Below are 57671 nucleotides of genomic sequence, written 5' to 3'. Positions count from 1 at the left end.
GATTTTACTCAGCGCCTGCTGCTTGACTTTCGGTGTTCTCGTAAATCAGTAGAGGCTCTGATTCGCCCTTAATTACTGATTCGTCGATAACAACCTTGCTCACGCCTTCAGCTGAAGGTAGCTCATACATGGTATCAAGCAGAACCGCTTCAACAATCGAGCGAAGGCCACGTGCACCTGTCTTGCGTTCCATTGCCTTGCGGGCAATAGCAACAAGCGCATCGTCACGGAACTCAAGCTCAACATTTTCAAGCTCCAGAAGTGCCGCATACTGCTTGGTAAGGGCATTCTTCGGTTCACGCAGGATTTGTACCAGTGCGTCTTCATCCAGCTCGCTCAAGATAGCCGTGACAGGAAGACGACCGATGAACTCAGGGATCAGGCCGTACTTAACCAAATCTTCAGGTTCTACCTTCTCGAACAGATCACTCAGGGTATTAGATTGATCTTTCGAACGGACATCTGCACCGAAGCCAATACCAGTACCGGTTGCTACACGCTGGTCAACCACCTTGTCCAAGCCGGCGAACGCACCGCCACAGATGAACAGGATTTTTGACGTGTCCACTTGCAGGAATTCCTGCTGTGGATGCTTACGGCCACCTTGCGGCGGAACCGATGCTACCGTGCCTTCAATCAGCTTCAGCAACGCCTGCTGAACACCTTCACCCGAAACATCACGGGTAATTGATGGGTTGTCTGACTTACGTGAGATCTTGTCGATCTCATCGATGTACACAATACCGCGCTCGGCCTTGGCTACATCGTAATCACACTTCTGCAGCAACTTCTGGATGATGTTTTCAACATCCTCACCCACGTAACCGGCTTCGGTCAGGGTGGTGGCATCCGCCATAGTAAACGGTACATCCAGCATACGTGCCAGTGTTTCTGCCAGTAGCGTCTTACCGCTACCCGTTGGGCCGATCAACAAGATGTTACTCTTGCCCAACTCAACACCATCACTATTGGTATCGCCATTGCGAAGACGCTTGTAGTGGTTGTACACCGCTACCGCGAGAACTTTCTTCGCATGAGACTGACCAATAACGTATTCATCCAGGTTTGTACGAATTTCCTGTGGTGTCGGAAGTTCATTGCCATCACGCTTTGGCATTACTTCTTTGATTTCTTCACGAATGATGTCGTTGCACAGGTCAACACATTCATCGCAAATATACACAGAAGGGCCTGCAATCAGCTTGCGAACTTCATGCTGACTTTTGCCGCAGAAAGAGCAGTACAGCAGTTTTCCACTACCACTCTCTTTTCGCTTATCTGTCATTCGCTAACCTCTATTCGGGTCTTACCCCATCATTGCCTTTGTTTTGAGTGTATAACAACTCAAGTCTTTTTGCTCCGCGCAAACGGCTAAGTCGCTGCACGGAGGCTAAAAACTTAGTCACGTTGACTCAAAACTGCGTCGACCAAACCGTATTCTACAGCTTGCTCTGCCGACATAAAGTTATCACGATCGGTATCACGCTCAACCACTTCTAGTGGTTGGCCAGTGTGCTCTGCAAGCAAACCGTTTAAACGTCCTTTGATCGTTAGGATTTCCTGAGCATGGATCTGGATATCAGAAGCCTGGCCCTGGAAGCCACCTAGTGGCTGGTGAATCATCACGCGGGAGTTAGGTAGGCAGTAACGCTTACCTTTGGCGCCGCCAGCCAGCAGGAATGCACCCATAGAGCATGCCTGACCCATACAAACGGTGCTGACGTTTGGCTTGATGAACTGCATGGTGTCGTAGATAGACATCCCTGCAGTAACCGAGCCGCCCGGTGAATTGATATACAGGAAAATGTCCTTGTCAGGGTTTTCAGACTCAAGGAACAGAAGCTGCGCAACGACTAGATTGGCCATATGATCTTCTACCTGACCGGTCAGGAAGATCACACGCTCTTTCAATAGTCGGGAATAGATGTCGTAGGAACGTTCACCACGAGAAGTCTGCTCGACCACCATAGGAACCAGCGCATCTAAGATCGGCGACATGGCGTTTTTTTCTTGGTAGCTCATAACGTTATTTCCCTAAAATAAATGGCCCGAATGAAATTACTCTCACACGGACCATTGTTAGCAGAAGATTTGAAGTAAAGTCAAATCCCTACAGTAATTTCAGCAAATTATGCAGCTGGCTGTTGGTTCATCAGATCGTTGAAGCTAACTTCTTTATCTGAAACCTGAGCTTTAGCCAGTAGCGCATCGATAGCTTGCTCTTCTAGAGCAACGTTGCGCATGTTGTTCATCATCTGCTCGTTCTTCTCGTAGTAAGAAACAACTTCTGTTGGATCTTCGTAAGCAGAAGCCATTTCAGCGATGATCGCTTTAACGCGCTCTTCGTCCGCTTTTAGCTCTTCAGACTTGATCACTTCACCAAGAAGTAGGCCAACAACTACGCGACGCTTCGCTTGCTCTTCGAACAGCTCACGAGGAAGCTCTGGTGCGTTAGCAGCATCACCGCCGAAGCGCTGAGTTGCCTGCTGGCGTAGAACGTTGATTTCCTGATCGATAAGAGCAGCAGGAACAGTGATGTCGTTCTGCTCAACTAGGCCATTTAGAACCTGATCTTTGATGCGGTTCTTAACAGCTTGCTTCAGCTCGCGCTGCATGTTCTTACGAACTTCAGCTTTCAGGCCTTCAACAGAACCGTCTTCAACGCCGAACTTAGCAACAAACTCTTCAGTCAGCTCTGGAAGTTCCTGAGCTTCAACTTTGTGTAGTTTGATAGCGAAAGTCGCTGCTTTACCTTTTAGGTTTTCAGCGTGGTAATCTTCAGGGAAAGTCACTTCTAGAGAGAACTCTTCGCCCGCTTTCTTACCAACGATACCGTCTTCGAAACCTGGGATCATTCGGCCCTGGCCCATAGCAAGAGCGAAACCTTCAGCTTTACCGCCGTCGAATTCTTCACCGTCGATAGAACCTGTGAAGTCGATAGTTACGCGGCTGTCAGCAGCTGCTGCGTCTGCAACTTCGTTCCACGTTGCCTGCTGCTTGCGAAGCGTGTCTAGCATTGTGTCAACGTCTTCGTCTTTCACTTCTACTGCTGGTTTTTCAACAGTGATGTTTTCTAGACCCGCTAGCTCGATTTCTGGGAAGATTTCGAAAGACGCTTTGAATACTAGGTCTTTACCTTCAGCGATCTCAACTGGGGTGAAAGTTGGTGCGCCTGCTGGGTTGATTTTTTCTTTAACGATCGCTTCGATGTAGTGACGCTGCATCACTTCACCTAGGATGTCCTGGCGAACAGAAGCGCCGAACATACGAGCAACCATTTTAATCGGTGCTTTACCAGGACGGAAACCATCGAAACGACGATTCTTAGCAATTTTCTTCAGCTCAGCAGCAACAGCATCTTCGATGTTTGCAGCTGGAACTGTGATAGTTAGATGGCGTTCTAGACCTTCAGTGGTTTCAACGGTAACTTGCATTTTATTTAACCTCAAAACTTACTCAGTATTCTCTGAGTGATGTTGCCGATCAGTCATGCTGACGGTGGCATCCTTTCGTGTTATGGCCAGCAACCACGGCCAAACCATAACGCCTTAATTCTGTGAAGCGCGGTATTATAACGGTCCTCAGCCCTGCCGTCGAGACAGAGTGGCCGCACCGCAATCAAACCTTTCACACAAGATAGGGGCAAAAAAACCATTTTCAAGGGAAAACCCCAAAAAAAACGTTTCCTTTTACGTTTTTTTGACCGTACGCTGTTTTAACTGTCTTTTTTCCCGCCTAAACGCCGAATTTTTACCGTATAAATATCGTCCAACTGGGTAGCCAGAATGAATAGTGATCCGAAATGCATGGTGATGCGTACTGTTTCATAACTAGCCAGTGGATATAGCGATGTTTATAGGAAAAAAGAAGGTTTGGATTGTGGGTGCAAACGGGGGGTTAGGGCTTGCTCTTACTCGACATATTCTCGCTCAAGGCTATCAGGTCACCGCTTCAACGCGCCGCTCTTCAATGGCCCTGCAGCAATTACAGACCAGCTATAGCGGCCAAATGACCACCGTTGTCGGTGATCTGCGCCAGCAAAACTCTGAGACCTCGCCGCAACTCACCGCCGTTTTCGAGCAGTATGGCTTACCGGCATGGACAATCAATGCATCCGGGCTACTGCATAGCGCTCCCTCTGGCAGAATGCCGGAAAAACGCCTATCACAGATCAGTGAACCTTTCCTTGCCGACAACATCCATGCCAATACCTACAGCAGCATTGCCATTGCACAATTTCTCGACAGGCTCTACAAGCGTGAGGACCCCTTTCGCTTCTTATGCTTATCCGCCATGGTTGGCTCCATTGCCGATAACCATGCTGGCGGGTGGTACAGCTACCGAATGAGCAAGGCTGCACTCAACATGTTCGTCAAAACGCTTAGTATCGAGTGGCAAAGGCGCTTTCCCCAAGCCTGCATCGCCGCACTTCATCCAGGAACAACGGATACATCACTATCCGCCCCATTTCAGCACAGTATCCGCAGTGACAAGCTTTACTCACCGCAACGTTCTGCCGAGAGAATTTTCCGGGTACTGCGGTCCCTTACCCCAGCGGATACCGGTAAGTTCTTACATTGGGATAGTACAACGCTTCCATGGTGAGAAATAACAGGGGGCAGCAAGCAACATCAAGGAGGTACAGGAAAAACAGGTTTTGATACAGGGAGATTGATTCGCTAGAAGTAGCAGAAAAGGATGTAACAGGTAAATGAAAGGGGGAGGATGGCACGCCCTGTAGGATTCGAACCTACGACCACATCCTTAGAAGGGACGTGCTCTATCCAGCTGAGCTAAGGGCGCTTTATCCGGTGTAACGCGAGGTTACGGGACGGAATTATACGTCTCCATCAATGAACGTCAATGCCTTTTCCCCTATTTTCTCTGCATTTGCGTTTAAGTGACTAAACATAGAACAAATTGAATGGGCTATGGGCGCATCCATACAAGTTACAAATACCCACACTAAAGCAGCAACTATTACCAAAACGTAAACAAACCAACAAGCAAACGTTTGCGCTATGGATTTCGGTAACATTCTCTGCGACAATACAACATCTAGGTAGCACTGATGATACCCCCTCAAGGGGGCAACCAATCAAGCTGCCCGCTTCGCGCTCAGTCACTTTCAGTCCAAAGGATAAACATGGCCGCTCAAATCATTGATGGAAAACTTATTTCGCAAACAGTTCGTCAAGAAGTTGCTGCCCGAGTCAAAGCACGCCTCGATGCAGGCCTTCGTGCCCCGGGATTAGCCGTTGTTCTGGTAGGTCAGGATCCCGCTTCGCAAATTTACGTAGGCAGTAAGCGTAAAGCCTGTGATGAGGTCGGTTTTGTATCCAAGTCCTTTGACTTTCCTGCTACGACAACTGAAACGGAATTGCTTGCCCTGATCGACGAGTTAAACAATGACAACGAAGTGGATGGTATCTTGGTCCAGCTTCCCCTCCCAGCAGGTATCGATACCACCAAAGTGCTTGAGCGGATCGACCCAGAAAAAGACGTCGATGGCTTCCATCCTTACAATGTAGGTCGACTGTGCCAGCGAATTCCCAAGCTGCGTTCATGTACCCCGAAAGGGATCATCACCTTGCTTGAACGCTACAATATCGCCCTTCGCGGTAAGCATGCGGTAATTGTCGGCGCATCCAATATTGTCGGCCGCCCTATGACACTTGAACTATTGCTTGCAGGTGCCACCACCACCACCTGCCACCGCTTTACCCAAGATCTGGAAAGCTACGTACGCCAAGCCGATATCCTGGTCGTCGCGGTGGGTAAGCCTAACTTTATTCCGGGCGATTGGATCAAAGAAGGGGCCACCGTGGTTGATGTTGGCATCAACCGCTTAGATAGCGGTAAGCTAGCCGGTGATGTCGAATATGACATTGCCCGCGAGCGCGCTCGCCATATTACCCCTGTTCCAGGGGGAGTCGGCCCGATGACAGTCGCAACCTTGATTGAAAATACACTGCTAGCCTGTGAGCAGTATCATGAGAAGTGATTAATTGGCTAGTGGCTAGTGGCTAGTGGCTAGTGGCTAGAATATTAAAAAGGGCCGGGTGTTGTAATCAACACCCGGCCCTTTTAACTAAAACAAACGCTTTGCCTATGGCCTCTAGCCTTTCGCCTGAAGCCTTTCTTTCAAGAACGCTGTAAATTCTTTGCCCAGGGTCTCGTGGCGCATACCGTATTCAACAAATGCCTGCATGTACCCTAGCTTGCTGCCGCAGTCGTGGCTCTTGCCTGACATATGAAAAGCATTCACTTGCTGATCTTCCATCAACATATCAATCGCGTCAGTCAGCTGGATTTCATCACCCGCACCTACTGGCGTACGGGCCAATAAAGACCAGATTTCAGCCGGGAGCACGTAGCGGCCAACAATGGCCAAATTCGACGGTGCTTCTTCACGAGCAGGCTTCTCTACCACTTTTGTCATCGCCGCCGTTTCACCTGGTTTCAACTCAGCACCGTTGATGTCGGCCACGCCGTAGCTAGAAACCTCAGACATCGGAACTGGCTCAACCATCACCTGGCTGATCTTAGTCGAATTAAACGCATTGACCATTGCCGCCATATTTTCACGACGTAGATCGCTGGCAGCCTCATCCAAAATCACATCTGGCAGCACGACAGCAAACGGCTCATCACCGATCAACGGGTGGGCACAAAGCACGGCATGACCTAGGCCCTTCGCCTGCCCCTGGCGTACATGCATAATAGTGACACCTTTTGGACAAATCTTTTGTACCTCATCCAGTAACTGACGCTTAACACGCTTTTCAAGCGTCGCTTCAAGCTCAAAAGAGGTATCGAAATGGTTTTCGATAGAATTTTTCGATGAGTGGGTAACCAATACGATTTCTTTAATACCAGCAGCCACACACTCATTAACAACGTACTGAATAAGAGGCTTATCAACAATTGGCAGCATTTCCTTTGGAATAGCCTTGGTTGCCGGAAGCATTCGGGTACCCAAACCAGCGACAGGAATCACCGCTTTACGGACAAGGGAAGACGTAGACATATTATTTTCCATTTAAAATTATTCAAGCCACTATAACAAACTCATTGCAATCGAATCCAACTTTGCAATAATCACGGTTCACTTTTTCACCAAATCTTCATTCTGAACACTGACCTTCACCGGCTTACCCAGCAATTGAATCATCATAAATGAGCGTTTTTCACCGTCAGGTTCTTGATAAATTGCCTCAATGCCTTTGAACTGACCCTGTGTCAGCTTAAGTGACTCACCCGGCTTAGGAAGGTCTGATAATTTTTTTTGGTGTTCTTCCGAGTCTTCATTAATCATCAAGCTATAGATAAGATCAGGGTTTACCGTCTGCGGCCTCGCGCCTTGGCGAATAAAGTCTGCAACGCCGCGCGTAGATCGTACAGTGGTATAACTGATATTTTCGGGATCAAAATAGGCAAACATATAGCCCGGGAACAACGGCTCAAAAGCGGTAACGCGTTTTCCACGGACTATTTTATCCACGGTTACCTGAGGGTAATAACACTCAACTCCTTGACGATCAAGATTAATCACCGCACGTTCTTGTTCACTGCGCTTACAATATAGTAGGTACCAATCTTTCATAGCAATCTCAGTCAGTTAATCCTCTCGCCTGAGGCAATTATACCTAAGCCACCCTAGCCGACAATGTTTTGCCTACCCTCAAGACCAATATCTCAGCCCTTTAGATGCTAGTGCACAACCCGCCAATTGTGTAACAACCATTAACAGGAAATCATTGCGATACATAACCCCAACAAATAATAAAAATAAAGATGAAAAAACCACAAAATTAAAAAAAGAAAGGATAACCTTTACATCACTTATGGTAAATCTGAAATTTCAATTTTGGACGAATAGCAAACAACCGCTTACTAATCAACATGTTGCATTGTTTTTGATTTGTTTTTGATTTGTAACGATTTGCAGTTTAATAATTTGTCATTTATAAAAGGAGCGACATTAGCAAACACAAAAACAACTAAATTTAGAGAATAATTATGAGCAATCTGAATAGTGGCACGTTACTAGGCCACCCTAAGGGTTTGTTCTTACTGTTTGGAACCGAACTGTGGGAACGTTTTTCTTACTATGCGATGCGTGCCATTCTGGTGCTTTACCTCACCGACAAAACCATCAATGGTGGTCTAGGTTGGTCGACACAAGACGCCCTTAACCTATACGGTATCTATACCGGCCTTGTGTACATTACGCCGCTCATCGGTGGTTGGATCGCTGACAACTTTCTTGGACAACGCCGCTCAATCATCATTGGCGGTATCTTGATGGCCCTAGGCCAGTTTACCCTTGCCCTTCCAAACAGCATGGTCGACCCACATTCTGTGACAGCCTTTTACCTCGGCCTTGGCTTGCTAATCATCGGTAACGGTATGTTCAAGCCGAACATTTCAACCATGGTGGGCGATCTTTACCAAGACGGCGATAACCGCCGCGACGGTGCATTCACTATCTTCTACATGGGGATCAACCTTGGCTCATTGCTGGCCGGTATTATTGCAGGCACCGCCTCTGCCGCCTACGGCTGGAAAGCCGGCTTTCTAACGGCGGGTATCGGTATGTTGATCAGCTTGGTCACCCAGCTGATTTTTGCTGAACGCCTACTGGGCAACATTGGTAAAGAACCTGCGGCAAAACGTGCGGCAGCGATGAATAAGTCAGGCAAACAAGAACCACTGACCAAACAAGAAAAAGATCGCCTCAAGGTCATTATGATCATGGGTATGTTCGTCGTCATTTTCTGGGCAGGCTTCGAGCAAGCCGGTGGCCTGATGAATATCTTCTCGCAGCAGTACACTGACCGAATGATCGGTAGCTTTGAAGTACCTGCTGCATGGTTCCAGTCACTTAACCCGTTCTTCGTGATCACCCTTGCACCACTGATTGCGTCAATTTGGGTAAAAATGGGGCCTAAAGAACCAAGCTCCCCAGCTAAATTTGCCATGGGCCTGTTCTTCCTGGCTGCCGGATTCATTTGCATGATGGGTGCAGTGATGCAGCAAGGTGGCGATATCACCGTGAAGACATCCATGTTCTGGCTAGTCGCGGCCTACTTCTTCCATACTCTGGGTGAGCTATGCCTATCGCCAATCGGCTTATCGATGGTGACCAAACTCGCGCCGCTACGTCTTGCCTCTTTGATGATGGGTGCGTGGTTTGGCTTCAATGCCATCGCTAACTATGTCGCTGGTATTATCGGTGCCCACGTGGGTGAAGCTGGCCCTATGGCGATCTTCAGCGGCATCGCCATTGCCGCAACCGTTGCCGGTGTCCTTCTACTACTATGCTCTAACCAACTTATCCGCTGGATGCACGGTGCCGAAGGTAAGGCCGTTGAAGAAGACGCAGAGCCTCAGCCGGTACAGGCTTAATTTTTTCGCAACAAACCATGCTTCACAACGAGCGTGATACACAAAAACGGAGAGCCTGGGTTCTCCGTTTTTTATCATCCAAGTAACCTCAATTATTGGCTTTTCGCTTGAAGGTTAAGCTAAAACTGGCCGAGCCGGTTTCACTCAACGACAGCCGCCCGCCAGAGTCTGAAAGCTTAAGGCTCACACTATCATTCTTGCTCGCATTATTGCCCAGCCATGGCTGGGCTGCGACAACTTGTTCCCCGTCACTGGTTTGCAACCGCGCAGAAAGACCGGCAGAGGCAATGTTCATGGTCCTGTCCGTCACATCAATAATACCAAAAATGGCTTTGATCGGAGAAGCATAGCCTGAGTGACGCATCCCCTTCTCAATGAGCTTAATGAGCCCTGAAATCGTATTTTGATCACCCATACGGGTACGTAAATAATCGTTGAAAAAAGCCCTGATCAACAAGGTAGTCGCCGTACCGTTATCACCGCCCGTCGCCGAGTCGACCAAATAAAATGCCAGCCGACCATCCATCAGCCAGGTGTAATCAAGCAAAACAGGCTGAACATCCGTTGCCTGCAATATGCAATAATTTAACTGCCAGTCACCGAGCGAGGACTGCGTTTCAGGCATCAACCCCAACAATAACTCCCGAGCGGCCCTCGGGTTCGCTTTAAGCTCCTCAATATGCCACGCAAGCTCTTCATCTACGATCGTTTCATCTTCGATATTTACCCATTGGCTTGAAAAGCCAAGGTTTTCCGTGACTGAATCTTCCGATTTGAGTACCGACATAATCGCCGATTTAAGCACCATGATGTTATCGAGCGGTTTGATGAGAAAATCCTTCACACCATGGCGCAAGGCTGCCGCCACATCAGACATATTACCGGTACCAGAGATAACGATGATCGGCACCATCGGATACTGCAAAGAGACTTCCTCAACAAACTCCATCCCCGTCAATACCGGCATTGCTAAATCACACAGCAGAATGTCAGGCATGTCATCACGCAATGCCTTGAGTCCCTCCAAGCCATTTTCCGCCTCACGCACCCGGCAACCCTGACTGATAAGGAAACCAGAAAGCATGGTTCTAAATACTGGATCATCTTCGACGATCAGAACGTCTTTATCTTCAAGCAAAGCCTGCTCCCTGACTGAAGAATGGTAATGGTGCTTGACACCTCGGGTGCCGCCTTGCTGGGAATGTGTACTCATGACAACGCTAACCACAGGCTTGACTAACCTAACAAAAGCATAGGTCGAAATCCGCAGATCGTCAGGGGATTCATACTTTCCATGCTGAAAATATTGAAAATTGTTAACAGCATCAAAGTTTAAATTTTTCAATTACTAAGAATCAGACTCCAGTAACTTGGGTATACCTTGAAAAGAAAAATGCACGATATCTTGATTTACAGCAAAAGTTGTCCTGAAAACGTCATCTTTTTGCATATTTTGTTATACAATTCACCATTATAAGTTTTCAGTGTTGTACAGTTATGAAGCTTGACGATTTAAATTTATTCCGCATGGTTGTGGAAAATGGCAGTTACACAGCGACGTCTCGTAAGACCCAGGTGCCCGTTGCCACCCTGACCCGGCGTATCCAGGCACTTGAAGAGTGCTTAAATATCCGCCTACTAAACCGTCATGCAAGGAAGCTATCACTGACAGAAGCCGGACAGAAATTTTACGATGAGTGCAGCCCGTTGCTACAGAGTTTGGTCGATACGGCCGAGCATGTTAGCGAAGAGTGTAAAGGGGCAGCCGGTAAACTTAAGATTGCCGCGCCGTCGAATCTGACCAAGGTGATGTTGCAGCCTTTGCTCAATACCTTTATGCAAGAACATCCAGCGATCCATATTCAGCTGATGATGAGCAATGATCCTGAAATTCTCGACCCAACCGATTGGGATGTGATTTTCCGGGTCGGCCCACAGCGCGACTCCACGTTGATTGCACGGAAAATCAATGCGGTGAAAGATATTCTAGTCGCCAGTCCAGATTACTTAAGTAACAATTCTGAGCCGAAGCACGCTCAAGATCTCCACCAGCACCCATTGCTAAAGGGTAAGCCGCTACTGCGTTGGCGCCTGACCAACAGTGACGGTGAAACAGTGACGGTGTCAGATCGTGGCCGCTACGAAGCTAACGAGCTCAATGTCGTGCGCAAGGCGTGTATGGCAGGACTCGGGATCACCCTGATGCCGGATGTGATGCTGGAGAAATACATCTCCTCCGGTGAGTTGGTCCAAATCCTCAAAAACTGGTCATCAAACCAACGTGATGTATACCTGATGTATAACCACCGTGATTACCAACCAGAGAAACTGCGGATTTTCATTGAGTTTGCCAGCGAATACTTCAAACTCTAAGTTCTAGCAGTAGAAAACGACCTTCCCGCATCACCCAATCTGCGGGGAGGTAACATCCCGCCCAAACGCCCCTCTTACCTTAGATAACTCCGAATATTGCTTAGTTTGCGATTAGATAACGGTACTTCCTTGCGAACTGTTTCAACCCCGACTAAACGTTAATAGTACTGGCATGAAAATAAGCACGACTCAATGAGGAAGCGTTATGATTCTGGGACATTTATTTGGTTTGTACACCCACCCCAAGCAAGAGTGGCGGGCGATTGACAAGGAACATGAAGGGATACAAAGCAGTTTAAGCCATATCTTACTGATTGCTTTACTCCCACCCGCGTTTGCTTTCATTTCCAGCGTCTTTATTGGTTGGCGTATTGGTGTTGGTTCACCTATCTATCTGACCCAAGGTAGTGCGTTGGCCATGTCCGTCGCCATGTATTTTGCCTTAATTGCCGGGGTCTTCGCCCTCGCCTACCTCACCTACTGGATGAGCCATACCTTCGGTTCGACACCCACTTACACCCAAGCACTTGAACTGGCCGCCTATACCGCCACACCGCTTTTCATGATCAGTATCGCGGCTATCTATCCGCAAGTCTGGTTCCTGATGATTGCCGGTCTGATCGGGATAGCCTACTCGGTCTACCTACTGTATACCGGCGTTCCTATCCTGATGCATATCCCTGAAGAGCGAGGATTCATTTATGCCAGCTCTATCGTGACCTGTGGGTTGGTGCTGCTGGTATCAATTATCGCAGGCTCGGTGATTCTGTGGAACTTGGGCATAGGGCCGCAGTTTAGTCACTAGGCTAGAGGCTAGAGGCTAGAGGCTAGAGGCTAGAGGCTAGAGGCTAGAAATAACATACAAAAAAGCGAGAGCCAATGGCTCTCGCTTTTGCTTTTTATCTATTCCTAGAGCCCCGTGCCGATAGCCGCTCTCGCCTGCCTCTTACACCCCTTCGTTATGCAACTCAAGGTTCGCGAGATCTTGCTGGATTTCACGCTGAGTTTTCGCATCTTCGCTGCGCAGCGATTCCAAGAAATCTAAATAGCTCTGGTCGATATCACCAGTGACATACGAACCACTGAAGACCGACGTTTCAAATGTCTCGATATCAGGGTTACCTTCAGCAACGGCATCAACCAGATCTTGCAGATCTTGGAAAATTAGGCCGTCAGAACCGATCATCTTACTGATTTCATCGACTTCACGACCATGGGCAATCAGCTCATTCGCCGTTGGCATATCGATACCGTAAACGTTCGGGAAGCGTACCTCAGGGGCTGCAGAAGCCAAGTAAACCTTGCGAGCACCGGCTTCACGGGCCATTTCGATGATCTGCTCTGATGTTGTTCCGCGGACAATCGAATCGTCCACCAGCAATACACTCTTGCCCTTGAACTCGGAACGGATAGCATTTAGCTTACGGCGAACCGACTTACGGCGCATTTGCTGGCCTGGCATAATGAAAGTACGGCCCACATAGCGGTTTTTCACAAAACCCTGACGGTATGGCTTGTCTAGCGTACGGGCAATTTCCAATGCACTATCACAAGATGTTTCAGGGATCGGGATAACCACATCGATATCTACATCAGCCCACTCGCGCTTGATCTTCTCACCAAGCTTCTGGCCCATACAAACGCGTGCGCTGTAGACCGACACTTTATCGATGAACGAGTCAGGGCGAGCAAAGTAGACAAACTCAAACACACAAGGGTTTAGCGTTGGGTTATCTGCACACTGCTGGGTAAACAGTTGACCGTCAAATGATACGTAAACCGCTTCACCCGGCGCAACATCACGCATGAAGTCAAAACCAACCGCATCCAGTGCTACAGATTCTGAAGCAACCATGTATTCAACCTGGCCTTCAACTTCACGTTTACCCAAACACAGCGGACGGATGCCGTGCGGGTCACGAAAAGCAATCATACCGTGGCCGATAACCATAGAAACCACGGCATAAGCACCTTTAACCATGCGGTGTACTTCGCGAACCGCATCAAAAATTTCTTCAGGCGTAATTGGATAGGTTTGGGCACTTTCCAGCTGGTTTGCCAATACGTTCAGCAAAATTTCAGAGTCAGACGTTGTATTAACGTGACGACGTGCTTTTTCGAACATCTGCTCTTTGATTTCAGCCGCGTTGGTCAGGTTACCATTGTGAGCCAGTGAAATACCGTAAGGTGAGTTAACATAGAATGGCTGGGCTTCTGAGGCGCTAGAGCTACCTGCAGTCGGATAGCGCACATGGCCGATCCCTACGTTACCCTGCAAACGTTGCATGTGCTTAGCTTCAAACACATCACGGACCAAACCGTTCGCTTTACGTAGACGAAAACGATTGCTTTCTAAGGTAACAATACCAGCCGCATCTTGGCCGCGGTGTTGCAACACGGTCAAAGCATCATAAATAGACTGGTTAACCGGGGTTGAACCCACGATTCCGACAATACCACACATGTCCTAAATCCTCGTCACGCTTTAATTGAATTTCAGCGGGCATTCGACTGTGCCAAATACCCGCTGAAAGCTTTTCCATTGGGTATCAGCTTAATAAACTGAACCCGTTACATTCCACACCGTTCGCTATAGTGCGCCCGGTAAAAAGCTTGATGTGTCCTTTAAGTACGTGAAGAACCATTCAATCACAACGCCAAACTGGGGGATCAACTGAGACTGCAACCACCAGTCTGAATCAGCAAACCCCGTGAAGGCGTCGATGAAGAACAGTACCGCGGCAACAATCAATACGCCGCGTATCCCTCCGAACACTATGCCCAGTACCCGGTCTGTCCCTGACAGACCCGTTTTCTGTACCAGTTGTCCAATCACATAGTTCACAACTGCCCCGACTATCAGCGTGGCAATGAACAAGGCAGCGATTGCGCTGCCGTTACGAAGCATCTCGTCGTCAATATTAGTGAAGTAGGCCGCCAGTTGAGTATAAAAATTACTTGCGACAAAAAAGGCTGCAAACCATATCACTAACGAGAGCGCTTCCTTGACAAAACCTCGGATCACACTTACCAAAGCCGAGAAGCCTATTACGCCTAAAATGACGTAATCAATCCAAATCATCATTTATTGAATTCTTATTGTTGATGCGTATTCTAACAGAAAAAATGAGAACGCAAACGTTTACCTAAGGGTTAAGTGGATTAAATCTGACCAATCGGCCTTTTAATCCGGTCAATTTTTCCAATTCATTGATGTCAGCCGATAGCTTTTGCTTCGACACATCAGGACCAACGACAACCCTGGCAAGATCGCCCTGTTGTGGTTTCTTTGGAAAAACATGCGCTTGATACCCCGCCTTGCGAAGACGCTCAACCAACTGGTTCGCGTTATCAAAATTGCGGAAAACCCCCAATTGAACCACCCAAGCACTGTCTTGGTTACCCACTTTAGGCTTAGTGATAGGTTGAGGCTCAACCTTTAATGGCTGGTTAGCCGCCTCGATGGCCTCTGCAGTCACCTCAACTGCCTCTTTCCGCTGCGGCTCATCAATCACGACCGTGACCGGTTCCGGGGGGAGATCCACCTCGGCAAACTCCGGAGCAGGGATCGTTTCATACTCTACTTCAGCGATGGTTTCAGGCTGCAGCGGAATACTGGCAAATTGCTCTTGGTAATGCTGTTTTTTGCCGTCGAACAAATCGGGAAGAAAGATCACCCCGACTGCCACCAAAATGATTGTCCCGACCAACCGGCTCTGAAATTTACTTGCCACAGTTACTCCTGGTTCTTTACTTCAATGTGACTGGTTATCTGACCTACAGTGTAAAAGGAGCCAAATACAATTACCATATCGTCAGCCTGAGCCTGTGTCAGCGCTTTGTCATAAGCCGCTTCAGGGGTTTGATATGTATCGGTTCCCGAGGGTAGATGAGTGCGGATCTCTTCGGCGGTCGCCGCTCTTGGGCCTGTCAGCGAGGCGGGATACCAACAATCAACCACGTCCGTCATCTCAGCAATGGTAGCAGCTATATCTTTGTCGTGGAGCATCGCCACCACGGCATGCAATTGCTTCTTACCGAGCTTGTTTTTAATGCCCTGTAGCTGAGTGGCAAAATACTGTGCCGAATGCGGATTGTGGGCCACATCCATGATCACCAACGGCTGCTCTGATACTGTTTGCATCCGCCCCGGTAACGTCGCCTCTGCCAATCCCTCAATCACGTTTTCATCGGTAATGTTGAGCTCTGCAACTGCCAGTGCCATCAATGCGGTTGCCGCATTAGGCAATGGTAGCGATGGAAGCGGCAGCTTCTCTAGGGTAAAGGCACCACTTTGCCAGTTCCAATGATCCGCTTCGACACTGTACTCAAATTGGTAACCGACCTGAAAAAGCTTGGCATCGATATCATCGGCGTGGGCAGGTACGGTGGCCGGTGGATTTGGTTGGCCACATACCGCCGGCTTGCCGCTGCGGAAAATACCGGCCTTTTCGTAACCGATCACATTAATGTCATCCCCCAACCAGTCGACATGGTCAACTGCCAGGCTGGTGATCACCGACACATCATGGTCAACAATGTTCGTTGCATCCAAACGACCGCCAAGTCCTACTTCCAATAAAACGACATCAACCTGGCGAGACTTGAATAACTGCAACGCAGCCAAGGTGCCAAACTCAAACAGACTCAAGCTGGTTTCACCACGCTGTTGTTCAATCGCAGCAAAAGCTTCGCTGTGGGCACTGTCTGGCAACTCAACACCGTTGATTCGAACCCGCTCGTTATAACGAACAAGATGAGGGGAGCTATATACCCCAACACGGTAGCCGGCTTTGAGCAGGATCGCTTCCATCATGGCACAGGTCGACCCCTTACCATTGGTCCCAGCGACGGTGATCACACAAGGAGCAGGCTTGATTAGCTCGGCTCTCTGAGCGACCGCCTGTGCTCGGTCAAGGCCAAGGTCAATGGCGCTAGTATGAAGTTGTTCAAGGTAAGTCAGCCATGAGGCCAAAGGAGAGTTTGCTTGAGGTACTGTCAATCCGGACATCATATTTCATTTCGCTGTAACAATATGAGCCCTAATTTACCACTGAACGCGGCCAGACCAAACTGCAATGTATTGATTATTGATAGTAAGGGGCCTACACAAAAACAAAACGGGGCCTAAGCCCCGTTTTTTGTCAATAACGTCAAGCGAAACCGCTTAGTCTTCGGTTTGCTCGTTCTGCTCTTCGGCCTTCTCGTCAGCCACTTTGGTCGGCTGCTCGACAGGCACCACCATTGGCGATTCAGCCTGAGTCAGCTTAGCCACAATGCCGCCGATACGCTGGCGCATTTCACGGCGGTCAACAATCATATCGATAGCACCGTGTTCAAGCAGGAACTCACTACGCTGGAAGCCTTCAGGTAGCTTCTCACGCACAGTTTGTTCGATCACTCGCTGGCCCGCAAAACCAATCAGCGCTTTTGGCTCACCGATGTTGATATCACCTAGCATCGCCAAACTTGCCGATACCCCACCCATGGTCGGGTCAGTCAGTACCGAGATAAAAGGCAAGCCCTTATCAGACAGGCGCTCAAGCGCAGCACTGGTCTTCGCCATCTGCATCAGCGACATCAGTGCTTCTTGCATACGGGCACCACCACTGGCAGAGAAACAGACCAAGGCACAGTTATTGGCAATCGCCTCGTCAACCGCGTGAACGAACTTGGCACCCACGACAGAGCCCATAGAGCCGCCCATGAAAGAGAATTCAAATGCACAGGCAACCAATGGCTGACCTAGCAAGGTTCCTTTCTTCACGATCAACGCATCTTTCTCGCCGCTCGCTTTCTGAGCAGAAGACAGGCGGTCTTTATATTTCTTGGAGTCACGGAACTTAAGCTTGTCTTTTGGCTCAAGATCAGCGGCAATTTCAACCTGCCCTTCTTCATCGAGGAAGGTGTCCAAGCGACGACGCGCTTTCATGCGCATGTGATGGTCACATTTAGGGCAAACTTCCAAGTTACGTTCTAGATCGGCGTGATAAAGCACTTGTTCGCAAGAAGTACATTTGGTCCACACCCCTTCAGGAATAGACGCTTTGCGAGAAGAAACAATATTGCTTTTAGTAAGGATCTTTTCCAGCCAGCTCATGAATGACCTTTTATCTATTATTTCCCTGCCAATAGGGTCTTAGCACAAGTCTTTGCAGCAGAGAATTACATATTCGTTAATTTACCGAGGTCGAATTAAAGCACAAACTCGTCTAACTGTAGATAAAAAACTGGTACTACAAGTTAGCCCGAGACAAATCTGACCATTACCTGACCAGATTAATCTGGCAAAAACAGCGGCCCAACAGGTACTTTCGGCAAGTCATGCTCTTGAGGATAGTCAACGTCCACCAAGTACAAACCTTCCGCTTTTGCCGTTGCTCCTGCCAAGGTACGATTTTTCTGGGCCAGCAACCACTGGATCCATTCCGGCTTTTCTTCGCCACGGCCGACTTTAATCAGGCTTCCCGTAATATTGCGAACCATATGATGAACAAAGGCATTAGCCTTGATATCAATGATCACAAAGTTACCCTGACGCGACACGTTCAAATGCATTAGGTTACGCCATGGGCTACGAGATTGACAATACACAGCACGGAAGGATGTGAAGTCATTCTCACCCAACAAGTACTGACCCGCTTCGTGCATCGCCTTTTCATCCAGTTCGCCATGATAATGGCTCACACCCTTGGCTAAAATAGCAGGACGGAAAGCATGGTTATAAATAATATAGCGGTAACGACGTGCCGTCGCCGTAAAACGGGCATGGAACTCGTCATCCACCACCTTGGCCCAGCGAACCGCAATATCTTTAGGTAAGTGGGCATTCACCCCCATGCTCCACGCTGCCATTTTTCGGTCAACGTCAACATCGAAGTGAACCACCTGACCGGTACCGTGAACCCCAGCATCAGTCCGTCCCGCACACTGCACCTCAATTGGCTTATTGGCAATCTTGCTCAGGGCCTTTTCCAAGCGCTCTTGGACACTGTCTACGTCACGCTGGCGTTGCCAACCGTAGTATTTCGCACCGTCGTACTCAATACCTAAAGCTATTCGCATAATATTCTTCGTCTTGCTGGCGGCCAAAGGCCGATTTTCAAATTAAGGGGAGGATTATAACAAAACGATGGGCGATGGGCGATGGGCGATGGGCGATGGGCGATGGGCGATGGGCGATGGGCGATGGGCGATGCAAATTTTTTGCAAGAGCCTGACCATGTCAAGCTCTTGTTTCTTCTCTTCGCTCTTCCACTAGCCTATGGCCGCTTTAGCCTATCGCCACGTTTTACCTCAACTTCGCCAACAGCGTTTTTGCCTCTTGCTGTAGCTCAACATCATCGCCTCGGGCGACTTCTTCGAGTAACCCGCGAGCACCTTCGCTATCGTTCATCTCAAGGTACGCTTTAGCCAAATCGAGCTTACTGGCAAACTCACCTTGGCTGTCGATATCCAAGCTGCCAATATCGGCCAGCACATCGGGGAACTCATCCAAACCAACATCAAGGTTCAGCGGTGCTTCATCCAAATCACTATCGAACTCCTCACCGTCAAGATCCTTCATCAGCTCATCAATACTGATATAAGACGCTTCCGATGGTTGGTGATGAGCAGGCTCTGTGACCTGAGGCTCAACCACCAATTCACTGGCTGCTTCTTCCATCGCAGACTGAAGCTCGTTTATCTTATCCTCAATTAACATTTCTGAGTCAGCACCGTCATCAACCATGAGATCATCTTCGTCGAAGGCCGGTACGTCTTCGATATTCATCTCTGGTTGATCACCCCAGTCCTCACCTTCCAGTTCGGGTTCAGGGCTACTCGCCGACCAAATTTCATTCTCTTCTGCCGACAAGTCTTCGTCTGCAGCGCCGCTACCGGCCAGATCTTCCGAGCGACCCACCAGCTGCGCACGTTCCCAGTCTGCCTGCAGCTCGGGATCGTTTAGCAGCGCATCCATGTCCAGCCCTGCCGAGTCGACAAACTCATCGCTCAGTTGCGCAGCGGGAACATGGGGGGGAGTAACCTGGGTTACCGCGTCTGGTGCTACAGCGTCTTTTAACTCAGCGGCTTGTGACGCTGGCGGTTGCGGTCTAAACCCCTGCTCTACCTCGTATTGTTCGAGCTCATGCTGCTCATCGAATGAAGCCTGCAAGGCTTCGTCCTCATTGAATTCAGGTAAGCTTGCCGGGTCGAGTGTTTCGAACTCAATATCCGGGTGACCATGGAGCGAGTATGGGCTAGCTGGCACATGTTCTGGCTGAACGTGTTGCTCTGCCGCCGCAGCCACCAGTGGCTCTTCATTGGCTTGAGGTTTCTCTACGGCTTCAGCGGCCTGCTGTAACTGGCGAACGATATTATCAAGCATGGCCTGCTCATCGTCTTCGCTCAGCACCTGCTCTTGTTCAAGAACCGGTTCTAGGTCCGGATCGTTAAATGCCGCCTCTTCGTCGAACTCAGGCAGGTCATCAAGGGTCAGCGGTGCCTTATCGAACTCTTGGACCGCTGGCTCTTCAATGATTTCCTGGGCAAGCTCCTCATCCAGTTCGGCCAGCAGCGTTTCCTCATCAAAGATCGGGAACTCATCGTTGCCGTCTTCTGCTTGCTCAGCCTGCTGAGGGCTCAGTTCCTGATGCGCTGACGCCTGATTATGTTGCTCGCCTGTGTCATTCTCCAGGCTCTCAAGCAATTGTTCAACCGTTTGGCCGATGGCTTCAATTTCAACCCTGTCATCCAGCTCTTCAGCATCCAACATACCGGTATCGGCCGATGCAAGAAGCTGCTCAATCTCATCAATTTCTGGTAACGGCTCTGGTTTTGGTTCTGGAACGAGTTCTGCTTCAGGCTCGAAAGCAGGCTGTGGCTGTCTCTCTACCGCCTTCGCTTCAACCGGTTCGTCAGCCGCGGTATGTTGCTCTAAAATATCATCAAGCAGCTCAGTACTGTCCGCTTCGATGCTGATATCATCGAGCACCAATGGCGCTTCTACTGCGTCACTCAGCCCTGCGTCATCGAGCCCGGTCTCGTCAAGTTCATCGGTATCATCCGTATCGCCTAACAGCTCGTCCAACAACTCGGTGCTGTTTTCATCTATCTCAATATCATGGTTGACCAACAAGCTGTCCGTTTCCGGCTCATCGAGCAACTCATCAAGCAATGCTGTACTGTCCTCTTCCAATTCAATGTCGGAAGTGAGGTCATCTTCATCATCAAGCAGTTCATCGAGAAGCGCTGTCGGATCGCTAGCCGGGACATCCGCGACACTGTCGACAGCGTCATCCAGCATTGATGAGAAATCATTATCCATTGCTGGCGAGGCCATCATTTCGATATCGGCTAGAGCCTGATCAACCGCGGCCTGATCAGAGGTGGTCTGATCGGCCAACGCGGTATTGATGTCATCGCTATCACCATCAAAGTCATCACCAACGCTATCGAATAAGGCGTCCAGCTCATCTTGGTTGGTCATCTGCTCAGGCTGCGCGTCTGGCTCTTGCGCCTCATCAACGACCGTAGAAGAGAACAACTCGTCCAGCATGGCCTGATCGACAATCTGCTCTTCGTCGGCCGACGGTTCTGCCGGTGCGCCCAAATCAAGCTCATCACCGTCATAAGATAGGTCAAAGCTATCTTCGTCGTCCTCATCGGCCTGCAATGACTGCTCCCACATCGCGGCCAATTCTTCATCCGCGCTTAGCTCAGGCTTCTTGTCCATTTCATCAAGCGCCCGCTCCATATCTTCCAGACCAATAGCCTCATCGTCACTATTGACCGAAATGCTACTCGCCCCCAGATTACCGCCAAGATCACCGGCGATATCAAAGCTACTGCTGTCTTCGTTTGACGACAAAGAGGAGTCAGGGCCAAACAAGCTGCTTTCAGGATCATCGAACGGGGAATCATCATCACCGAACAAGTCATCGAGCTCTTCATCGTCACCCAGTGTCAGGCTCGGTACATCTTCGTCATCAGCCGGCATGGGTGGCGGCGGAGGCATCATTGCGGCTTCATCTTGGCTTTGCGGCGCATCCAGTGATTTCACCTCACCTTCAGCTTCACGCTTGCGACCAAGCAGGAAGTAAGCCAACAAACCGGCAATCAAGCTGCCAGGGATCAACGCCATTGCAATCAGCATCAATGGGTTGGAAATCATACGGTCGAACAAGCTCGGCTGCGGCTCGGCAACTTGTGTTTGTAGCGCACGCTGTTGGTCGATAAAGCCTTTGATCTGCTCGCGCAACACGTCATCGTCACTCACCTGCTGTTTCAATGCCGACACTTCATGCTGCATCTCGGCAAGGCGCACACGCAGCAAATGATTACTCTCAAGCAATTTGGTCATCTGCTCGTCAGAGGCATCGAGCTGGACTTGCAGCGCTGATGGCTTGGGCGGGATCAGTGTCGCTTTAGGCACTGACTCTCGAGCCTTAACCGACGTTTCAACGACGGGCTCCGGTTTTTGCTGTACCTGCGCGACCACTGTCGGCACGGTTTTAGGTGCAGCGCTCGCAGCCGCTTTCACCTGAGGTTTCGGTGCTTGAGCAACGGGTGCAGGCTGCGGTACCGCAGCCGATTGTGGCTTCGGCGTGACCGGAGATGGCGCGGCAGCAGTGCGAGGCTGGCTCTGCGACGGGGAACGCTTATCGGCTTCCAAACGCTGCTTAACCACATCGATACTTTCCCGGCGCATTTGCGCTTCAGTCGGGATAGCCAACATGCTGCCAGGGACCAAGCCGTGAATATTACTGTTTTCAAATGCCTGTGGATTCTGGCGGAAGATAGCGCCGATAACCTGATAGATAGAAACTTGATTGTTCGGCCGGTAGCGAGTCGCAATAGACCACAGCGTCTCGGCATTGGTCGTAGGGCCGTAGCGCAAAGCATTGGCAGACGACGGTCCCGACGCTCCTGTGTTAGCCGGCAATGAAGAAGCGGTAGGCTGTATACCTTGAGTGGGCCCAGTAATACGAACAGTGTTCGCATGAACGGGAGAATAAATCACAGCGGTGGAAAATATTACCGGCAGGAAATAACGTTTTATCATCGTCGAAAGATCAGACACTGCCTGTCATCCTCTTTGGAAGGAAAATAGCTACGAATGCATAGCACACGGCATGAATATAAAATGCATATTCACGACAGCATAATACAAGATTATTTAATTTCGGCCTATTCACAATAATCTTTAGCGTGACTTCGCCACCTAATCATCACGACGGGAGCAAAATCGCATTATTATGAAGCGACTTAAATGATTGTATACCCAACTAACGTCAAGGTGCTTGTTTCTGAAGAAATATACTTGATGATAGGTAAGGCTCCTCGTTGAAAATACAACAGCGCCCTGTTTATAAAAACAGGGCGCTGTATAGTCCTCTTCGAGTTGGCTAGTCTCTAGCCTTAGGCTCTGTTACAGGTACTCTTCAATCAGCTTTTCTGCAATCTGGACGCTGTTGGTCGCCGCGCCTTTACGGACATTATCGGCAACGACCCACATGTTCAGGCCACAAGGATGACTGATGTCTTCACGGACACGGGCAACCATTACATGATCTTTACCGGTCGCATCACTCACCTGGGTCGGGTAGTCATTACCGTGGAAGACTTCAATACCTTCGGCATTTTCCAGCAAGCTAATCGCTTCTTCGACATTCACCGGCTGGCAAGTTTCAACGTGGACGGCTTCGGCATGACCATAGAACACTGGGACGCGAACACAGGTCGGGTTAACGCGAATATTGTCATCACCCAAGATCTTCTGGGTTTCCCACACCATTTTCATTTCTTCTTTGGTGTAGCCGTTATCCATGAACTCGTCGATATGCGGCAAGCAGTTAAAGGCAATCTGCTTGTCGTAAACGTTAGTTTCCGCTGGCAGGCCGTTTAGCAGCTTGGCCGTTTGGCCAGCAAGCTCATCAACACCTTTTTTACCGGTGCCCGATACCGACTGGTATGTCGCCACATTAATACGCTCGATACCGTAGGCTTCGTGGATCGGCTTCAACGCCACCAGCATCTGAATGGTCGAGCAATTCGGGTTGGCGATAATGTTGCGGTTACGGTACTCCGCAATCGCATGCGGGTTTACCTCAGGGATCACCAACGGTACATCGTAGTCGTAGCGGAAGCGGGACGTGTTGTCGATAACAACCACACCGTAGTCGGCAGCGGCTGGTGCCCAGCGCTCAGATGCCTCGGCACCGGCAGAGAAGATAGCGAGCTGGACTTGGCTCCAGTCGAACTCTTCCACATTGGTGACACGTACAGATTTACCTTTAAAGCGCAAGGTTTTGCCTGCACTACGCTCAGAAGCAAGTAAATAGAGATTGCGAACAGGAAAATTGCGTTCCTCAAGAACTTCTACAATGGCTTCGCCGACAGCGCCGGTCGCACCGAGTACTGCAATATCAAATTCCTGGCTCATGGCCTTTCCTCTACTGTAAAACCTAATTTAGCCAGCGACTCTACCCCAAAATGGGCCTCGCCCGCTACTGTAATCGCGCTATATTCGCGGCGATCCCAGTAATTTTTACGCATCCGGTCAAAAGCGCTCGCCATTTCCGGGCTACCTTCTGCAGTTTGGCTCATTTCGCGACGGAACACCCCATCATCACGGCGCACATCGTAGACAAGCTGGGTCAGACTGAATAGGGTTGGCTCATCCCACTCTCGGCTCAAACTCAACTGTGGTACCGGGGCGATCGGTAACAAACTGGCTGCAGTGACCTGCTGATCCAAGCCAAGGAACTGGCAGTAACTGTTGAAGACCATGGTCGTGCCACGCGCCTTACCTTCCAAGCCATAGCCGGCGACATGCGGGGTCGCAAAAGCCAATAGTGGCAGTAGCTCGAGATCAACCTGCGGTTCGTGTTCGAAGACATCCAGCACAGCGGTGAGTTTTTTGCCCTCACCGGATTGGCTTTGCTGCAAGGCACATTTAAGTGCTTGGTTATCAGCAACCGGACCACGGGCGGCATTGATCAGTATTGCACCTGGCTGTAAATCCGCGAGGAAACTGCCGTCTACAAGGTGATGCGTCGGGTACTCGCCATCGCGGGTGATCGGGGTATGCAAGGTGATCACATCACATTGCGAGCGGATCTCTTCCAGCGAATGAAAAGTGCGGCTATCGCCCTGCTGCTGTTTGAGCGGATCATTAAGCAGGTACGGGATACCCAGCGCATCCAAACATTGGGCAAGGTAGCTACCGACATTGCCAGCCCCGATAATCCCTACCTTCTTATCGAAAATCGAAAAGCCCTGCTGCTGGCCGAGTACCATCAAGCTGCTCAATACATATTCAGCCACCCCCACCTTGTTACATCCCGGAGCAGCGGTAAAAGCAATGCCCTTGGCCGCCAATGTTGCGTCATCAACATGATCCTGACCGGCCGTTGCCGTACCGACAAACTTCAGTTTATTGGCCTTGGTCAGCAAGGCTTTATTAACCTTGGTTACCGAGCGGATCATCAGCGCATCAATATCCACCAAATCCTCAGCGGTCATCGTTCTGCCCGGCTTGCTGATCACTTCACCCAACTGGCTAAATAGCGCCTCGGCATAAGGCATGTTCTCGTCAATGAGGATTTTCATGGGTCGGTTTCCTTATAAAGCGGTTCTGTTTAGAGAAATGTATTAGATTGGGAGGTGATGGGCAATGGGCAATGGGCAATAGGCAATAGGCAACAGGCAACAGGCAACAGGCAACAGGCAACAGGCAACAGGCAATAGGCAATAGGCAATAGGCAACAGGCAACAGGCAATTCAATAATTAGCCCCTGCCATCTTCTACATCAAGTTTCGCTCCAACTATGCTCTAGCATCTGACCTTTGGCCAATAGCCAAGCTCTTTGCCTCTAGCCCCATGCATAAAAAAGCCCAGCAGAAATTCTGCTGGGCGAACGTCCAGGAAATAAAACACCGACTGGGATCATAGACAGCTCCCGCAAAAGAAAATACTATTCACACAGCCAATGTCGCGTCTGTTTTTTAGGCACTGACTCAAGATCGTAACAGCTAAAGGAGTCTCCGCAAAAAGGTCTTCTAGCTGAATATCTTAGTCAGTGCCACCCCTGGAAAATGACAAAAGTCGGTTACGCTTCGTATTTCTTGATAACCAATGTGGCGTTAGTACCACCGAAACCAAAGCTGTTGGACATGACAGTCTTCAGTTCTTGCTCGCGTGTTTCGGTCACGATATCAAGCCCATCTGCTGCTTCGTCCAAGTTATCAATATTGATGCTTGGGGCGATAAAGCCGTTATTTAGCATCAACGTTGAGTAAATCGCCTCGTGCACACCCGCCGCACCCAGTGCGTGACCGGTCATCGCCTTGGTGGCAGAAATCGCCGGGCTGTTATCACCGAACAATTCTTGGATAGCACCTAGCTCTTTCACATCACCGACCGGCGTTGATGTACCGTGGGTATTGATGTAGTCAATGCTGTCTACATCTTGCATCGCCATCTTCATACAGCGCACTGCGCCTTCGCCTGACGGAGCTACCATGTCATAACCATCAGACGTCGCGCCGTAACCAACGATCTCGCCGTAGATTTTCGCGCCACGAGCCAATGCATGCTCCAGCTCTTCGACAACCAGCATACCGCCACCACCAGAGATAACGAAGCCGTCACGGTCTGCATCATAAGTACGTGATGCCTTTGATGGGTCGTCGTTGTACTTGGTCGATAGTGCGCCCATGGCATCGAACATCATGGTCAATGACCAATCTAGCTCTTCACCGCCGCCGGCAAAGACGACATCTTGCTTGCCAAGCTGGATCAGTTCAAGCGCATGGCCAATACAGTGAGCCGACGTTGCACACGCAGAGCTCATAGTGTAGTTCACACCACGGATTTTAAACGGCGTTGCCAAACACGCAGACACTGTTGAAGACATCGTACGCGGTACCATGTACGGACCCACACGCTTCACGCCCTTCTCGCGCAAAATATCGACGGCCGCTACCTGGTTGTAAGAAGACGCACCACCCGAACCCGCCACAAGGCCAGTACGGTCATTTGATACCTGATCGTCTGTCAGGCCTGAGTCTTCAATTGCTTGTTCCATTGAAAGATAAGCAAAAGCGGCAGCATCGCCCATGAAACGCATCTTCTTACGATCGATATGCTCTGAAGGGGTCATTTTCAAATCGCCCCAAACATTGCTACGCAGCTTCATTTCTGCAAATTGTTCAGAGAAGTTGATACCGGATTTACCCGTTTTCAATGACTCCAGCACTTCTTTAACGTTGTTACCAATGCTGGACACAATACCCATGCCTGTAATTACGGCTCGTTTCATGATGAATTCCTACTGTCATTTATACCCAAATAACCTCCGTCGAAACAATCAACAACCAGAGGTAACTTGGGTATAACGGTGACGATAATAGCGGGTTTATCTGTCAAAAGTGGTCAGCTTTCCTGTTGATCAGGTACAATCCACGGCAATATCACCCGTTACACCAACAATATCACCCGTTACACCAACTATGAGGCTTCCCCCCTTGTCTGATAAAGCTCAAATGTCGCCTGATACCAATAAACCGTCCCTGAACGAAAAAACCTCGGCAAAAATCGAAAATGCCGTCTTGGACTGGAATGAATCAGGCACGCCTGTTTCTAATGACTTTGACGATGTGTACTTCTCCAATGCCAACGGGTTAGAAGAAACACGCTATGTGTTCCTGCACCAAAACGGCTTGCCTTCGCGTTGGGAATCTTTCGACCGCCGCCGCTTTGTGGTTGCTGAAACAGGATTCGGAACCGGCCTCAACTTCCTTGCCGTCTGGCAGTGGTTCAAAGCATTTCGTCAAGCAAATCCGGATGCCTCCACCAAAGAGCTGCATTTCATCAGCTTTGAAAAATTCCCGGTGACCAAGGACGATCTGATCAAGGCCCACCAATCGTGGCCCGAGCTGGCTGACTTAGCAAGCCAACTCCATGCCCATTACCCTCCAGCCGTGGCCGATTGCCACCGTATCGTGTTGGAAGATGGCATGATCACCCTTGACCTGTGGTTCGGCGATATCAAAGACTGTATGCCACAAGTATGGACAAACAATGACGGTATCGTCGATGCCTGGTTCCTCGACGGCTTTGCCCCGAGCAAAAACCCAGAAATGTGGAACCAAGATCTGTTCAACGGGATGGCCAAACTGGCCCGTGTCGGCTGTTCTACTGCAACGTTTACGGCGGCAGGTTTTGTTCGCCGCGGCCTCATTGAGGCCGGTTTTGACATGAAGAAAGTCAAAGGTTTTGGCACCAAGCGAGATATGTTGGCCGGCAGCGTGACTGAGCGCAAATACGGCAGTAATGTCAAACCTTGGTACTGTCGAAAATCTGCTCACAACAAAACCGAACAGGCAACTGAGGTCGCCATTATCGGTGGCGGTGTTGGCTCGGCGACAACGGCAATAGCACTGGCACGGCGTGGAATTAAAACCACCCTGTATTGTGCCGATGCACTACCAGCCGAAGGCGCATCGGGTAACCGCCAAGGTGCGGTGTACCCATTGCTCAACGGTTCAAACGATGCCCTATCGCGCTTTTTTGCCCCCGCTTTTCTCTATGCTCGCCAGTTTGTCGAGCAAGCTGCCAAGCACAAAGAGTTCGCCCATGACTGGTGTGGTGTGACCCAACTGGCCTGGGATGACAATGCCACCAGCAAGCTGGGTAAAATGCTGACCGGCGGCTTTCCTGAAGCGCTTATCCGCCAGCTTGATGTCGAACAAACCGAGCAAATAACCGGCCTTGTATCCGGCCATAGTAGCGTCAACTATCCGCTTGGTGGCTGGCTATGCCCGCAGCAACTCACCCGCGCCTTAATTGAACAGGCACAAGAGATGGGTTTGCTTGAACTCAAAACTCAAACCGACATCCAGCAGCTCACCCAACAGGACGATGACCAAAACAGTCAGCAAGGTGAGCAACGCTGGCTGCTGACCGACCAACACGGCCAACGTTACCTGCATAACACGGTGATTGTGGCAAACGGCCATCGCTTTGCCGAGTTCCCACAGACTCAGGACATTCCGGCCTACTCCGTGCGCGGTCAGGTGAGCCACATTCCAACCAATCCGACACTGAACCCGCTGAAAACCGTGCTTTGCTACGATGGTTACCTCACTCCGGTCAATGCTACCGGTGAGAGCCACTGTATCGGCGCCAGTTACCGCCGGGGCAGTACCGACTTAACCTTCAGCCCTGAAGAGCATACGGAGAACAAGCAGCGCTTGGTTGACTGCCTGCCAGAAGCCAACTGGCCGCAAGACATTGATATGTCGGGTGAACAAGCTCGCGTTGGCGTACGGTGTGCCAGCCGTGATCATCTACCGTTCGTGGGTGATGTTTGCCAATATGACAGCCTGCTAAGCCAATATGCTGACTTGAAAGACCAACAGAATAGTGCAGAAGACGTACCGGTTTACCACAACCTGTATGCGATGATTGGCTTGGGATCACGCGGCCTCAGCTCTGCCCCGCTGCTGGGTGAACTGCTGGCTTCGCAAATTGCTGGCGACCCGCTACCGCTGCCGAACTCGGTATTGGAAGCACTGCATCCGGGGCGGATGTGGGTGAGAAAATTGGTGAAAGGGAAGAAGGTTTAATTCTGGCTATTGGCTATTGGCTATTGGCTATTGGCTATTGGAGAAAACCGCCCATGGCCTTTCGCCTCTAGCCAGACCCTCTATTGAGCTTGTGTGACTGGTGGTGCTGGGTCATCCCCACCGCCTGAATCGGACAATGCAACACCAATCACAACCGCTGCAGCACCCACCGCCAAAACCGTTGCGGTAATGCCACCCGCCGAGGCGGCAAAAGCGGTGTCGATACCCGCAGCCTTACCAGTTTCTTGGCTAGCAGCTTCTACCGAAGCCTTTGCCTGCTGCTGGCTTGCACTGGCCTGAGTGCTGGTTGAAACATTGTCTGCTGCAAACGCAGACCAGCTTATAAAGCCCGATATAAAAATTGCCGCCAGTGAAAACTTCATCATGACTATCCCCAAAGCGCAACATATAGTTATTGATATGCTTATAAGTATAGATGGAGATAGAAAAGACGAAGTATGTCTTGAGAAGAGTCTTGAGAATGAGAAATAGGCGATGGGCGATGGGCGATGGGCGATGGGCGATGGGCGATGGGCGATTATGAATAGGTTTTTTGCCTATGTCTAATCAAAGCACCTAGCTGAGCTGAAATATGACCAGCCCTTTGAATTAATGAATTAGCCGTGGATGGCCTCAAGTATGACAAGTCTCTTGCCAACATTAACTGTGTTACCAACTCACCATTTGAACCTTTAGCGATAAAGAAGAAACGTACCGCCTCTTTATCACTAAACCGCTCATCCCCTTCAGCAATATTAGACGGGACAGATATGCAGCTGCGGCGGATTTGATCTTTCAAGCTGTAGTCCTTACAGCTATCAATTGCCTTATACACATCCAGCGCCTGCTGATAACTGTCCTTCCATACTTTCAGCTTTTTATAATTCATCCTTGAATCAAAGGTTCCTTCTTGCCAATAGCCAATATAGCCTGCTTTTATCAATCCGCCCCAAACAGATCGCGGGTATAGACCTTATCCGCGACATCGGCCAACTCTTCGGCCATGCGGTTAGAGACAATGACATCAGAGAGTTGCTTGAACGCTTCAAGATCTGTCATCACTTTAGACTGGAAGAATTCATCGTCTTGCAAGACCGGCTCATAGACAACAACCTGGATCCCTTTGGCCTTGATGCGTTTCATGATGCCCTGGATAGAAGACGCCCGGAAGTTATCAGAGCCCGCTTTCATGATCAGGCGGTAAACGCCAACAACCTGTGGTCTCTTGGCAATGATTGAATCGGCAATAAAGTCTTTACGAGTGCGGTTCGCATCGACAATCGCGCCAATAATATTGTTAGGCACTTTTTGGTAATTAGCCAATAGCTGCTTGGTATCTTTTGGCAAGCAGTAGCCACCGTAACCAAACGACGGGTTGTTATAGTGATTACCGATACGTGGGTCTAAGCCAACACCTTCGATTATCTGACGGCTATCTAAACCATGGGCTTCAGCGTAAGAATCCAACTCATTGAAGTAGGCCACACGCATGGCGAGATAAGTATTCGAGAACAGTTTTACCGCTTCGGCTTCGGTAGAATCAGTATAAAGCACAGAAATGTCTTCTTTCACTGCACCTTGTACCAGCAAGTTGGCAAACACTTCTGCCCGCCCAGACTTTTCGCCAACAATAATGCGTGATGGATGAAGGTTATCAAACAGCGCTCGGCCTTCGCGCAAAAATTCCGGCGAGAACAGCACATTGTCACAGCCGAGCGTTTCTTTAATACTCTGGGTATATCCCACAGGTACCGTCGATTTAATAACCATTACCGTATCAGGGTTAATAGCCATCACATCTTTGATCACAGCTTCAACCGAAGAAGTATTAAAGTAGTTGGTCTGCGGGTCGTAATCTGTTGGTGTCGCAATAATAACAAAATCTGAATTTTGATAAGCCAATAATTTATCAGTCGTCGCTTTCAGGTTAAGCGTTTTCTCAGCCAAATACTGGGAAATTTCTTTATCTTCAATCGGAGAGACGGACTTATTTATCAAATCCACTTTCTCTTGGATGATATCTAGCGCCACGACTTCATTATGCTGTGCCAAAAGCACCGCGTTTGACAGGCCTACATACCCTGTGCCCGCAACCGTAATCTTCATTACTCAACCTCAATAATATAAGCATAAATCGCAATACAAGCTCTTAAGCTGATATCGCTATCTACTTACTGATTTGTATACTTAATGAGTAACGATAGTACATCAGTAACATAATAGAGCATAGTGATGGCTTTATTTAAGGGACGCGATGATGTGCAGCATCAAGTCGTGGATGTTTTTTGGTCAGCAGCAATCACAATGTCGCAATCTGGATGTCGAGACTGTAGAACTTGAGCCAATTCATGTTGAGCTCGATAATCACCATGGACAAGATGGATCTTTTTAGGGCCTTGCTCGATATTCGCAACAAATTTCACCAGGTCTGATTGATCGGCATGGGCAGAATACCCAGAAAGATTGTGTATTTTGGCCTTAACATCGATAGTCTTGCCGTTTATTTCAACCCTTTTCTGTCCACGAGAAAGCGCATAGCCCAAAGTCCCCTTGGCCTGATACCCGACCATAACCACATCCGTGCAGGGCTCAGGCAACAGCGCTTCAAGGTAATTCACAATACGCCCGCCGCTGCACATACCACTGGCAGCGACAACAACAGCAGGCTCTTTCGTCGACGACAGGCGATTTACGATAGACTGGTGCTGCTGGTGAGAATCCACTGTAATGCATTGATCGAATGACAACGGATGACGTCCGATATTTTTCCGCGCAATGGCCTCTTTCTCCCACAAACGGTAAAACATCTCGTACTGTTTGGTGACATCGTCAGCCAAGGGCGAGTCAAGAATAATCGGCAGCTCCCGCCACCGGCTACGATCCGAGTCAGCCTGCAAGCTGGGTGAAAATGTCTCGGCAATCAAACTTTCGATATCAAACAGCAACTCTTGGGTGCGGCCAACACTAAAAGCAGGGATCAGTATTGCCCCGCCATCGAGCAATGATTGATCGATGATTTGTTTAAGGTTTTCACTTCTTTCTGTATGCCTCTGGTGCTGACGGTTGCCATAAGTACTCTCCAATACCAGAACATCGGCACGCACGGGAGAGACAGGATCCACCAGCAATGGGGTATTGGAAGGGCCCAGATCACCGGAAAACACCACCACTTGGCTATCAGGCAGCACCACTTCGACATAAGCCGATCCCAAGATATGCCCCGCTTGACGAAAATAGATCACGAGCCGATCACCATTAGGCAATATCACTGGCGCTTGGCAATCAAACGGAACAGGCCTCAGTAAGCTTTTACATAGCTGAAGAAACTGACTGCGCTGTGCTTTATTAAGGTTGAGCTGTATTTTCAAGCCATCATCAAGCATTAACGGAAGTAACGCTGCAGTTGCCTCTGTCGCATAGATCGGCCCACGGAACCCCGCAGCCAATAACCAAGGAATACGGCCTATATGGTCGATATGGCAATGGGTCAGCACCAAAGCCTGAATATGACCCACGGGAAAATCAATATTCAATGAACGAGGGGCTTCACTGCCCTGAAACAGGCCACAGTCAATCAATATGCCATTTCCCCCCCACTGCAATTCATGACAAGAGCCAGTAACCCCCTCATAGGCGCCGTGATGGATAATTTGCATAAGCTTGCCCTCAAAAATTCAGTGGCGCGATCTTCTCCTAATACGCTTCCAACAACATAGAGAAAAAAAACATGCTCGGCACATCTCACAAAAAAAACAATTAATAGTTAGCACAACTACATTTTTGCTTACGTCACATCAAAGAGTTTCACGGCTAGAACATCCAGAACAGCACTATCATGGATAAATTCCCCCATGGAAAGTGTCAAAAAAGTGACTAAAATAAAATGTAAGCATTGCGTTTCCCCCCCCTGAAATCTGTGAGCAGGGTTCAAATTCTCCAAACATTACAAGGTTTAACTTTAATGACATATGCCACAGGTATACTATTCGTGAGTTGTCAATTTTTGATAGGGGTTATTTATGGACAGCAGACTGGCCGCTATTCTATTAGTGTCATTCTTTTGTCTGATTGCACTAAGAAAGTTCGCCATTGCCATTGCGCTGGTTGACTTGCCATCAGAAAGAAAGCACCACAGAGGCAGTGTTCCGCTCGTCGGCGGATTAGCTATCTTTTTTACCGTTGCCCTATTTTCACTCTTAACACCCAGTATCGGGGGCAACACCGCGCTTTATTTACTGTTTGCTGCCATCCTCATTGCCACTGGTACACTTGATGACAAATTCGATATCAGTGTCAAAGCGCGGCTAATCATTCAGCTCATCATCACCCTTATGATGTTTCGCTTGGGCGACATCCAGCTGTCCACCTTGGGCAACATCTTGAGTTGGGGAGACATTACTTTCACCAACACGTTGGCCATCATTGTGACCTTCCTCGCCGTTGCCGGCGCGATAAATGCGTTTAATATGGTTGATGGAATAGATGGCTTATTAGGTGGCTTATCGGTAATCACCTTTTCCTCAATGGCCTACTTGTTTAGCTTAAGCGGTCAGAGTGACCTCTACCAACTCAGCCTATTGATAGTCATCGCCACGCTGCCATACATCCTTCTCAACCTTGGTTTTCCCTTTGGGACAAAACTGAAAATTTTCATGGGTGATGCGGGTAGCATGTTTATCGGCTTCACAGTGGTTTGGCTATTACTGTCAGGTAGCCAATCGGAAGTAAGCAGTTTCCGCCCAGTGACTGCGCTATGGCTAATCGCCCTACCCTTAATGGATATGGCCGCCATCATGATCCGTCGAGTCAGGAAAGGCCAATCCCCCTTCAAGCCAGACCGTGAACACCTGCACCATATCTGCCAGCGGATCGGGCTGAGCTCAAAAATGACCTTGCTGACCATTTGTACTGTCGCGGTTTTCTTTGCTGCTATCGGTATTGTTGGCGAACTAAGTCATATCAGCGAGAGCGTCATGTTCTTCAGTTTTGTACTGATGTTTGCCGGTTATTATGCGGCAATCTGCCACATCTGGCGTGTTACCACGTTTATCAGAAAGGTCAGTACGTTGCTGCCTTTAAACAAAGAAACCCCCACGGTTTCCGATGGCGAACAACGGTAAACAAAATTCAATCGCAAACTGTGATAGGCTTCGCGTCCACATATCACAACTTTGCAACAAAAAGACACCAGGTGGCTGGCTAACTGGCTGAATACTTCTATACTTTTAATAACACCTTAAAAAGCAATATGTTATAAGAGTATATAAGGAGGCACCATGATTCATCAGCCAGCGAAGACTCCTCACCGTCCATCGGTGCTTTCTAGCAATGTAACAGATTTGCTTTTTTCGGTATTACTGAAAGCCAGTTTGTTTATGGATGAACTGGAAACCTTTGACCGAGAAGCGAAGGCCATTCGTCGGGAAGATAGGAAGAACGGTGTTTGAAATATAAAGCTTGTGCAAATAGCCTTTGCTATCAGATACCTCGCAACACACCTCTGACATCCATTTAAAATCAAAAACTTAAATAAAAGCCAAATCTCATTGAGACATTTTTAGCGCTCAATGAGACAAACGCTTTTTGTCTGCTGGTGTATAGAAATCTGAGTTTTGGTGTTGAAGAATATCAACAAAAATCAGCAAAAAATTGGCTTAATTTTCGTGTTAGCACGCCGATAGCATAACAAAACCAGCTATGAAAACGCATCTGTGACAGAGCATAGCCTCTTCAGCCATAAACCTGCAACTTGCTCTAAAAGCGATATTCGTTCATTTTTCATGCACATTATTGCGATACTCTAATCCTCTCAATATGAACAAAGACGCCTAACAAAATAGGGACTCATTATCGAGAGGAGATCAGCAATGGAAGCCATTACTCAGGAAAGGAAGTCGACGGGTTTGGCCAGCAAAATGGCCACCTATTGTTGGTGGAAAGCTATTGGTAAGATTGATACAAGCAAAGATAACCTCATTGATACCCTGGATAGCTCAAAAGTCTGCGGGTTCTTAAAAACAGTTTCCAAAGGCCTTAAAGAAATACACACCCTACCCAAAGCCTTAGGCGACAACCCTATTGAGCCTTTTTACGGTGAAGACAGTGAGTTAAACCGTAAGAACTACCCTAACACCGCAAGTTATCTCATCACCCTATTGAAAGCCGCTTTTGACCTGTCACCGTTCATGATTCAAAAAGAGATTGAACGCTTAACTATCCTACCATCGCCAATGAGCCCAACCCCCAACGAAAAGTGGTTTTTCATCAATGGGATTTGTACCAGCAAAGATATGGCAAAAGAAAATGCCCGCATGCTTTACAAAGTCTTCGGCCGTCCTATTACTCCGCTGCACAACCCAACCAATGGCATGATCCCTGATGTATTTGAAGCCATTATCGGACGTGATTTTGACAAATATACCAATATTGCAAGAACCGCTAAGAACCTTATTTGGGATGAATTACAGCAGCTGAAAGTCCATACCAACGATAAAAATACCGACACCAATCATCACCATAAAATTGTCGTTATTGGTCACTCCCAAGGTGGGATCATTCTCTCTAATGTCATAGGCCAACTCATTCTGGAGCATAACAAGGACTCATTACTCAATCACCTTGAGGTCTATACATTTGCCTCTGCCCATGACGAGTACCCTTCATTTGGTAACCAGAAAGGCCCACCAGGTTACCAACTCCCTTTTACCGAGCATTTTGCCAACGATGGGGACTTTGTCGCAAGACTAGGTGTACTGCATGAGAACTATAAAACTAAAGGGAACGTTTTTGAAAAGAAAGGAACAGGGCACCTGCTGAATTACCACTACCTTCGAGATTTCCTTGAAGGCAAATATGATGACACTCAACCTAGTCGCCTATCTACTTTACGAGGTGGAAAACGCTAGTAACGTGAAGGAGACAAACCATACAACTGCTATTTAATGTCGGAGCGGCCTTTCAAGGAAGTAAGCCCAAGGCCAATGACGCTCTTCAAAATCAAACAAGGCAATAACGCTCAATATCTTACCGAAAAAATACCTACAAACTTTCTGGCAAAGACTAAGGTAGGTATTTTGGATCTTGCTTGAAACCGCTGTGTGGTAGTTCACAAGCTCCAATTATTGATTCATTTACCGCACAGCCATAGAGGAACAGCCGGATATTTTGCCGGTACAGACTTTCTAGGTACGCAATCGTCTCTTGTTGCGAACTATCTTCGATTTTGAGCGGATAAAAGAAAAACGGCGTCATCACCAAAGCATTGAAACTGTCTTTGAGCAAAATGACATCTAGGTTGGGATCAATAAAACCCTTTCTTTGAAGGGTGGAAAATATCTTGATATGAAAAGCATCGGTATAAGCCAGTATCGATTTATCAATATAACTACGCCTTGGACCGTCATTTAGCACCAGCGTCTTATAGATAATGCCCAGAAGTTCAGGGTGTTCAATATCCAGGTAGAAGATGGTCATAAACAGTTCTTCGATGGTATTGCGGTTCGAAGATGCTTTTTCCAACTGGTTCAGTTTGGCAAAAAATGGTGAGTAGATATCGTCAAATACCGCTTTATACAGCCCGGCCTTGTTTTCAAAGTAATAGCCAATCAACGCGACATCTACCCCAGCTTCCCGAGATATCATACGGGTAGTGACCTTGTTGTAAGGGCATTTCAAAAACAACCTTCGGGCCGTATCCAATATGGCTTGTTGGCTGCAAGGCTGATCGGCTTCCTGCCTTGGGCGTCCTCGCGCTTTGACCTGGGTCGTCATACTACTCCCTTCCCTTATCCAAAATATATAGGCCACAGGCATTATTAAACCTTAACCGGCATGCAAATAATCTCTGCACATTCATATTTCAAATAATTGCACGTCCTTGCCCATATGACATGTGACCTAGCTCAACCATGTTATTTACGTATTCATCAAAACACGATGTTTGCGGAATAATAAACCCAGTGAAATGAGATCGCTGTCGCCCCGAACGCTCTTCCAATCTCCTTACAATAGTCCTGTACAAAAAATATGCATTTATTCTCTGGTAGCAAATAAAAATTCGTCAGCACCTGAAAACCAGCCACATATTCCAGGGCACCCCAAACAACAAGTCCCTACAGCAAGAAATTTTGGCAATAGAACATGGTAACAGGCGCTTATCTGTTAGATGGAATACAGAAAGGAATCAAATATGGAAATGCCTAGCAATGAGAGCAGTGCCCCCAGCAACGAGATCCCGGAAAGCTCTACCCCCAATCAGCAAATTCATCCACAGTCCGGCTTCTTCGAGCGTCGCTTTAAGTTAACCGAGCATAAAACCACGTTTTCTACAGAAGTGATTGCGGGTATCACCACATTTATGACGATGGTATATATCGTTTTTGTTAACCCGCAAATCCTATCTGCCGCCGGTATGGATCCCAGCGGAGTCTTTGTTGTCACCTGCATGATCAGTGCCCTTGGCTGTATCGCCATGGGATTGATTGCCAACTTACCCATCGCCCTAGCGCCTGCTATGGGGCTTAACGCCTTCTTCGCTTTTTCCGTTGTCGCCGGAATGGGGATCAGCTGGCAGACCGGGATGGGGACCATTTTCTGGGGCGCGGTTTGCTTTACCCTGATGTCCGCCCTCGGTATCCGTTCGTGGATCCTCAGCAACATTCCAAGCTGCCTGCGTATTGGTATTCCCAGTGGTATCGGTCTTCTTATTGCCTTGGTCGGCCTGAGCAATGCCGGTATTGTCGTCGCCAGCCCGGCCACCATGATCACCGTCGGTGATTTAAGCTCTCTTCAGTGTGTACTGGGCGCGTTAGGTTTCTTTATTATCGTAATCCTGGCTTCACGTGGTATCCATGCCGCCGTGTTAATTTCGATTGTCGTGGTGACGTCCATTGCCGCCCTGATGGGAGATGTCGAATACACGGGGATTGTCTCCATGCCACCCAGTATCGAGAGTACATTCGGCCAGCTGGATATTGCCGGTTCACTGGATATCGCCCTTGCCGGTGTAATTTTCTCGTTCGCCCTAGTGAGCCTGTTTGATAGCTCCGGCACCATGATAGGAGTTACCGAAAAATGCGGCATCACCGATGAACGTGGCCGGTTCCCGCGAATGAAGCAAGCCCTGATGACAGACTCAGTCACCTCTGTGGCAGGTGCTTATATGGGAACCTCGACCGTGACAGCCTATATCGAAAGCTCTGCCGGTGTTGCCGTTGGCGGCCGGACCGGGTTGACCGCCATTGTCGCCGGGCTGCTGTTCATTGTGGTGATTTTCTTCTCGCCGCTGGCTGCCATGGTTCCGGGCTATGCCGTTGCTGGCGCACTAATTTATGTCGGTATTTTAATGTCTTCTGGATTGGCAAAAGTCAAATGGGACGATATGACCGAAGCGGCTCCGGCTTTTATCACCACGGTAATGATGCCCTTTAGCTTTTCAATCACCGAAGGGATCGCCACCGGTTTTATTACTTATTGCGTCATGAAAGCAGGGACTAACCGCTGGCGCGAAATCCACCCAGGAGTGGCCATTGTGGCACTGTTGTTCATTATCAAGTTTGTCTTTGTCGATGGTCATTAACCGGGAGCAAGATAATGTCGAACCTAAAACACAAGCATACCCAACAGCTTTGTCAGGAACAGTTGCAGCAACTGCTGGCAGTGCTCCGCGGAGAAAAACCCGCGGAACTGAAGTTGACCAACCTATCAGTGCTCGATCTGGTCAATGGGGAGATAATTCCCGGGCCAATCGTCATCGACCAAGGGTACATTGCTGCTATCGGCCCAGAGGCCGAGGGATTACAAGCAAAACGCAGTGTCGACTGTAACGGCCAGATTGCGGTACCGGGGTTTATTGACGGCCACATGCATGTGGAAACCTCCACCATGACCCCGTTCGAATTTGAACGCACGACTTTACCGCTCGGTACCACCAGCATCGTTTGCGATCCGCATGAGCTGGTCAATGTGATGGGCAAGCAGGGGATCGAATGGTTCCTGCGCTGCAGCGAAAAAATGGTGCAGAACATGTTTGTCCAGATCAGCTCCTGTGTACCGGCCGTGGCCGATCTGGATATCAACGGTAGCGATTTCACCCTCGGGGAGATGGAAATCTACCTTGAGCACCCTCATGTTCTGGGCTTAGCTGAGGTCATGGACTACCCGGCGGTGATCGGCGGTAACCCAGCAATGCTCAATAAACTGGCCGCCTTTGGTGAACTGAACATTGACGGGCATTGTCCGCTACTCAGCGGACTGGATCTATCTGCCTACAGAGCTAGCGGGATCCAGAACTGCCATGAGACCACCAACTATCAGGAAGGGAAAGAAAAGCTGGCCAAAGGCATGGCCGTGATTATCCGCGAAGGCTCAGTGGCCAAAAACCTCGATGCCTTGGCACCGTTGATCACCGATTACAGCTCGCCGCTATGCCTGCTGTGTACCGATGATCGCAACCCGCACGAAATAGCCAAAGAGGGCCATATCAACTACATGGTCAAACGGCTGATCCAACAACATAAGATCAAGCCGCACCTGGCCTACCGGGTCGCTTCCTGGTCCGCAGCCCGGCACTTCGGTCTGGATCGTCTGGGCCTGATTGCACCGGGTTACAAGGCCGATATCAACTTGCTCACCGATCTGGAACAAGTCGATATCCAGCGAGTCGTGATCGGCGGCCAATTTGTTGACGAGCTGAAACTGGACGAGCTGGTCTCGGGTAAGTTGAACTCCTCCGCCCCGCCGCTGCAAAGCACGATGCGCCATAACGTTGTTGCAAGCGATGAACTAGAAATCCCCCTCACACCCGGCCATTACCATGTCATTGAGATAGTCAAAGACGAGCTACTCACCAACCACCTTGTTAGTCATTACGACGGCCGGAAATTTGATACGCCCGGCATCAACAGGCTGGCGGTCGTTGAGCGCTATGGCCACCAACTGCCGCCTGCCATGGGATTGGTGAAAGGGTTTGAACTTAATCGGGGGGCGATTGCCACCAGTGTGGGCCATGACTCCCACAATATCGTGGCTATCGGGGCCGACGAACAGAGCATGGCTCTGGCCATCAATCATCTGCTTAAAATCGGTGGCGGCTACTGTGTCGTCGAAAACGGTGCGGTGACCGCTGAACTCAAGTTATCACTTGGCGGGATCATGAGCCTCGACAGCTCGGAAGCGATTACCAATCACATCATAGCCTTGAAAGCAGCAGCGAAGAACATCGGCGTTACCGTTGCCGAACCCTTCGTGCAGATGAGCTTCCTCGCCCTACCCGTAATTCCGTCGCTGAAAATGACGGTGAAAGGCCTGGTCGATGTCGAGAAGTTTAAACTGATTGACCTACAAGTCGAAGCCCCGCTCTAACTAGAAACGCCCCCAAATGCCACCAGATATTCTGGTGGCATTTGCCTTCGTACGTCTAAATATGGCTATCTGTAGAAAAAATGAATCACTTAATAGGGAGTATTTAATCGTTTTATAAGAATTGAACGGTGTAAATTAGAGCTGAATCTTCAGTGAGCCTGATTGTATCAATAACGCCCACCATCATAACAAGCCTATCCAATGACCAAAACCAATACCCAGAAGTGCGTAAAATAATGTCGATATGGTAGATATCCTCAGCAACTTTCTTTCAGGTTTCGAATTGCTGGACATAAACACTAAAGCTTAGAGAAATATCACCAAATAGTTATCAACTATATCGCAATTAATTTCGACGTCATCGTAACCAAACGCCTTACCTTGTCTCAAAACCTAAACAATACAAATTGTTATTCGCTGGATAGGTGAGGCTGGAAGTATTATCGATTTAAAGAGCTTATCACCGTGTTAGTTTTCAACAATTCATTCGCAGGATGAATGAGACCTTAATGTATTATATTAAATAGTAAACCGTTGTACTTTGTATGTTAGCAATCAAATGAATCACAAACTATTAATGATGCGGTGAATGAAACCGATTTTTCAATAACTTTAAAGTCAGAATAATTTCAATTAAATAATTCGTGAATATTGTTAAGGGGGTTAATATGATGTAACCCTGATGAGTGAGCAACATCCAATTATGTACATGTTGTGTTTATTTAACCCCCCGTATGCGTCATGTATCACATACCAGCGCTTGCTGTGATGTAATCTATATTCCCCTTCAGTATAATGCATGCATCGTCAGTATTGTTCTGGCTACCCATAATCAGACTCCACCTTATCGCCTTATAAAATATGGAGGTTGTGTTGGTGTACGGTTAAATTTCAAAAAAGTAGTCTTCATCATTATCTTACACCTCTTCAGAGAACGAAGTGCAAAGCAATAATTGTAGAGTCTAGAAAATGATTCAGGTAAAGCTGTGATGCTTTAGGGGGTTTTTATATGTTTTAATCGAAAGTTATCATATTGACTTATAGTTACTATTCTTCTAACTGTCATAGCTATAGGTCTAGCACTTACATAATATGGAATATCTATACTTACTTTAAATACTAGGTTTTCTCCTGGATTTATTGTGGTCTGGAACAAGTGCACCCACAAATAAACAAGGATGTTCTATATAATCAGAAATCAAATAATAAAATATTGTCCGCACTTTAAGTCACTGCATCACCCTGCCTGACTTTCAGCCTTTATAGCAATCCAGCGTTTTTTGTTGGATAACAATTCACTTTGTGGGTCTTAATCTGCAAGGTTTTTACAGCTGCAAATAATTTACGTTAAATGGTAATTTGAAATGGAACGAGTTATAAATTCAATTAAATTGCAACCTGACATTCCTGTCACCTTAGAGCAAGACCGCATAGATAAAAAATATAAAAAACTACGTAAAGAAATTCTAATTTCAATATTCTTTTCTTACGTCGTGTTTTATTTAACAAGAAAGAACTTTGCTGCGGCGATGCCAGCTATTTTCGAAAGTACCGACTTAACCGCCACAGACTTTGGTGTTATGTCGTCTATGTTCTACATTCTGTACGGCGCAATGAAGTTTGTCGGCGGGATGATGGTCGACAAAATCAATCCTAGAGCCATGACGGGGCCTGCGCTGATTGCCATCGGTATCATCAATATCTTATTTGGTTTTTCAGAAAGCGTGACGGCATTTTTCATCTTCTTTTGCTTAAACGCAATTGTACAGGGAACCAGCTTCCCGCCTATGGCTAAGATGATGGCGGAGTGGTTCTCAAAAAATGAACGTGGCCGCTGGTGGGCTGTCGTTGAGGGAGCGCATAATGTTGGTGGCGCACTGGCACCAATACTGACGGCATTTGCTATTACCAGCACCGGTGATTGGCGTATGGGTTTCTTTGTGCCTGGCGCGATCTCCTTGCTAATGGGCCTGATTGCTCTATTCACCATCCATGACAGACCGCGCTCAAAAGGGCTGCCAACGGTGGGCGAATGGCGTCAAGATGAAAGTGAAATCCAACACGTCAAAGAGAGCAAGCCGGATGTGAGCTTTAAGGAAATGTTTTTTAAACATATCCTGAAAAACCCGTTCGTCTGGCTGATTATTGGTGGTGATACGTGCGTCTATATTGCCCGGACTATCCTTAATGACTGGCCAACTATCTATTATACGCAAATGCTTGGCTGGGACTTAGTGACCGCAAACTCGATCGTCAGTTGGTTCGAAGTCGGCGGCTTGGTTGGTGGTCTGTTAGCCGGGTATTTATCAGATATCTTGTTCAAGAACAATCGTTGGATGACCGGCCTTATGTTCGCGATTGCGCTATGTGTGTCGCTCGCGCTCGTCCCTATGGTTCAAGGCTTATCGTACATGTATACAGCCGTGCTATTTGGCATCATCGGTTTTGCACTGTATGGCCCCCATATGTTATTCGCTGTAGGCTGTTTAGATGTGACCCATAAAGATGCATCGGGCAGCGTAACGGGCTTCAGGGGCTTGTTCAGTTACTTGGGCGCTGCACTTGCAGGTGTACCTGTTGTCATGATCAAATCGAGTTTTGATTGGGATGGTGTGTTTGTTTATGCCTTAGGCTCGATTATTGTCATGACCGTTTGTCTGGCTATTCTCTCATTCACACACAAACTAAAATAGTTTATTCAATGCGCTTTCCTCCCGCTTTTCAGGGGAAGGCCATACTGACTCGTACTCATGGTGTATATAGTGAAAAATAACAAAGAAAATTACGTTGTTTCCCTTATTGAATCAAACGATGGATCCCTTATACAAAAAATTGAAACCATTATTGGCAGCTATGACTTCGTTATCAAAGGCCGACACACACACCGATACTTCGATGGCGCGTTGAGTTTTGAAATTTGTGCTGAGACTTCAAAGCTAACCGACTTCAAAAACAAAATCAGTGAAATATCTTCTCAGTATAAATGCGATGTTTTTGTCCAGCCGTCTGACTTAAAACCCCGTGGGCTTGTTGTCTTCGATATGGACTCAACCCTTATTCAACACGAGGTGATTGTTGAATTGGCTCAGGAAGCCGGTGTTTCAGATGAAGTTTCTGATATAACAGAATCCGCAATGCGCGGAGAAATTGATTTCAGTGAAAGCTTCAGGCGTCGCATGGCATTGTTGGAAGGGATCGATATTTCCGTACTTGATAGCATTTTTGACAACCTGAATATGACACCGGGAGCATCGAGGCTACTGACCTTTTTGAAAGAGCATGGCTTTAAAGTCGCCATTCTTTCTGGTGGGTTTACTTACTTTGCCGAAAGGATCAGAGATAAGTTCGGGTTAGATTTTGTCTGCGCCAATGAGATCATCGTGAAAGACGGTAAGGTAACGGGTGAAGCGGGCGATCTCATTGTTGATGCCGATGTCAAAGCCAATACACTGCAGCAATTGATGGAGCAATACGCGTTCACAGCCGATGATGTTGTTGCCATCGGCGATGGTGCTAATGACCTGAAGATGATCCACAAAGCAGGACTGGGTATCTCATACCATGGCAAAGCATTGGTGAGAAGGGAGTCGCCATATTCCATCAATTACTCAGGATTAGATGCTGCCATTGTATTTCTACAACATAATGATTGAGCCATAGACAACCGACCAAATAGATAGCCCTTAATTACTTCATCAACCGAAAAGGCCAGTGGCAATTTCACGGTTGGCAGAAGATCATGGATATGGATTGCCAGTTCAATCTCTTCCAAATAGCCAAAGTGCAGCAACACCTTTTGCCCCTCAAAACCAAGAATACTTGGCAAAGAGAAAGTCCAAAAGGCTAGCTCGGAACTCTTGGAACGATCCTGCTCTGACTGCTTTATAAGTTGCTGGGTATCAAACGATGCTTTAGTGAAGGCTTGAGCCGTATGCTGTGAAAGTTGCACGTACGTTTCTTAGGGAGACGGCACTTGGTAACAGGTGTCGTCTACTCGACAAAATGTGTTACGCCTTAGGGCTGTAATGAGCCAGCAACACGTAGCTGCAACATAGCGATTTTTTGCAGCCCTTAAATCAAATGCTGAACACTAAAGACTAGAATTGTATCGGTATATTATTATGTTATTTTATTTCTCTGACTCAACGAAAGTTTGCCGGTTACTGAACGTAATAGAAGTATCTTCCCCTTATGAAGGCGTATTTCAATTTAACCCTCGATCTATCAATACAACACGAATAAAAATAACGCCAAAAGCGTTTGTAGGATCACTCAACCACACTCATCAGAATAACTATACCCTCACCTTTCGTAATAGTTTAGAAAAAGGCTCTCCGGCCATTTTGACATTAGACTGTATCAAGAGAGACGATTTAAAGAGTAGTGCCAAGGAAATGCTAAATGAAGTGCAAGCCAATAAAGCGAAATGTCAGGAGCTTGAAGAACCAGAACCAGTTCAGGGAATTTTAATTCCTAATATAAACGATCTTTGAATAGCACCTTGATACCTGTAGAAACACATACCAAGGTGGCTAAATTACTTACAGCTTCTTCGCCCACGCTTTGGCTGATTCATCAATCAGCTCATAGGCAAAGTCGAACGCTTCGCGGCTCTGGCGGTATGGGTCAGGAATATCTTTTTGACCAATCCACTGACCAAATAGCATGGTTTTGCCACGTGCTTCCGGTGCAATGTTGGTTACTGCTTCGATATGGCCTTTTTCCATCACCAAAATCAAGTCGTAATCGCGGCAAAGCTCGCTAGTAAGCTGTTGGGCCACATGCCCTTCCAGACTAACACCGTGCTCAAGCGCGACTTCAGCAGCGGTTTTATCAGCCGGTTTACCCACCATCGCACCAACACCGGCGGAGGCAATGTGCTTATTAGGTAAGTGGTGCTTCAAAAGGTATTCACCCGATGGAGAACGGCAGATGTTGCCAACGCAAACCACCAGAATTTTATTAAACATACTGTCCCTTATATTTCAAAAGCCGGTCTTTCAGACGCAAGAAAGTGGAACGGTGAGCAAGCCTCACTCCCCTTCCCGCATAACCGTTTTACACTGCCAAGCAGTCTACATTAAGTGATACGATTTTTCAGCCCAGTACCTGTAACAAACTCATCGCCAAGGTGCAAAAATCGAGCACCCAATTTCCGTGGGCCTAAAACGCAAAAAGGGCGATTCCCCAGAGGAGAATCGCCCTTTAATAATTTGACAGTTTTTCAGTTAAGCGGCTTTCACTGCCTCGGCAATATGTTCAGCCCACTGCTGCGCCATTTCTGCTGATTCTGCTTCAACCATCACGCGGATTAACGGCTCGGTACCAGACTTACGCAGTAAGATACGGCCTTTCGGTGTGTCAGTACCCACTTCCATCGCTTGCTCAGCTTCAATCACGGCGCTTTTCACCAGATCAGATTCAAGCGGCTGATTTTCACCACTAAAGCGAACATTGATCAGCACCTGTGGCATCATTGGCATATCAGCTAATAGTGTATCGAGGGTATTACCGCTGCGCTGAATGACTGCCAATACTTGCAATGCTGCAACAATCGCATCACCAGTGGTCACCAAGTTACGGCAAATGACGTGACCAGAGTTCTCGCCACCTAGCCACCAATTGCGCTCAAGCAACTGCTCCATCACATAGCGGTCACCCACGTTAGCACGGACAAACGGAATACCCAGTTTAGCCAGCGCCACTTCAAGGCCCATGTTGGACATCAAAGTACCTACTACGCCACCTTTCAGCTGGCCATCAATCAATGCTTGCTTAGCCAGTACAAAAAGGATTTGGTCACCATCGGCTACGTTACCTTTACTGTCGACCATCATGATGCGGTCACTATCACCATCAAGGGCAATACCCAAGTCAGCTTTATGTTCAACAACAGCCTTTTGAATAAGCGCCATTGATGTGGCACCGCACTTGTCATTGATATTCAAACCGTTGGGTTGATTACCAATCGCGATAACCTCAGCACCCAACTCACTGAATACCGACGGAGCAATGTGGTATGCCGCGCCATTGGCACTGTCGACCACAATCTTCATGCCCGCCAAAGACAACGCAGATGGGAAGGTGCCCTTACAAAACTCAATGTAACGGCCAGCCGCATCTTCCATACGGCGCGCTTTACCCAACAAGTCAGACGATACACATTCGATGTCTTTATCAAGCTCAGCTTCAATCGCCAGCTCAACCTCATCCGGCAGTTTCTCACCACTTTCCGAGAAGAACTTAATCCCATTATCGTAATATGGGTTGTGAGACGCACTAATCACAATACCGGCTTCCGCACGGAATGTTTTGGTCAGATATGCCACCGCTGGGGTTGGGATAGGACCGGTCAAGATAGCGTTGATACCCGCAGCCGACAGGCCTGCTTCAAGCGCGGATTCCAACATATAGCCTGAAATACGGGTATCTTTACCAATGATCACTTTCTTGGTGCCCTGACGAGAGAGAACACGACCTGCAGCCCAGCCAAGCTTCAATGCAAAATCAGGGGTAATTGGGTAGTCACCCACTTTGCCGCGCACACCATCGGTGCCAAAATATTTTCTAGTCATTCGTTTGTATCTCTGAATTATTTTTCTGTATGTATGAAGTATTCTTACGTTGGATAGCCTTGCTCTTGAATAATGATTGCTATTGATTAGCTTTATGAGTGAGCAAGCTTTCTAACTGCTAAATTTCTAGCGAGACGTTTCTATTGTGTTATTTGATTTTCACTGGACGCTGCCAGTCATTTTTAACCTTCGGTGCGACACGGGTGATCACCAACTCGTTTTCACCAACATTCTTATTTACCGTCGAACCCGCACCGATTGTCGCGCCATTAGCAATGGCTACCGGAGCGATCAACTGGCTATCTGAGCCAACAAAGACATCGTCGCCAATGGTTGTCTTAAATTTATTGGCGCCATCATAATTACAAGTAATTGTACCTGCACCAATATTCACCCGCTCACCGATTTCAGCATCGCCTAGGTAAGTCAGGTGGTTCGCTTTAGAGCCTTGGCCCAACGTTACTTTCTTAGTCTCAACAAAGTTACCAACGTGGGCATCATTTTTAAGCTCAGTGCCAGGACGAAGTCGACTGAATGGACCGACGGTACACGCCTCACCAATGATCGTATCTTCAATAACACTATATGGGCGGACCAACGTATTATCAGCAATAATGCAGTTCTTCAGAACCGAACCCGCACCAATGATAACGTTATTCCCCAGAGTGACATTACCTTCAATTACCACATTGATATCAATATCAACATCCGTTCCGCACTGCAGTTGGCCACGCAAGTCAAACCGACTTGGGTCTTTAAGCATCACACCTTGTACCAGTAACTTTTCAGCTTGCTTTTCTTGATAGGCACGCTCAAGTTTTACCAGTTGAACACGGTTATTGACCCCTTCAACTTCAATCGCATCGACTGGATGTACAGCTTCGATCGCACGTCCTTCATCATGAGCGAGGGAAATAATATCTGTCAGATAGTACTCACCCTGTGCATTGTCATTGCTGAGCATTGAAAGCCATCGCTTCAAATCTTTACCCGTTGCCACTAACACACCGGTATTGACTTCATTAATCAACTTCTGCTCTTCAGTGGCATCTTTTTGCTCAACAATAGCAACCACAGGACCATTTTTACGAATAATGCGACCATAGCCTGTTGGGGCATCTAACACGACGGTCAACAATGCAATGCCACCTGTCGGCTGCGCTTCAAGCAAGTTCTTCAACGTCTCAGGGCTAATCAATGGCACATCACCATATAACACCAACACTTTTTCATCATCAGAGAAATGTGAGGATGCTTGGTCAACAGCATGCCCGGTTCCAAGTTGTTCAGCTTGAAGCACCCAGTTGGCATTTTGATTAGCCAGCACTGATTGCATCATGTCACCACCGTGGCCATATACAAGGTGCAACTGGTTAGCATCGAGTTCACGACAAGCATCCATCACATGGGTAACCATAGGTTTACCGGCAAGGGTATGTAATACTTTCGGCAGGTTTGAGTACATCCGGGTCCCTTTACCTGCGGCTAAAATGACAGCACTAAAATTCATTTAAAACTCCAAATAAAAAATGCTGCGACTTTTTAAAGTCACAGCACTCAAAAGTTAAAACTACCGCAAAAGTTTATTTCGTATTATTTTTCAGCGTTGGTTTGAGTGGCTTCCATATTGAAATCAATTGGCTTATTGGTGCCAAACAGCTTATGGATAAACGTCGTAATGCGCCAAATATGGCTAATTACGAAGAAATATACACAGAAGGTACATAAGAACGCGATGAACATCACCGACTCGCGTACACCATTTAAATCAGCCCATATACCAATAGCAGCCATAATGGTTGCCAAGCTACAAATCAATACCAATGACTGGCGTGATGAGAATCCAATGCGCTGACAGATATGGTGTAAATGCTCACGGTCAGGCTTGAATGGCGAATGGCCTTTACGAATACGGCGGATCATAATCGTGACCATATCCATAAGTGGAATAGCAATCAGCCACAATGCCGTTACCGGTTGGAAGGCATAAGCTTCCGCTTCTTGTGAACCCCGGATCAACATCCATACCACAGCAAAGCCGATGAACATACTACCCGCATCGCCCATAAAGACCTTAAAGCGGCGACCTAGAGGCATACCCAAGTTCAACATGATGTAAGGGATAAGCGCCGTCACAATCAACAAGCATACTGTTGCTAGGTAAGTATTACCTGAGAAGTAAAACACGCCACCCAATGCCCCAAAGGTTACTGAGGCCAAACCACCTAACAGGCCATCAATACCATCAACCATGTTAAACGCATTGATAGCACCAATAACCCCGAAGACGGTGATAACACCACTTAAAAGCGGAGAAAGCATGATGGTATCACTACCCATCAGGTAACCGAGGTTATGCAGACTGTGCTCGCCAATGTGGATCATAGCAAGAGAAATTAGCGCCTGGACCACAAGGCGGATCTTAAAACTAAGATCAAAGAAATCATCAAGCGCACCCAAGACCACCAAGATCACGGCACAGCTTAAGAATAAAATCAGATTATTTGAGATCGGCAAAAACAGCAGGAAGCTGATCACAATAGTAGAAACGACAGAAATGCCCCCGACTAGAGGGATCACACCTTGGTGCAATTTCCTTGCATTGGGTTTATCCACTAAACCAATTCGCTTTGCCACCTTACGGAATATAAATAGGCTGCAAAACGACAAGATAAAGACAAAAATAAATGCGGTAGTTGTCATCATTATTTCTTATTTAATTGAACAATCAACGGGTAGTTTTCAGTAATAATTAGTTACAAACAGATTTTAACTCACCAGTTTTAAATTATCACCACTCTTAAAGAGTGACTCAAGATAGGTGTTGAAGTCTTCACCTAAGGCACCATGACGAAGGCCATACTCAACAAAGGCCTTCAAGTAACCTAGCTTATCGCCACAGTCATGGGATTTGCCAGTCATATGAAACGCTTCAACGGTCTCTTCAGCCATTAGCATATCAATCGCATCGGTTAGCTGTATCTCATCACCAGCACCAGGAGGAGTAATCGCCAACTTGTCCCAAATTTTTGAAGAAAGCACATAACGGCCAACAACCGCTAGGTTTGATGGCGCATCTTCGACAGCTGGCTTTTCAACCATTGCCTTCATTGCATGAGATTGACCACCTTCAAGTGCAGCTCCTTCACAATCTACAACACCGTATTTTGACACATCGGCCATTGGCACAGGTTCGACCATGATCTGAGATGCTGAAGCTTGTTCGAAACGCTCAACCATTGCAGCCAAGTTTTCGGTAGACTGATCAGCTGTGTACTCGTCAAGAACGACATCAGGAAGGACAACAGCAAACGGCGCATCACCTACGAGCGGCTTAGCACAAAGAACAGCATGCCCTAGCCCTTTAGCGTGACCTTGACGTACATGCATAATAGTCACATCTGGCGGACAAATAGACTGCACTTCATCAAGCAGCTGACGCTTAACACGTTTTTCCAGCGTCGCTTCCAGCTCGTAAGAGGTATCGAAGTGGTTTTCGATCGCATTCTTAGATGAGTGAGTCACCAGTACAATTTCTTTGATGCCAGCAGAAACACACTCTTTAACGATGTACTGAATAAGCGGTTTATCCACCAACGGCAGCATTTCCTTTGGAATCGCTTTAGTTGCTGGAAGCATACGCGTGCCTAGCCCCGCCACGGGAATGACGGCTTTTGTAATTTTTTTCATCATATTCCTTAATAGAGTTAACGTACCTGTCGCTCTATAGAGATAGGTCCACAATACCAATTTATCTATGCATATTAAAAAGCCGGTAAGCAAAACCTACCGGTTCATGGTAATGGTATTGCATGACAATGCCTAGTGCCTATGTTAATTAAGTACTAATTAAATATTGATAAGAGAGTGATTTTAATTCACCACACATGGACAATTCAGTACTCGAATAGATCCTTATCCAAGAAGCGAAGTTTTAATGCTCTCCATGCTAAAAGCACTATTGGGGACTTTTAAACTGTATCAAACGCGTACTGAGCTCGCGCCCCTAGTCAAATATATCATTAAACAATTGTTTTTATTTAAAAATTAAGATTGAAAAACGACCAAGAAAGCAGCCAAGTACAAACTCAATTAGAGGTCTTATAGCTATATCTGAATCTAAAGTGCCTTCTGACGTAGGTTACTAATCATTATTTAAATAATCAACGATCGAAGATGAAATATTCCCTACTGCAAACTCTTTCTCTAATAACTTATACCCAGAAATTCCAATCCTCTTTCGTAAATCTATATCATTTTGCAGGTTGCTAGCATTTTCAAAAAAGGCATCATCCTCGCCATTAACACTAATCAAGCCTGCGTGATTAGTATTAACTAAATCCATTAAGTCGTTTCCTTTATTCACACTACCAAGTATTGGCAATGATTGAACCATATACCCTAATAATTTACCTGGAAAATTATGAGCAGTGTGCTGAGCCGATAGAGAAAATAACCCTACATCGACTTGAGCCAAAATATCTTTGAAATCACTTTGCGAAACCGAAGGTAGGTAAGAGCAATTGGTTAATTCCCACCTTTCTATCAAGTCATTTACCAGTTTAACTTCGTCGCCTTGCCCCAGGAAAAGGAAATGCGCTTTGTCAAAGCATTTCATTCTTTTGGCCAGTCGCATCAAGTTAGACATATCCTGAGCGTGACCAATGTTACCGCCATAAAAGTAAATAACTTCGTCCTGTAGTCCCAATAGCTCTCTCAAGTTACTCGCTTTATTTGAGGGGTAGTGTGGCGATAAGTTAGCCCAGTTTCGTAATATCGCGGTTGGATATTTAATTTTTGTGTTAGAGTTAAAAATCTCTAGATTTTTTTCAGACATAACGCCAATAATATCGGCCTTGCGATAACAAACAGATTCAAAAAATCTAAAATAACGTTCAATCAGAGACCCCTCTCTCATCAAACCTGAATCGATAGCCCATTGTGGAAAGAAGTCACGCAAAATTAGATAACTTTCACACTGGCAACGCTTTTTAAGTTTCCCCACTAAAGAGCCAAAAAATATTGACGGGGAATAGTAAACAATCCCATCAAACGTATTTTTGTCTACTTTCCCTTGAATAGCATACCAAGCTCTATGTGAAAGCAACGTTTCATTAATAGCTCGTTTAACCTTTGGCACGTCCTTGATTTGACCGGAAAGAAAACGCCAAACAGCAACACCATCATGTGAGTCTTCAATAAGTGTTGGCAGCCCTTTTTCAAAATGAGGAGTGATAACAGTCACTGTATGCCCTTGCTCTATCAATTCCAGAGCAAGTTCATGCATCATCTTAGCCCCAACACGCGTACTGTGGGGCAAATAATCATCAATGATTAACGCCAGTCTCATTAGTACTCTTTCCAGACTACACGCTTAACATAATCCGTATAGGAGTGTACTATGCGAACAACTTTATCCGAGACATTCGGCATTGAGTAATCGTAAACCTCTCTCAGTAAACGCTTTTCACCACTTGGCTGCAACTCTAAAATAGCCAACCCCTGCAGTACACGCTCAACCTCAAGGCCTACCATCATCACAAACGCTTCTTCCATTCCCTCAGGACGCTCGTGGGCTTCACGAAGATTCAGCGCAGGAAAGTTCATGATCGATGATTCTTCATTGATGGTGCCGCTATCAGACAGTACAGCCTTGGCGTTCTTCTGGAGGTGATTGTAGTCATGGAATCCAAGAGGCTTAAGAAGCTGAATGTTCGAGTGGAACTCTATACCTTGAGCTTCAATGCGATTACGAGTACGTGGATGCGTCGAAACTATAACCGGCAGGTCGTAGTACTCAGCCACAGTATTCAACGTTACTGCCAATTTCTGCAACTGCTTCGGAGAATCAACGTTCTCTTCACGGTGTGCACTCACTACAAAGAATTCACCCTTTTCAAGATTTAAGCGTTTTAGTACGTCTGAGCTATCGATTTGAGGCATGTAATAATTCAATACCTCAAACATAGGACTCCCTGTTTTAATAACTCGGTCTGCAGGCAAACCCTCTGCGATGAGGTAGTCACGCGCAATCGTGCTATACGTTAGATTGATATCAGAAGTATGATCAACTATCTTGCGGTTAGTTTCTTCAGGCACACGTTGGTCAAAACAGCGATTACCCGCTTCCATATGAAAAATCGGTATCTTACGACGCTTTGCCGGAATAGCTGAAATGCATGAGTTCGTGTCCCCCAATACCAACATTGCGCTTGGTTGTACCTGCTCAAGTACTTCATCTACTTTAATAATTACCTGGCCAATGGTCACTGCTGCATTCTTACCCGCCGCATTTAGGAAATAATCGGGTTTTCGTACCCCCAAGTCGTTGAAGAATACTTCGTTTAGCTCATAGTCATAGTTTTGACCGGTGTGGACTAGAATATGTTCGCAATGTTCATCCAGCTTAGCCAATACACGTGACAGTCGGATAATTTCTGGACGAGTGCCCACAACCGACATAACTTTTAATTTTTTCATTCTTGTTCTCTTATTACAGTGGTTTTGCAATCGTATCAGGTGCATCTCTATCGAAGACTTCGTTTGCCCATAGCATCACTATAAGCTCATCATCTCCAACATTCGTAACAGCATGACTCCAACCTGGAACAGTCTCAACGACCGTAGCTTCTTCAGAATTCACTGTAAGTTCATAGCGTTCACCTGTAACAACGTGCTCAAACTTAAACAGCGCCTCACCCTTAATCACCAAAAACTTTTCATTCTTAGAATGATGATAATGACCGCCGCGGGTAATACCTTTATGAGCGGTGAAGAAAGAAAACTGTCCCGACTCTTTGGTCTTTAACATTTCACAAAAAACCCCGCGTTCATCACCGTATTTAGGCAAGGTATAGTGGAACTTTGAAGGTTCGAAATAGCTCAAATAAGTTGAATAAAGTGCACGAGTCAAACCGTTGCCCACATGCTCAGTCACCAAGTTAACTCTGCTATCACTAAATGCCTGTAAAAGATCTGCAACTTGACCTACAGTTGTATTGTATTCCATCGGCACTTGCTTAAGTCCACTCTCTACTCCACCATCAAGAAGACCAATAAGCACTTTACAAACATCGTCAATGTAGACTAAGGTAACCGGAGCACTTCGATCATGAATATTAATATCAATATCATTAACGATGTTGTGACAGAAGGTTGCTACAAATGAGTTGTAGTTAGGGCGACACCATTTGCCAAACACATTAGGAAAGCGGTAAATAAAAGTACTAGCCCCCGTTTCACTGCCGTATTTAGATACTAGGGCTTCAGCCTTAGCTTTACTTGCACCATACGCATTATCCAAGTTTGCTTGGATTGAAGAACTCAACATAACCGGCGTGTTTCGATCATTGGATTTAAGTCGATTTAAAACAAATTCGGTAAAGTTTGCATTACCTTCTGTGAATTCAGATTCGTCTATAGGTCGATTAATGCCCGCTAAGTGGTAAACAAAATCAGCAGTATCTAATGCATGCTCAATTTCATTTTTAGAAGTATCTTTATCAATATACTTTACAGAATCGTAGCCTTTTTCTGACAGCATCACACACAAGTTTTTGCCGATGAAGCCTTTGGCACCCGTCACTACAATATTCATTACACGCCCTCAGGAACTACTGTACTACCCGTTTCAATATCTTTGATAAAACTTAGCTTACGAAGAAGTTCGACCATACCATCAACATCCAAGCGCTCAGTGTTATGGGAGTTATAGTCCTCAACCGCAGAGAGGTCTTTATCTCCTTCCTCGTTAAACTTTGAATAGTTCAAATCACGGTTATCCGATGGAATACGATAATATTGACCTTGATCCTGAGCTACGAACATCTCTTCACGACTACACAAGGCTTCAAATAATTTTTCTCCGTGACGAGTACCAATAACATTAACAGTATGCTCAGGTTTATTCGCTACTTTGAGAAGTGCATCAACCAATGTTTGAATCGTTGCTGCAGGGGCTTTTTGGACAAAAATATCACCATTAGAACCGTATTCAAATGCGTGAATCACTAAATCGACAGCATCATCCAAAGTCATCATGAAACGCGTCATATCTGGGTCAGTTATAGTAATTGGTTTGCTTCCAAAAACCTGACGAAGAAAAAGTGGGATAACTGAACCACGAGAGGCCATAACGTTACCATAACGAGTAGCACAAATGGTTGTATTTGTGTGTTCCAAATTACGGCTCTTAGCTACAATCACCTTTTCCATCATGGCTTTAGAAATACCCATCGCGTTAATCGGGTATACTGCTTTGTCTGTACTCAAACAAACAACTCGCTCTACATTATTCTGTATTGCCGCTTCTAAAACATTTTCAGTTCCGAGCACATTAGTTTTCACCGCTTCTAAAGGATAGAACTCACAAGATGGAACCTGTTTAAGAGCCGCAGCATGGTAAATATAGTCTACACCTCTTAGCGCATTGTTCACACTTTGAAAATCACGAACATCACCAATATAAAATTTTAGCTTTGATGAGTTATATTTTTTTCGCATATCATCTTGTTTTTTCTCATCACGAGAAAAAATACGAATTTCTTTAATATCTGTCTCTAAAAAGCGATCAAGAACAGCATTACCAAAAGATCCTGTACCACCAGTGATTACTAAAGTTTTATTATTAAACATTTACATCATTCTCTTTTTCATAAATTTTTGAGTCAACAAGGAATCGATACCAGAAAGTTTGCAAAACATAAAACATCAAACCTTCCTTACCATCTAAAAAGCCAAGCCTTAATAAATATCTGTATATAAACATAAGGAATGATCTTAAAAATAGTGGTAGCTTATAATATTTATTTTTTAGCAATCTATTTTTTTTTGCTTCACCCAACTCATAACTTTCTACACGTCCAGATAAAGACTTATAATATTCAATTACTTCTTTTTCAGAATATCGATTATGCTTATCTATCCAACTATTTATTCCCATTAAATTATGATCAATGAAATCAAATTTAAGAAAAGTTGAATCACCATCAGTCAAGACCATATGCTCATCCATCTCTCGATCTTCACAACGAGCTTTTCCCTTCCGCCATATTCTAAGTAAAACCGTTGGATAGTAACCTCCGTGCTTCATCCAACGACCAAGGAAGTAAGTTCGTCTTTTTATATTAAAACCATTGATTTTTTTATCAACTTGATTTGAAAAAACTTCCTTAATTTCGGCGACAAGCTCAGGTGTCAAATACTCATCAGCATCTATCCTAAAAATAAAATCATTTTTAAAATCAATATTATCTATCGCCCAGTTAATCTGATTGGAGTGATTAACCCAAGAGTTTTTATAAAACCTAACTCCATTTTTTATTGCTAATCCCTCCGTATTGTCTGTCGAATATGAATCAACAATAACTATATCATCAGATATACACTTAACTGATTCTAAACACCTCTCAATATGTAAAGACTCATTATATGTAATAATTAAAACACTAATCATCTAAACTTCCATGTAAAAAACGTTGAATAAAAGTATTTTCAGCCTTCAAGCGTGCGGGCTTAAAAGAACGACTATCAATCAAATAGGATTTCATAGATTTAACTGTATCTTCTACATCATTAATATTGATATAATTGCACTCATCAATTACATCGTTAACATAGTCTAAATTAGGAGCAAAAACTGGAATATCTAACATAGCGGCTTCAATTAATGGCAAACCAAAACTTTCTAAACTTGAAGGAAAAACTAAGGATCTAGATGAATAATAAATATCAATAACCTTTTCATAAGGAATTAAACCGTAATTATCAATATTAACAACACCAATCTCATTGATATGATCTATCTTTTCTAATAAGTTTTTATATCTAGTTTCAATAGGGACAGTTAATGCAACCTTGCAACTCACATTCAAATTAGATAAATTGAAAAAACAATTAAGTAAAAAGTCATGATTTTTATGTAAACTAGGAAGCCCCACAAAGCAGAAGTCATATTTCTTAGGTAAATCAGCCTTATATAATTCATTGTAGAAAGGTAATATCGATATATCATAATTGTAATAATCATGAAAAGCTTCTTGCATTGTTCTTGATTGACAAGCAATCAGTGATACGTTTCCTTTGAAAAATGATATATAGCATTTTAATAAAGAATTTTTAAGAAGCTCCTTAAAGCTTTTATTGTTAACTTTTGAATTTTTATTAACCAAATAAGCATTGTGTATATATAAAATAGAGCTTTTACATTTTACTAATGGTGGAAGATTACCAAAAAACAAAACACGATTATATTTTTTAGTAAAAAACAAAGACATAAATAAATTCTTTTTTCTTACTACATTAATATTTTCATTTATATATAAGCTTGTTATGTTA

The 57671-nt window shown here is 46.8% G+C and carries 46 protein-coding genes, 1 tRNA gene and 1 pseudogene; 15 read left to right on the top strand and 33 right to left on the bottom strand.

All coding sequences use genetic code 11. The features are described 5' to 3' along the window. Nucleotides 1-4 precede the first annotated feature (4 nt). The 3 genes from clpX to tig all read right to left on the bottom strand — a co-directional run bounded on the left by clpX (nucleotide 5) and on the right by tig (nucleotide 3434). Nucleotides 5-1285 carry an ATP-dependent protease ATP-binding subunit ClpX gene (gene clpX / locus C9I99_RS13520; RefSeq protein ID WP_107349421.1) on the bottom strand — a complete coding sequence of 427 codons (1281 nt, stop codon included), beginning with the start codon at nucleotides 1283-1285 and terminating at the stop codon, nucleotides 5-7. Nucleotides 1286-1398: 113 nt separating this feature from the next. Beyond that, nucleotides 1399-2022, bottom strand: coding sequence for an ATP-dependent Clp endopeptidase proteolytic subunit ClpP (clpP, locus tag C9I99_RS13515; RefSeq protein ID WP_107349420.1), 624 nt, complete (start codon nucleotides 2020-2022; stop codon nucleotides 1399-1401). A gap of 107 nt (nucleotides 2023-2129) precedes the next feature. Further along, nucleotides 2130-3434: a trigger factor gene (gene tig / locus C9I99_RS13510; protein WP_107349419.1), complete on the bottom strand. Its 1305-nt coding sequence runs from the start codon at nucleotides 3432-3434 to the stop codon at nucleotides 2130-2132. A 415-nt stretch (nucleotides 3435-3849) separates the two neighbouring features. Between tig and C9I99_RS13505 the strand changes: the two genes are divergently transcribed. Next, complete coding sequence (locus C9I99_RS13505) at nucleotides 3850-4605, top strand: SDR family NAD(P)-dependent oxidoreductase (protein WP_107349418.1); 756 nt, start codon at nucleotides 3850-3852, stop codon at nucleotides 4603-4605. Nucleotides 4606-4726: 121 nt separating this feature from the next. On the opposite strand, the gene C9I99_RS13500 is transcribed toward C9I99_RS13505, so the two are convergent. Then, nucleotides 4727-4803: transfer RNA gene (locus C9I99_RS13500), tRNA-Arg, on the bottom strand. 343 nt (nucleotides 4804-5146) lie between these two features. On the opposite strand from C9I99_RS13500, the gene folD reads away from it, so the two are divergent. Beyond that, entirely contained in the window at nucleotides 5147-6004 is an 858-nt protein-coding gene (gene folD / locus C9I99_RS13495) for a bifunctional methylenetetrahydrofolate dehydrogenase/methenyltetrahydrofolate cyclohydrolase FolD (RefSeq protein WP_107349417.1), read from the top strand. Nucleotides 6005-6118: 114 nt separating this feature from the next. Here folD and galU (C9I99_RS13490) read toward each other — a convergent pair whose 3' ends face one another. Together galU (C9I99_RS13490) and rfaH are read right to left on the bottom strand one after the other, a co-directional pair. Further along, nucleotides 6119-7030, bottom strand: a complete 912-nt coding sequence (galU, locus tag C9I99_RS13490) for a UTP--glucose-1-phosphate uridylyltransferase GalU (RefSeq protein WP_107349416.1) — start codon at nucleotides 7028-7030, stop codon at nucleotides 6119-6121. A 78-nt stretch (nucleotides 7031-7108) separates the two neighbouring features. Then, on the bottom strand, nucleotides 7109-7606 hold the full coding sequence (gene rfaH / locus C9I99_RS13485) for a transcription/translation regulatory transformer protein RfaH (protein WP_107349415.1): 498 nt from the start codon (nucleotides 7604-7606) through the stop codon (nucleotides 7109-7111). A gap of 416 nt (nucleotides 7607-8022) precedes the next feature. On the opposite strand from rfaH, the gene C9I99_RS13480 reads away from it, so the two are divergent. Continuing rightward, nucleotides 8023-9411: a peptide MFS transporter gene (locus tag C9I99_RS13480; RefSeq protein WP_107349414.1), complete on the top strand. Its 1389-nt coding sequence runs from the start codon at nucleotides 8023-8025 to the stop codon at nucleotides 9409-9411. Nucleotides 9412-9499: 88 nt separating this feature from the next. On the opposite strand, the gene C9I99_RS13475 is transcribed toward C9I99_RS13480, so the two are convergent. Beyond that, a complete protein-coding gene (locus tag C9I99_RS13475; RefSeq protein WP_107349627.1) occupies nucleotides 9500-10549 on the bottom strand; it encodes a response regulator in 1050 nt (349 codons plus the stop codon). 359 nt (nucleotides 10550-10908) lie between these two features. Between C9I99_RS13475 and C9I99_RS13470 the strand changes: the two genes are divergently transcribed. Together C9I99_RS13470 and C9I99_RS13465 are read left to right on the top strand one after the other, a co-directional pair. Beyond that, nucleotides 10909-11784 (top strand): LysR family transcriptional regulator, encoded by an 876-nt coding sequence (locus tag C9I99_RS13470; RefSeq protein ID WP_107349413.1) that lies wholly within the window; start codon nucleotides 10909-10911, stop codon nucleotides 11782-11784. Nucleotides 11785-11989: 205 nt separating this feature from the next. Then, nucleotides 11990-12589, top strand: coding sequence for a Yip1 family protein (locus tag C9I99_RS13465; RefSeq protein WP_107349412.1), 600 nt, complete (start codon nucleotides 11990-11992; stop codon nucleotides 12587-12589). A gap of 141 nt (nucleotides 12590-12730) precedes the next feature. On the opposite strand, the gene purF is transcribed toward C9I99_RS13465, so the two are convergent. The 10 genes from purF to fabB all read right to left on the bottom strand — a co-directional run bounded on the left by purF (nucleotide 12731) and on the right by fabB (nucleotide 27092). After that, a complete protein-coding gene (gene purF, locus C9I99_RS13460; RefSeq protein WP_107349411.1) occupies nucleotides 12731-14248 on the bottom strand; it encodes an amidophosphoribosyltransferase in 1518 nt (505 codons plus the stop codon). Between the two features lie 126 nt (nucleotides 14249-14374). Then, the gene (cvpA, locus tag C9I99_RS13455) at nucleotides 14375-14866 is read right to left on the bottom strand and encodes a colicin V production protein (protein WP_107349626.1); all 492 of its coding nucleotides are present in this window, start codon (nucleotides 14864-14866) and stop codon (nucleotides 14375-14377) included. 64 nt (nucleotides 14867-14930) lie between these two features. After that, a complete protein-coding gene (locus C9I99_RS13450; protein ID WP_107349410.1) occupies nucleotides 14931-15518 on the bottom strand; it encodes an SPOR domain-containing protein in 588 nt (195 codons plus the stop codon). 2 nt (nucleotides 15519-15520) lie between these two features. After that, nucleotides 15521-16795 (bottom strand): bifunctional tetrahydrofolate synthase/dihydrofolate synthase, encoded by a 1275-nt coding sequence (gene folC / locus C9I99_RS13445; protein ID WP_107349409.1) that lies wholly within the window; start codon nucleotides 16793-16795, stop codon nucleotides 15521-15523. A 156-nt stretch (nucleotides 16796-16951) separates the two neighbouring features. Further along, the gene (accD, locus tag C9I99_RS13440; protein WP_107349408.1) at nucleotides 16952-17884 is read right to left on the bottom strand and encodes an acetyl-CoA carboxylase, carboxyltransferase subunit beta; all 933 of its coding nucleotides are present in this window, start codon (nucleotides 17882-17884) and stop codon (nucleotides 16952-16954) included. A 179-nt stretch (nucleotides 17885-18063) separates the two neighbouring features. Beyond that, nucleotides 18064-18849, bottom strand: a complete 786-nt coding sequence (gene truA, locus C9I99_RS13435; RefSeq protein WP_107349407.1) for a tRNA pseudouridine(38-40) synthase TruA — start codon at nucleotides 18847-18849, stop codon at nucleotides 18064-18066. 226 nt (nucleotides 18850-19075) lie between these two features. Further along, a complete protein-coding gene (locus C9I99_RS13425; RefSeq protein ID WP_243734533.1) occupies nucleotides 19076-22849 on the bottom strand; it encodes a FimV/HubP family polar landmark protein in 3774 nt (1257 codons plus the stop codon). Nucleotides 22850-23197: 348 nt separating this feature from the next. Further along, nucleotides 23198-24211, bottom strand: coding sequence for an aspartate-semialdehyde dehydrogenase (locus C9I99_RS13420; RefSeq protein ID WP_107349405.1), 1014 nt, complete (start codon nucleotides 24209-24211; stop codon nucleotides 23198-23200). Then, nucleotides 24208-25380, bottom strand: coding sequence for a 4-phosphoerythronate dehydrogenase (locus C9I99_RS13415; RefSeq protein ID WP_107349404.1), 1173 nt, complete (start codon nucleotides 25378-25380; stop codon nucleotides 24208-24210). The genes C9I99_RS13420 and C9I99_RS13415 overlap by 4 nt, the downstream gene beginning before the upstream one ends. A gap of 500 nt (nucleotides 25381-25880) precedes the next feature. Beyond that, nucleotides 25881-27092 carry a beta-ketoacyl-ACP synthase I gene (gene fabB / locus C9I99_RS13405; protein ID WP_107349402.1) on the bottom strand — a complete coding sequence of 404 codons (1212 nt, stop codon included), beginning with the start codon at nucleotides 27090-27092 and terminating at the stop codon, nucleotides 25881-25883. Nucleotides 27093-27315: 223 nt separating this feature from the next. On the opposite strand from fabB, the gene mnmC reads away from it, so the two are divergent. Beyond that, nucleotides 27316-29400, top strand: coding sequence for a bifunctional tRNA (5-methylaminomethyl-2-thiouridine)(34)-methyltransferase MnmC2/FAD-dependent 5-carboxymethylaminomethyl-2-thiouridine(34) oxidoreductase MnmC1 (mnmC, locus tag C9I99_RS13400; RefSeq protein WP_107349401.1), 2085 nt, complete (start codon nucleotides 27316-27318; stop codon nucleotides 29398-29400). An 80-nt stretch (nucleotides 29401-29480) separates the two neighbouring features. Here the strand turns inward: mnmC and C9I99_RS13395 are convergent, their stop codons facing one another. The 4 genes from C9I99_RS13395 to C9I99_RS13380 form a co-directional block, all read right to left on the bottom strand. Next, nucleotides 29481-29786 carry a hypothetical protein gene (locus C9I99_RS13395; protein WP_243734535.1) on the bottom strand — a complete coding sequence of 102 codons (306 nt, stop codon included), beginning with the start codon at nucleotides 29784-29786 and terminating at the stop codon, nucleotides 29481-29483. Nucleotides 29787-29938: 152 nt separating this feature from the next. Continuing rightward, on the bottom strand, nucleotides 29939-30343 hold the full coding sequence (locus tag C9I99_RS13390; protein WP_338069664.1) for a four helix bundle protein: 405 nt from the start codon (nucleotides 30341-30343) through the stop codon (nucleotides 29939-29941). Further along, the gene (locus C9I99_RS13385) at nucleotides 30340-31506 is read right to left on the bottom strand and encodes a nucleotide sugar dehydrogenase (protein ID WP_107349399.1); all 1167 of its coding nucleotides are present in this window, start codon (nucleotides 31504-31506) and stop codon (nucleotides 30340-30342) included. Before C9I99_RS13385 ends, C9I99_RS13390 begins: the two co-directional genes overlap by 4 nt. Before the next feature lie 161 nt (nucleotides 31507-31667). Further along, entirely contained in the window at nucleotides 31668-33056 is a 1389-nt protein-coding gene (locus C9I99_RS13380; protein WP_107349398.1) for an MBL fold metallo-hydrolase RNA specificity domain-containing protein, read from the bottom strand. Between the two features lie 363 nt (nucleotides 33057-33419). On the opposite strand from C9I99_RS13380, the gene wecA (C9I99_RS13375) reads away from it, so the two are divergent. The 3 genes from wecA (C9I99_RS13375) (at nucleotide 33420) to C9I99_RS13370 (ending at nucleotide 36305) form a co-directional block, all read left to right on the top strand. Then, nucleotides 33420-34520: a UDP-N-acetylglucosamine--undecaprenyl-phosphate N-acetylglucosaminephosphotransferase gene (gene wecA / locus C9I99_RS13375; RefSeq protein ID WP_107349397.1), complete on the top strand. Its 1101-nt coding sequence runs from the start codon at nucleotides 33420-33422 to the stop codon at nucleotides 34518-34520. A gap of 156 nt (nucleotides 34521-34676) precedes the next feature. Beyond that, entirely contained in the window at nucleotides 34677-34847 is a 171-nt protein-coding gene (locus tag C9I99_RS27215; protein WP_166645439.1) for a hypothetical protein, read from the top strand. A gap of 420 nt (nucleotides 34848-35267) precedes the next feature. Further along, nucleotides 35268-36305 carry an alpha/beta hydrolase gene (locus C9I99_RS13370; RefSeq protein ID WP_107349396.1) on the top strand — a complete coding sequence of 346 codons (1038 nt, stop codon included), beginning with the start codon at nucleotides 35268-35270 and terminating at the stop codon, nucleotides 36303-36305. A gap of 154 nt (nucleotides 36306-36459) precedes the next feature. On the opposite strand, the gene C9I99_RS13365 is transcribed toward C9I99_RS13370, so the two are convergent. Further along, nucleotides 36460-37170, bottom strand: a complete 711-nt coding sequence (locus C9I99_RS13365; protein WP_107349395.1) for a TetR/AcrR family transcriptional regulator — start codon at nucleotides 37168-37170, stop codon at nucleotides 36460-36462. A gap of 418 nt (nucleotides 37171-37588) precedes the next feature. Between C9I99_RS13365 and C9I99_RS13360 the strand changes: the two genes are divergently transcribed. The 6 genes and pseudogenes from C9I99_RS13360 to C9I99_RS13330 all read left to right on the top strand — a co-directional run bounded on the left by C9I99_RS13360 (nucleotide 37589) and on the right by C9I99_RS13330 (nucleotide 45254). Beyond that, nucleotides 37589-38977 carry an NCS2 family permease gene (locus tag C9I99_RS13360; protein WP_107349394.1) on the top strand — a complete coding sequence of 463 codons (1389 nt, stop codon included), beginning with the start codon at nucleotides 37589-37591 and terminating at the stop codon, nucleotides 38975-38977. A gap of 14 nt (nucleotides 38978-38991) precedes the next feature. After that, entirely contained in the window at nucleotides 38992-40761 is a 1770-nt protein-coding gene (gene adeD, locus C9I99_RS13355) for an adenine deaminase (RefSeq protein ID WP_107349393.1), read from the top strand. 1364 nt (nucleotides 40762-42125) lie between these two features. Next, on the top strand, nucleotides 42126-43454 hold the full coding sequence (locus C9I99_RS13350; protein ID WP_107349392.1) for an MFS transporter: 1329 nt from the start codon (nucleotides 42126-42128) through the stop codon (nucleotides 43452-43454). Nucleotides 43455-43523: 69 nt separating this feature from the next. Then, nucleotides 43524-44414: a phosphoserine phosphatase SerB gene (serB, locus tag C9I99_RS13345; RefSeq protein WP_166645440.1), complete on the top strand. Its 891-nt coding sequence runs from the start codon at nucleotides 43524-43526 to the stop codon at nucleotides 44412-44414. A 23-nt stretch (nucleotides 44415-44437) separates the two neighbouring features. Then, nucleotides 44438-44649 (top strand): annotated as a pseudogene (locus C9I99_RS13340) (group II intron reverse transcriptase/maturase); the annotation flags it as partial. Between the two features lie 233 nt (nucleotides 44650-44882). Further along, nucleotides 44883-45254, top strand: coding sequence for a hypothetical protein (locus C9I99_RS13330; protein ID WP_107349390.1), 372 nt, complete (start codon nucleotides 44883-44885; stop codon nucleotides 45252-45254). A gap of 48 nt (nucleotides 45255-45302) precedes the next feature. On the opposite strand, the gene C9I99_RS13325 is transcribed toward C9I99_RS13330, so the two are convergent. From C9I99_RS13325 to C9I99_RS13275, 11 genes are all read right to left on the bottom strand, one after another. Continuing rightward, complete coding sequence (locus C9I99_RS13325) at nucleotides 45303-45731, bottom strand: arsenate reductase/protein-tyrosine-phosphatase family protein (protein ID WP_107349389.1); 429 nt, start codon at nucleotides 45729-45731, stop codon at nucleotides 45303-45305. Nucleotides 45732-45989: 258 nt separating this feature from the next. Next, entirely contained in the window at nucleotides 45990-47336 is a 1347-nt protein-coding gene (gene glmM, locus C9I99_RS13320) for a phosphoglucosamine mutase (RefSeq protein WP_107349388.1), read from the bottom strand. Nucleotides 47337-47484: 148 nt separating this feature from the next. Continuing rightward, nucleotides 47485-48846, bottom strand: a complete 1362-nt coding sequence (glmU, locus tag C9I99_RS13315; protein WP_107349387.1) for a bifunctional UDP-N-acetylglucosamine diphosphorylase/glucosamine-1-phosphate N-acetyltransferase GlmU — start codon at nucleotides 48844-48846, stop codon at nucleotides 47485-47487. Nucleotides 48847-48929: 83 nt separating this feature from the next. Further along, complete coding sequence (wecA, locus tag C9I99_RS13310) at nucleotides 48930-50042, bottom strand: UDP-N-acetylglucosamine--undecaprenyl-phosphate N-acetylglucosaminephosphotransferase (protein ID WP_243734537.1); 1113 nt, start codon at nucleotides 50040-50042, stop codon at nucleotides 48930-48932. Nucleotides 50043-50105: 63 nt separating this feature from the next. Continuing rightward, nucleotides 50106-51026: a UTP--glucose-1-phosphate uridylyltransferase GalU gene (galU, locus tag C9I99_RS13305; protein ID WP_107349385.1), complete on the bottom strand. Its 921-nt coding sequence runs from the start codon at nucleotides 51024-51026 to the stop codon at nucleotides 50106-50108. 454 nt (nucleotides 51027-51480) lie between these two features. Next, the gene (locus C9I99_RS13300) at nucleotides 51481-52686 is read right to left on the bottom strand and encodes a glycosyltransferase family 4 protein (RefSeq protein ID WP_107349384.1); all 1206 of its coding nucleotides are present in this window, start codon (nucleotides 52684-52686) and stop codon (nucleotides 51481-51483) included. Then, entirely contained in the window at nucleotides 52686-53816 is a 1131-nt protein-coding gene (gene wecB / locus C9I99_RS13295; protein WP_107349383.1) for a non-hydrolyzing UDP-N-acetylglucosamine 2-epimerase, read from the bottom strand. The genes C9I99_RS13300 and wecB overlap by 1 nt, the downstream gene beginning before the upstream one ends. 13 nt (nucleotides 53817-53829) lie before the next feature. Next, the gene (gene wbjC, locus C9I99_RS13290) at nucleotides 53830-54933 is read right to left on the bottom strand and encodes a UDP-2-acetamido-2,6-beta-L-arabino-hexul-4-ose reductase (RefSeq protein ID WP_107349382.1); all 1104 of its coding nucleotides are present in this window, start codon (nucleotides 54931-54933) and stop codon (nucleotides 53830-53832) included. Continuing rightward, nucleotides 54933-55970, bottom strand: a complete 1038-nt coding sequence (locus C9I99_RS13285; RefSeq protein WP_107349381.1) for a polysaccharide biosynthesis protein — start codon at nucleotides 55968-55970, stop codon at nucleotides 54933-54935. The genes wbjC and C9I99_RS13285 overlap by 1 nt, the downstream gene beginning before the upstream one ends. Then, the gene (locus C9I99_RS13280; protein ID WP_107349380.1) at nucleotides 55963-56790 is read right to left on the bottom strand and encodes a glycosyltransferase family 2 protein; all 828 of its coding nucleotides are present in this window, start codon (nucleotides 56788-56790) and stop codon (nucleotides 55963-55965) included. The genes C9I99_RS13285 and C9I99_RS13280 overlap by 8 nt, the downstream gene beginning before the upstream one ends. Beyond that, nucleotides 56783-57671 (bottom strand): glycosyltransferase (locus C9I99_RS13275; protein ID WP_211321958.1); only part of this gene is annotated, 889 nt, incomplete at its 5' end. The genes C9I99_RS13280 and C9I99_RS13275, both read right to left, overlap by 8 nt.

It is taken from the genome of Photobacterium lutimaris (genome assembly GCF_003025555.1).
Lineage (GTDB): Bacteria > Pseudomonadota > Gammaproteobacteria > Enterobacterales > Vibrionaceae > Photobacterium > Photobacterium lutimaris.
Note: the sequence above shows the minus strand (reverse complement) of the source record. Positions and strands in the feature narration are given on the sequence as shown.

Bases quoted from the DNA above. Each gene is read 5' to 3' on its own strand.
- wecA (WP_107349397.1), top strand. From the start codon at position 33,420: ATGGACAGCAGACTGGCCGCTATTCTATTAGTGTCATTCTTTTGTCTG.
- wecB (WP_107349383.1), bottom strand. From the start codon at position 53,816: ATGAAAAAATTAAAAGTTATGTCGGTTGTGGGCACTCGTCCAGAAATT.
- C9I99_RS13300 (WP_107349384.1), bottom strand. From the start codon at position 52,686: ATGAGACTGGCGTTAATCATTGATGATTATTTGCCCCACAGTACGCGT.
- C9I99_RS13465 (WP_107349412.1), top strand. From the start codon at position 11,990: ATGATTCTGGGACATTTATTTGGTTTGTACACCCACCCCAAGCAAGAG.
- C9I99_RS13505 (WP_107349418.1), top strand. From the start codon at position 3,850: ATGTTTATAGGAAAAAAGAAGGTTTGGATTGTGGGTGCAAACGGGGGG.
- glmU (WP_107349387.1), bottom strand. From the start codon at position 48,846: ATGAATTTTAGTGCTGTCATTTTAGCCGCAGGTAAAGGGACCCGGATG.
- accD (WP_107349408.1), bottom strand. From the start codon at position 17,884: ATGAGCTGGCTGGAAAAGATCCTTACTAAAAGCAATATTGTTTCTTCT.
- C9I99_RS13420 (WP_107349405.1), bottom strand. From the start codon at position 24,211: ATGAGCCAGGAATTTGATATTGCAGTACTCGGTGCGACCGGCGCTGTC.
- fabB (WP_107349402.1), bottom strand. From the start codon at position 27,092: ATGAAACGAGCCGTAATTACAGGCATGGGTATTGTGTCCAGCATTGGT.
- C9I99_RS13370 (WP_107349396.1), top strand. From the start codon at position 35,268: ATGGAAGCCATTACTCAGGAAAGGAAGTCGACGGGTTTGGCCAGCAAA.
- clpX (WP_107349421.1), bottom strand. From the start codon at position 1,285: ATGACAGATAAGCGAAAAGAGAGTGGTAGTGGAAAACTGCTGTACTGC.
- tig (WP_107349419.1), bottom strand. From the start codon at position 3,434: ATGCAAGTTACCGTTGAAACCACTGAAGGTCTAGAACGCCATCTAACT.
- purF (WP_107349411.1), bottom strand. From the start codon at position 14,248: ATGTGTGGTATTGTCGGAATCGTGGGTTCAACCCCGGTTAACCAGTCT.
- C9I99_RS13285 (WP_107349381.1), bottom strand. From the start codon at position 55,970: ATGTTTAATAATAAAACTTTAGTAATCACTGGTGGTACAGGATCTTTT.
- C9I99_RS13470 (WP_107349413.1), top strand. From the start codon at position 10,909: ATGAAGCTTGACGATTTAAATTTATTCCGCATGGTTGTGGAAAATGGC.
- adeD (WP_107349393.1), top strand. From the start codon at position 38,992: ATGTCGAACCTAAAACACAAGCATACCCAACAGCTTTGTCAGGAACAG.
- C9I99_RS13325 (WP_107349389.1), bottom strand. From the start codon at position 45,731: ATGTTTAATAAAATTCTGGTGGTTTGCGTTGGCAACATCTGCCGTTCT.
- clpP (WP_107349420.1), bottom strand. From the start codon at position 2,022: ATGAGCTACCAAGAAAAAAACGCCATGTCGCCGATCTTAGATGCGCTG.
- glmM (WP_107349388.1), bottom strand. From the start codon at position 47,336: ATGACTAGAAAATATTTTGGCACCGATGGTGTGCGCGGCAAAGTGGGT.
- wecA (WP_243734537.1), bottom strand. From the start codon at position 50,042: ATGATGACAACTACCGCATTTATTTTTGTCTTTATCTTGTCGTTTTGC.
- C9I99_RS13380 (WP_107349398.1), bottom strand. From the start codon at position 33,056: ATGCAAATTATCCATCACGGCGCCTATGAGGGGGTTACTGGCTCTTGT.
- C9I99_RS13330 (WP_107349390.1), top strand. From the start codon at position 44,883: ATGTTATTTTATTTCTCTGACTCAACGAAAGTTTGCCGGTTACTGAAC.
- C9I99_RS13415 (WP_107349404.1), bottom strand. From the start codon at position 25,380: ATGAAAATCCTCATTGACGAGAACATGCCTTATGCCGAGGCGCTATTT.
- truA (WP_107349407.1), bottom strand. From the start codon at position 18,849: ATGCGAATAGCTTTAGGTATTGAGTACGACGGTGCGAAATACTACGGT.
- wbjC (WP_107349382.1), bottom strand. From the start codon at position 54,933: ATGAATATTGTAGTGACGGGTGCCAAAGGCTTCATCGGCAAAAACTTG.
- C9I99_RS13395 (WP_243734535.1), bottom strand. From the start codon at position 29,786: ATGATGAAGTTTTCACTGGCGGCAATTTTTATATCGGGCTTTATAAGC.
- folC (WP_107349409.1), bottom strand. From the start codon at position 16,795: ATGTCCGGATTGACAGTACCTCAAGCAAACTCTCCTTTGGCCTCATGG.
- galU (WP_107349385.1), bottom strand. From the start codon at position 51,026: ATGAAAAAAATTACAAAAGCCGTCATTCCCGTGGCGGGGCTAGGCACG.
- C9I99_RS13280 (WP_107349380.1), bottom strand. From the start codon at position 56,790: ATGATTAGTGTTTTAATTATTACATATAATGAGTCTTTACATATTGAG.
- C9I99_RS13480 (WP_107349414.1), top strand. From the start codon at position 8,023: ATGAGCAATCTGAATAGTGGCACGTTACTAGGCCACCCTAAGGGTTTG.
- rfaH (WP_107349415.1), bottom strand. From the start codon at position 7,606: ATGAAAGATTGGTACCTACTATATTGTAAGCGCAGTGAACAAGAACGT.
- cvpA (WP_107349626.1), bottom strand. From the start codon at position 14,866: ATGATTTGGATTGATTACGTCATTTTAGGCGTAATAGGCTTCTCGGCT.
- galU (WP_107349416.1), bottom strand. From the start codon at position 7,030: ATGTCTACGTCTTCCCTTGTCCGTAAAGCGGTGATTCCTGTCGCTGGT.
- C9I99_RS13360 (WP_107349394.1), top strand. From the start codon at position 37,589: ATGGAAATGCCTAGCAATGAGAGCAGTGCCCCCAGCAACGAGATCCCG.
- folD (WP_107349417.1), top strand. From the start codon at position 5,147: ATGGCCGCTCAAATCATTGATGGAAAACTTATTTCGCAAACAGTTCGT.
- C9I99_RS13350 (WP_107349392.1), top strand. From the start codon at position 42,126: ATGGAACGAGTTATAAATTCAATTAAATTGCAACCTGACATTCCTGTC.
- C9I99_RS13365 (WP_107349395.1), bottom strand. From the start codon at position 37,170: ATGACGACCCAGGTCAAAGCGCGAGGACGCCCAAGGCAGGAAGCCGAT.
- mnmC (WP_107349401.1), top strand. From the start codon at position 27,316: ATGTCGCCTGATACCAATAAACCGTCCCTGAACGAAAAAACCTCGGCA.
- C9I99_RS13385 (WP_107349399.1), bottom strand. From the start codon at position 31,506: ATGAAGATTACGGTTGCGGGCACAGGGTATGTAGGCCTGTCAAACGCG.
- C9I99_RS27215 (WP_166645439.1), top strand. From the start codon at position 34,677: ATGATTCATCAGCCAGCGAAGACTCCTCACCGTCCATCGGTGCTTTCT.